47 protein-coding genes, 1 tRNA gene and 2 rRNA genes (2 of these 50 cut by a window edge) are annotated in these 57,671 nt (G+C 67.2%); 21 read left to right on the plus strand and 29 right to left on the minus strand.

The features are described from left to right. The 5 genes from FMM06_RS03735 to FMM06_RS03755 all read left to right on the plus strand — a co-directional run. Positions 1-1,884 (plus strand): 23S ribosomal RNA (locus FMM06_RS03735) (it extends 920 nt beyond the left edge of the window). A 79-nt stretch (positions 1,885-1,963) separates the two neighbouring features. Further along, positions 1,964-2,078 (plus strand): 5S ribosomal RNA (rrf, locus tag FMM06_RS03740). Positions 2,079-2,128: 50 nt separating this feature from the next. Beyond that, positions 2,129-2,205 (plus strand) — tRNA-Met (locus tag FMM06_RS03745). A gap of 348 nt (positions 2,206-2,553) precedes the next feature. Beyond that, positions 2,554-2,787: a hypothetical protein gene (locus FMM06_RS03750; RefSeq protein WP_143554847.1), complete on the plus strand. Its 234-nt coding sequence runs from the start codon at positions 2,554-2,556 to the stop codon at positions 2,785-2,787. A gap of 56 nt (positions 2,788-2,843) precedes the next feature. Then, complete coding sequence (locus tag FMM06_RS03755) at positions 2,844-3,269, plus strand: ester cyclase (RefSeq protein ID WP_143554848.1); 426 nt, start codon at positions 2,844-2,846, stop codon at positions 3,267-3,269. A gap of 271 nt (positions 3,270-3,540) precedes the next feature. On the opposite strand, the gene FMM06_RS03760 is transcribed toward FMM06_RS03755, so the two are convergent. Next, positions 3,541-4,098, minus strand: coding sequence for a DUF5658 family protein (locus FMM06_RS03760; protein WP_143554849.1), 558 nt, complete (start codon positions 4,096-4,098; stop codon positions 3,541-3,543). 133 nt (positions 4,099-4,231) lie between these two features. Here FMM06_RS03760 and FMM06_RS03765 point away from each other — a divergent pair, with 133 nt between their 5' ends. Continuing rightward, complete coding sequence (locus FMM06_RS03765) at positions 4,232-4,564, plus strand: DUF1294 domain-containing protein (RefSeq protein ID WP_235889057.1); 333 nt, start codon at positions 4,232-4,234, stop codon at positions 4,562-4,564. On the opposite strand, the gene FMM06_RS03770 is transcribed toward FMM06_RS03765, so the two are convergent. The 9 genes from FMM06_RS03770 to FMM06_RS03810 form a co-directional block, all read right to left on the minus strand. Continuing rightward, positions 4,510-4,977 carry an A24 family peptidase gene (locus FMM06_RS03770; RefSeq protein WP_143554850.1) on the minus strand — a complete coding sequence of 156 codons (468 nt, stop codon included), beginning with the start codon at positions 4,975-4,977 and terminating at the stop codon, positions 4,510-4,512. The genes FMM06_RS03765 and FMM06_RS03770 overlap by 55 nt on opposite strands. Further along, entirely contained in the window at positions 4,974-5,930 is a 957-nt protein-coding gene (locus FMM06_RS03775) for a type II secretion system F family protein (RefSeq protein WP_143554851.1), read from the minus strand. The genes FMM06_RS03770 and FMM06_RS03775 overlap by 4 nt, the downstream gene beginning before the upstream one ends. Continuing rightward, on the minus strand, positions 5,927-6,928 hold the full coding sequence (locus FMM06_RS03780; protein WP_143554852.1) for a type II secretion system F family protein: 1,002 nt from the start codon (positions 6,926-6,928) through the stop codon (positions 5,927-5,929). Before FMM06_RS03780 ends, FMM06_RS03775 begins: the two co-directional genes overlap by 4 nt. Beyond that, entirely contained in the window at positions 6,928-8,304 is a 1,377-nt protein-coding gene (locus FMM06_RS03785) for a CpaF family protein (protein WP_407925193.1), read from the minus strand. Before FMM06_RS03785 ends, FMM06_RS03780 begins: the two co-directional genes overlap by 1 nt. Next, positions 8,304-9,446, minus strand: a complete 1,143-nt coding sequence (locus FMM06_RS03790) for an AAA family ATPase (RefSeq protein WP_143554854.1) — start codon at positions 9,444-9,446, stop codon at positions 8,304-8,306. The genes FMM06_RS03785 and FMM06_RS03790 overlap by 1 nt, the downstream gene beginning before the upstream one ends. A gap of 14 nt (positions 9,447-9,460) precedes the next feature. After that, positions 9,461-9,718 (minus strand): hypothetical protein, encoded by a 258-nt coding sequence (locus FMM06_RS03795; RefSeq protein WP_143554855.1) that lies wholly within the window; start codon positions 9,716-9,718, stop codon positions 9,461-9,463. Then, complete coding sequence (locus FMM06_RS03800) at positions 9,715-10,968, minus strand: type II and III secretion system protein family protein (protein WP_185965021.1); 1,254 nt, start codon at positions 10,966-10,968, stop codon at positions 9,715-9,717. Before FMM06_RS03800 ends, FMM06_RS03795 begins: the two co-directional genes overlap by 4 nt. Positions 10,969-11,111: 143 nt before the next feature. Next, entirely contained in the window at positions 11,112-11,966 is an 855-nt protein-coding gene (cpaB, locus tag FMM06_RS03805) for a Flp pilus assembly protein CpaB (RefSeq protein WP_143554857.1), read from the minus strand. A 161-nt stretch (positions 11,967-12,127) separates the two neighbouring features. Beyond that, a complete protein-coding gene (locus FMM06_RS03810) occupies positions 12,128-12,310 on the minus strand; it encodes a Flp family type IVb pilin (protein WP_328591546.1) in 183 nt (60 codons plus the stop codon). A 541-nt stretch (positions 12,311-12,851) separates the two neighbouring features. On the opposite strand from FMM06_RS03810, the gene FMM06_RS03815 reads away from it, so the two are divergent. Genes FMM06_RS03815 through FMM06_RS03825 form a run of 3 tightly spaced genes read left to right on the plus strand, consistent with a single transcriptional unit; the run spans position 12,852 to position 16,128 of the window. Then, positions 12,852-15,167 carry a pilus assembly protein TadG-related protein gene (locus FMM06_RS03815; RefSeq protein ID WP_143554858.1) on the plus strand — a complete coding sequence of 772 codons (2,316 nt, stop codon included), beginning with the start codon at positions 12,852-12,854 and terminating at the stop codon, positions 15,165-15,167. Beyond that, positions 15,164-15,712, plus strand: coding sequence for a TadE/TadG family type IV pilus assembly protein (locus tag FMM06_RS03820; RefSeq protein WP_143554859.1), 549 nt, complete (start codon positions 15,164-15,166; stop codon positions 15,710-15,712). The genes FMM06_RS03815 and FMM06_RS03820 overlap by 4 nt, the downstream gene beginning before the upstream one ends. Continuing rightward, positions 15,709-16,128, plus strand: coding sequence for a TadE/TadG family type IV pilus assembly protein (locus FMM06_RS03825; RefSeq protein WP_143554860.1), 420 nt, complete (start codon positions 15,709-15,711; stop codon positions 16,126-16,128). The genes FMM06_RS03820 and FMM06_RS03825 overlap by 4 nt, the downstream gene beginning before the upstream one ends. Before the next feature lie 37 nt (positions 16,129-16,165). Here FMM06_RS03825 and FMM06_RS03830 read toward each other — a convergent pair whose 3' ends face one another. Next, positions 16,166-16,795, minus strand: a complete 630-nt coding sequence (locus FMM06_RS03830) for a PEPxxWA-CTERM sorting domain-containing protein (protein ID WP_143554861.1) — start codon at positions 16,793-16,795, stop codon at positions 16,166-16,168. 266 nt (positions 16,796-17,061) lie between these two features. Here FMM06_RS03830 and FMM06_RS03835 point away from each other — a divergent pair, with 266 nt between their 5' ends. Continuing rightward, on the plus strand, positions 17,062-19,344 hold the full coding sequence (locus tag FMM06_RS03835) for a GH36-type glycosyl hydrolase domain-containing protein (RefSeq protein WP_143554862.1): 2,283 nt from the start codon (positions 17,062-17,064) through the stop codon (positions 19,342-19,344). Between the two features lie 442 nt (positions 19,345-19,786). Further along, entirely contained in the window at positions 19,787-22,903 is a 3,117-nt protein-coding gene (locus FMM06_RS03840) for a TonB-dependent receptor (protein ID WP_143554863.1), read from the plus strand. 52 nt (positions 22,904-22,955) lie between these two features. On the opposite strand, the gene uidA is transcribed toward FMM06_RS03840, so the two are convergent. Beyond that, complete coding sequence (uidA, locus tag FMM06_RS03845; RefSeq protein ID WP_235889058.1) at positions 22,956-24,890, minus strand: beta-glucuronidase; 1,935 nt, start codon at positions 24,888-24,890, stop codon at positions 22,956-22,958. A gap of 182 nt (positions 24,891-25,072) precedes the next feature. Between uidA and FMM06_RS03850 the strand changes: the two genes are divergently transcribed. Beyond that, complete coding sequence (locus FMM06_RS03850) at positions 25,073-26,449, plus strand: polysaccharide pyruvyl transferase family protein (protein WP_143554865.1); 1,377 nt, start codon at positions 25,073-25,075, stop codon at positions 26,447-26,449. Here FMM06_RS03850 and FMM06_RS03855 read toward each other — a convergent pair. The 7 genes from FMM06_RS03855 to FMM06_RS03885 all read right to left on the minus strand — a co-directional run bounded on the left by FMM06_RS03855 (position 26,446) and on the right by FMM06_RS03885 (position 34,434). After that, a complete protein-coding gene (locus tag FMM06_RS03855) occupies positions 26,446-27,492 on the minus strand; it encodes a sugar phosphate isomerase/epimerase family protein (RefSeq protein ID WP_143554866.1) in 1,047 nt (348 codons plus the stop codon). The genes FMM06_RS03850 and FMM06_RS03855 overlap by 4 nt on opposite strands. After that, positions 27,492-28,790, minus strand: a complete 1,299-nt coding sequence (locus tag FMM06_RS03860) for an MFS transporter (protein ID WP_143554867.1) — start codon at positions 28,788-28,790, stop codon at positions 27,492-27,494. Before FMM06_RS03860 ends, FMM06_RS03855 begins: the two co-directional genes overlap by 1 nt. A 3-nt stretch (positions 28,791-28,793) precedes the next feature. Then, positions 28,794-29,933 carry a Gfo/Idh/MocA family protein gene (locus tag FMM06_RS03865; RefSeq protein ID WP_144237071.1) on the minus strand — a complete coding sequence of 380 codons (1,140 nt, stop codon included), beginning with the start codon at positions 29,931-29,933 and terminating at the stop codon, positions 28,794-28,796. A 25-nt stretch (positions 29,934-29,958) separates the two neighbouring features. Further along, entirely contained in the window at positions 29,959-30,792 is an 834-nt protein-coding gene (locus FMM06_RS03870; RefSeq protein ID WP_143554868.1) for a sugar phosphate isomerase/epimerase family protein, read from the minus strand. Further along, the gene (locus FMM06_RS03875; protein ID WP_143554869.1) at positions 30,792-32,495 is read right to left on the minus strand and encodes a GMC family oxidoreductase; all 1,704 of its coding nucleotides are present in this window, start codon (positions 32,493-32,495) and stop codon (positions 30,792-30,794) included. The genes FMM06_RS03870 and FMM06_RS03875 overlap by 1 nt, the downstream gene beginning before the upstream one ends. Next, the gene (locus FMM06_RS03880; protein ID WP_185965023.1) at positions 32,495-33,049 is read right to left on the minus strand and encodes a gluconate 2-dehydrogenase subunit 3 family protein; all 555 of its coding nucleotides are present in this window, start codon (positions 33,047-33,049) and stop codon (positions 32,495-32,497) included. The genes FMM06_RS03875 and FMM06_RS03880 overlap by 1 nt, the downstream gene beginning before the upstream one ends. A 95-nt stretch (positions 33,050-33,144) precedes the next feature. Then, positions 33,145-34,434: an MFS transporter gene (locus FMM06_RS03885; protein ID WP_143554871.1), complete on the minus strand. Its 1,290-nt coding sequence runs from the start codon at positions 34,432-34,434 to the stop codon at positions 33,145-33,147. Positions 34,435-34,662: 228 nt separating this feature from the next. Here FMM06_RS03885 and manD point away from each other — a divergent pair, with 228 nt between their 5' ends. From manD to FMM06_RS03905, 4 genes are all read left to right on the plus strand, one after another. Next, entirely contained in the window at positions 34,663-35,871 is a 1,209-nt protein-coding gene (manD, locus tag FMM06_RS03890; protein ID WP_144237072.1) for a D-mannonate dehydratase ManD, read from the plus strand. A gap of 5 nt (positions 35,872-35,876) precedes the next feature. Beyond that, entirely contained in the window at positions 35,877-36,971 is a 1,095-nt protein-coding gene (locus tag FMM06_RS03895; RefSeq protein ID WP_144237073.1) for a fumarylacetoacetate hydrolase family protein, read from the plus strand. Next, entirely contained in the window at positions 36,968-37,684 is a 717-nt protein-coding gene (locus FMM06_RS03900) for an SDR family NAD(P)-dependent oxidoreductase (RefSeq protein WP_143554872.1), read from the plus strand. Before FMM06_RS03895 ends, FMM06_RS03900 begins: the two co-directional genes overlap by 4 nt. A gap of 86 nt (positions 37,685-37,770) precedes the next feature. After that, the gene (locus FMM06_RS03905; RefSeq protein WP_143554873.1) at positions 37,771-39,330 is read left to right on the plus strand and encodes a sodium/sugar symporter; all 1,560 of its coding nucleotides are present in this window, start codon (positions 37,771-37,773) and stop codon (positions 39,328-39,330) included. A gap of 4 nt (positions 39,331-39,334) precedes the next feature. Here the strand turns inward: FMM06_RS03905 and FMM06_RS03910 are convergent, their stop codons facing one another. Further along, entirely contained in the window at positions 39,335-40,501 is a 1,167-nt protein-coding gene (locus FMM06_RS03910) for a mandelate racemase/muconate lactonizing enzyme family protein (protein WP_207790232.1), read from the minus strand. A gap of 151 nt (positions 40,502-40,652) precedes the next feature. Between FMM06_RS03910 and FMM06_RS03915 the strand changes: the two genes are divergently transcribed. Together FMM06_RS03915 and FMM06_RS03920 are read left to right on the plus strand one after the other, a co-directional pair. After that, on the plus strand, positions 40,653-42,224 hold the full coding sequence (locus FMM06_RS03915) for an aldehyde dehydrogenase (NADP(+)) (RefSeq protein WP_143554875.1): 1,572 nt from the start codon (positions 40,653-40,655) through the stop codon (positions 42,222-42,224). 79 nt (positions 42,225-42,303) lie between these two features. Beyond that, the gene (locus FMM06_RS03920; RefSeq protein WP_143554876.1) at positions 42,304-43,047 is read left to right on the plus strand and encodes a FadR/GntR family transcriptional regulator; all 744 of its coding nucleotides are present in this window, start codon (positions 42,304-42,306) and stop codon (positions 43,045-43,047) included. 4 nt (positions 43,048-43,051) lie between these two features. On the opposite strand, the gene FMM06_RS03925 is transcribed toward FMM06_RS03920, so the two are convergent. The 6 genes from FMM06_RS03925 to FMM06_RS03950 are packed head-to-tail and all read right to left on the minus strand — an operon-like array spanning position 43,052 to position 50,931. Next, positions 43,052-43,966, minus strand: coding sequence for an SMP-30/gluconolactonase/LRE family protein (locus FMM06_RS03925; protein WP_143554877.1), 915 nt, complete (start codon positions 43,964-43,966; stop codon positions 43,052-43,054). Continuing rightward, positions 43,963-45,894, minus strand: coding sequence for a sialate O-acetylesterase (locus tag FMM06_RS03930; protein WP_143554878.1), 1,932 nt, complete (start codon positions 45,892-45,894; stop codon positions 43,963-43,965). The genes FMM06_RS03925 and FMM06_RS03930 overlap by 4 nt, the downstream gene beginning before the upstream one ends. Further along, positions 45,891-47,411: a glycoside hydrolase family protein gene (locus FMM06_RS03935; protein WP_207790233.1), complete on the minus strand. Its 1,521-nt coding sequence runs from the start codon at positions 47,409-47,411 to the stop codon at positions 45,891-45,893. The genes FMM06_RS03930 and FMM06_RS03935 overlap by 4 nt, the downstream gene beginning before the upstream one ends. Continuing rightward, positions 47,408-48,250 (minus strand): NAD-dependent epimerase/dehydratase family protein, encoded by an 843-nt coding sequence (locus FMM06_RS03940; RefSeq protein WP_143554879.1) that lies wholly within the window; start codon positions 48,248-48,250, stop codon positions 47,408-47,410. The genes FMM06_RS03935 and FMM06_RS03940 overlap by 4 nt, the downstream gene beginning before the upstream one ends. After that, positions 48,243-48,983: a ribonuclease activity regulator RraA gene (locus tag FMM06_RS03945; protein ID WP_143554880.1), complete on the minus strand. Its 741-nt coding sequence runs from the start codon at positions 48,981-48,983 to the stop codon at positions 48,243-48,245. Before FMM06_RS03945 ends, FMM06_RS03940 begins: the two co-directional genes overlap by 8 nt. A gap of 28 nt (positions 48,984-49,011) precedes the next feature. Next, on the minus strand, positions 49,012-50,931 hold the full coding sequence (locus FMM06_RS03950) for an NPCBM/NEW2 domain-containing protein (RefSeq protein ID WP_143554881.1): 1,920 nt from the start codon (positions 50,929-50,931) through the stop codon (positions 49,012-49,014). A gap of 93 nt (positions 50,932-51,024) precedes the next feature. On the opposite strand from FMM06_RS03950, the gene FMM06_RS03955 reads away from it, so the two are divergent. Both FMM06_RS03955 and FMM06_RS03960 read left to right on the plus strand, forming a co-directional pair. Beyond that, on the plus strand, positions 51,025-52,830 hold the full coding sequence (locus FMM06_RS03955; protein ID WP_143554882.1) for an endo-1,4-beta-xylanase: 1,806 nt from the start codon (positions 51,025-51,027) through the stop codon (positions 52,828-52,830). Positions 52,831-52,838: 8 nt separating this feature from the next. Further along, positions 52,839-53,522 (plus strand): 3-keto-disaccharide hydrolase, encoded by a 684-nt coding sequence (locus tag FMM06_RS03960; protein ID WP_143554883.1) that lies wholly within the window; start codon positions 52,839-52,841, stop codon positions 53,520-53,522. A gap of 6 nt (positions 53,523-53,528) precedes the next feature. Here FMM06_RS03960 and FMM06_RS03965 read toward each other — a convergent pair whose 3' ends face one another. The 3 genes from FMM06_RS03965 to FMM06_RS03975 are packed head-to-tail and all read right to left on the minus strand — an operon-like array spanning position 53,529 to position 57,291. Continuing rightward, positions 53,529-54,935: a Gfo/Idh/MocA family protein gene (locus FMM06_RS03965; protein WP_143554884.1), complete on the minus strand. Its 1,407-nt coding sequence runs from the start codon at positions 54,933-54,935 to the stop codon at positions 53,529-53,531. A gap of 11 nt (positions 54,936-54,946) precedes the next feature. Next, a complete protein-coding gene (locus tag FMM06_RS03970; RefSeq protein WP_143554885.1) occupies positions 54,947-55,621 on the minus strand; it encodes a gluconate 2-dehydrogenase subunit 3 family protein in 675 nt (224 codons plus the stop codon). Further along, positions 55,618-57,291, minus strand: coding sequence for a GMC family oxidoreductase (locus FMM06_RS03975; RefSeq protein WP_143554886.1), 1,674 nt, complete (start codon positions 57,289-57,291; stop codon positions 55,618-55,620). The genes FMM06_RS03970 and FMM06_RS03975 overlap by 4 nt, the downstream gene beginning before the upstream one ends. A 183-nt stretch (positions 57,292-57,474) precedes the next feature. On the opposite strand from FMM06_RS03975, the gene FMM06_RS03980 reads away from it, so the two are divergent. Next, a protein-coding gene (locus FMM06_RS03980; protein WP_143554887.1) for a choice-of-anchor Q domain-containing protein crosses the window boundary here: on the plus strand, positions 57,475-57,671 show its start. It continues 1,159 nt past the right edge of the window; only the first 197 of its 1,356 coding nucleotides appear in the window; its start codon is at positions 57,475-57,477; the stop codon falls past the right edge of the window.

Raw genomic sequence — 57,671 nt, forward strand, 5'->3', positions numbered from 1 at the left:
CTAGGGGGTCGCGAGATCTACCAAACCTAACCAAACTCCGAATACGTGCGAGTACAGTCTGGGAGACAGACGGCGGGTGCTAAGGTCCGTCGTCGAGAGGGAAACAGCCCTGACCAACAGCTAAGGTCCCCAAATCGTGTCTAAGTGGGAAAGCATGTGGAAGTCCCAAAACAACCAGGAGGTTGGCTTAGAAGCAGCCATCCTTTAAAGAAAGCGTAACAGCTCACTGGTCTAGATAAGGATTTCTGCGGCGAAGATGTAACGGGGCTCAAGACACGTACCGAAGCTTTGGGTGCACGCAAGTGCGCGGTAGCGGAGCGTTCCGTAAGCCTGTGAAGCGGCCTGGTAATGGGTCGTGGAGGTATCGGAAGTGCGAATGTTGACATGAGTAGCGATAAACAGGGTGAGATGCCCTGTCGCCGAAAGCCCAAGGGTTCCTACGCAAGGCTAATCCGCGTAGGGTGAGCCGGTCCCTAACACGAGCCCGAAGGGGGTAGTGGATGGAAACACGGTTAATATTCCGTGGCCTGGTGGTGTGTGACGGATCGCGTGTGTTGTTCGGACTTATTGGATTGTCCGGGCTTCGAAGCGGTTCCAGGAAATAGCCCCACCGTATAGACCGTACCCGAAACCGACACAGGTGGGCTGGTAGAGTATACCAAGGCGCTTGAGAGAAGGGTGTTGAAGGAACTCGGCAAATTGCCTCCGTACCTTCGGAAGAAGGAGGCCCCACATCAAGGCAACTTTTTGTGGGGGGCACAGGCCAGGGGGTAGCGACTGTTTAGCAAAAACACAGGGCTCTGCTAAGTCGGCTTCAAGACGACGTATAGGGTCTGACGCCTGCCCGGTGCCTGAAGGTTAAGTGGAGGTGTGCAAGCACTGAAATGAAGCCCAGGTAAACGGCGGCCGTAACTATAACGGTCCTAAGGTAGCGAAATTCCTTGTCGGGTAAGTTCCGACCTGCACGAATGGCGTAACGACTTCCCCACTGTCTCCAACACCTGCTCAGCGAAATTGAATTCCCCGTGAAGATGCGGGGTACCCGCGGTTAGACGGAAAGACCCCGTGCACCTTTACTGCAGCTTCAGAGTGGTATGGGAAATGAACTGTGTAGCATAGGTGGGAGGCTTTGAAGCTTGGGCGCCAGCCTGAGTGGAGCCATCCAGTGAAATACCACCCTGTTCGTTTCTTATATCTAACCTGCGCCCATGAAACTGGGCGAGGGACCCTCTGTGGCGGGTAGTTTGACTGGGGCGGTCGCCTCCTAAAGAGTAACGGAGGCGCGCGAAGGTTGGCTCAGGACGGTTGGAAACCGTCTGTTAGAGTGCAATGGCATAAGCCAGCCTGACTGTGAGACCGACAGGTCGAGCAGAGACGAAAGTCGGTCATAGTGATCCGGTGGTCCCTCGTGGACGGGCCATCGCTCAACGGATAAAAGGTACGCCGGGGATAACAGGCTGATAACCCCCAAGAGCTCATATCGACGGGGTTGTTTGGCACCTCGATGTCGGCTCATCACATCCTGGGGCTGGAGCAGGTCCCAAGGGTTTGGCTGTTCGCCAATTAAAGTGGTACGTGAGCTGGGTTCAGAACGTCGTGAGACAGTTTGGTCCCTATCTGCCGTGGGCGTCGAGATTTGAGAGGAGTTGTCCCTAGTACGAGAGGACCGGGATGAACGTACCTCTGGTGGACCTGTCATCATGCCAATGGTGCAGCAGGGTAGCTATGTACGGACGGGATAACCGCTGAAAGCATCTAAGCGGGAAGCCTCCCTCGAGATTAGATCTCATCGAGTCGTGGAAGACCACCACGTTGATAGGCCAGGTGTGTAAGCGCGGTAACGCGTTCAGCTGACTGGTCCTAATTACTCTGATTGCGCTTGTAGATCCCACCATCATCGACAGCACTGAGCGAGAGCTTAGCATTCGATTTTCTAATTCCTGTCTGTCCGCCGGCTTCATAGCTTGGTGGTCATAGCGTCTGTGCCCCACCCGATCCCATCCCGAACTCGGCCGTGAAACCAGACTGCGCCGATGGTACTATCGCTCAAGCGATGGAAGAGTAGGACGCCGCCAGGCTTTGTAGCCGGCAGACAGGCTGAACCCATTCATAATGTTATACCCCTTGTCGCGGGGTGGAGCAGCCCGGTAGCTCGTCAGGCTCATAACCTGAAGGTCACAGGTTCAAATCCTGTCCCCGCAACCACTGACACATAATACTCAACCCCCGCCGGATATCCGGCGGGGGTTTTGTGCGTCTGGCGTCGTGGGGGCGCGTCGATGCTCCCCGAGCGGCGTGTGGTCTCTACGCTGCCTCATTGCCCTCGGCGTGCAAGTTGGGCTGGCCCGACCCGAGCTCGGGATCGTCGGTCTCGGCGTTCTCGAAATGGGTCGCGAGCGGGCTGGCCGGCCGCCGGCTTATGAGCCGGCGTCTCGCCAGCCGTCCTACTGGGCGATCGCCATAATCGGCGGACCGGCTGAACCGTTGGAGAAACAAGCGGGCATCCATCGTGCTGGCGGTCCGTTGGACAGGCCAACCCGACAGGAACGGCCGATGCCAGACTTTGAAGCCCAGGCGCGCGTGACCACATCGTCAGCAAAGGAACTTGCCGAAGCCGGCGAGAGCCCGCCGTTCGAGGACCGCAAGCCCGCCCCGATGGCCCACCCGACCGCCGGACGTGCGGAAGTCGCCGTCCAGGAAAGCTCAGGGATCGCCGCGGCTGAGGCCGGCGGTACGCTCAAGGTCGATAACGGAGCGCCGGCGGCCGAGAGCGCCGGCTCTGGCTGAGACACCCGGCTGACCTCACGTCCCGTTGGGTAATTCAAAATCTTCAGGAGTAAATGATGACCAAGGAAGCCAATCTTGCCGCCACAGAGCGGTGGGGCGCCGAAGTCGCCAGCGCCGGTCGCTACGACGTCCTGGACGAGATCCTGGCGCCCAGTTTTGTCGACCACGATCCGGCCCCCGATCAGACACCGGACATCGAGGGCCTGAAGGGCTTTTTCCGAACGATGCGCATGGCGTTTCCGGACCTGAAGGCCGAGCCGGTCGAAATCACCGCGAGCGACGACCATGTCGCGATGCGCTATACGATCAGCGGCACGCACCAGGGCAAGTTCCAAGGCGTCGCCCCGACGGGCAGAAGCTTCAAGGTCGCCGCGCTGCAGCTGGCGCGCTTCGAGAACGGCCAGTGTGTCGAACGCTGGGGGTCGACCGACGAGCTTGGCATGCTGAAGCAGCTCGGCATCCTCGCCGATGTTGCTGGTTAGCGTCAGGCATCACGGATGGCGCAGGACGCCCGCCATGTCGTACCTCGGCGAGGCCCAGCAGCCGCTCACAAGTGGTGAGATGCGGGCTCTGGCGGGGCGGCGTAAACGCGCCGGTTGAGGCGATGTGTGGTGGGCACGGACGGGGCGAGCCTCTGCGCCCTGTTCGCCGAGACCGCGGCGTGAGACGCTGCGGGCGTCACCTCGATGCACTAGACGCGATCATTACGACGACAACCGTCGAGGCCTTAGCGTCATTGCTGGCCGCGAACCGCTAGCGCCTGTTGCGCTGCGCCAGCTTCAGCGTCGCAGCCGCGAGGCCGACTGCGGCGATGTAGCAAGGCACGATCATCACACCGTACGCCGCCCAGTAGAGTGCCGGGCCCTCGAGCCCCGCGTGGGTCCACATCACCGCGAGCAGCGTCGTGGGGTTGGGGTGGCCTGCGATGACGAGAAGGTTGCTGCCGACGATCACCAGCTTGAGGACGAGCAAGGTCATCGCCGCGGTGACGAGGCGCAGCGGCCGTCGCTGGCGGGCGTGGTCGTTCAGGGGCGAGACGTAGAAGATGTCGAGGACGTGCCGCCACCAATGGCTCAGCGCCGTGCGGGGCACCCGGTGCGCCTGGACGATCCCGACCGCGAATGCGACGACGAGCGGCAGCAGCAGCGCGATATTGGCGACCACCAGAAAGCCGATCCGAATATTGTCGGCGCCATGTGCGGCAGCGGGGTTCAGCTCGACGGCATTACCGCTCCTGAGCCCGATCAGGGTCGTTGCGAAATCCGCAGCAGTCAAGGCAATGTACGAGGCGACAAGCAACAATATCGCCATGATCGCGAACAGATTATCGCCGGATAAATTTCGACTATATGATTGATCACGCACTAGAAATGCCGATTTTACTGTTGCAGTAAACAGGCGTTTCAAATAGATACTGCCGATGCGTGCGTTGGAGTAGCGAAGAGTGATCTACGTCGGCTATTTTATCATGGTGAATGCCACGGCGTATTTCCTTTTCTGCGACGATAAGGCACGCGCCGCGACGCGCCGGTATCGCGTCAGCGAGTTCCGCCTGCTGCTTGTCGCGGCGTGCGGCGGCGGCCCGGGGGCGATCATGGCGCAGCGCGTTATCCGGCATAAGACGCGCAAGCAGCCGTTTGCCGACATGCTGATGCTGATCGTCGGCATCCAGATCGGCGCGGTGATCGGGCTCGGCCTGCTGTATATGGCGCTGCATGCTGATCACACCGCGACGGTCGCGTACACGCTGGCCCCGCCCAGGATCGCAACGGCGTAGGGCAGCGGTCCGCCCGCCTGCAGCGCCGGATAACGCATCTCGGGCGTCGCAAACCGGCGCGCCGCAAGCACGACGACGGCAAGCACCGCGCCGCTCAGCGTCGTCCCCCCGATCAGCCACGGCAGGCCGTCGAACCCCGTCCACAGCGCGCACGCCGCGAGCAGCTTGACGTCGCCGCCGCCCAGCCAGCCGCGCGCAAACAGCGCAACCCCGACCGCGAACATCAGCAGGCCGGCAGCGACATGCTGCCACCACGACGGCAGCGGCCATTCGGCGATCGCGAAGCCCGCGAACAGCGCGGCGATGACGATCGACCAAGCGTCGGGAATCTCGAACTTCCGCACGTCGGCGATCGCCGCGCCGCCGACGCAGGCGAGCGCCGCTGCCGCGAGGACGAGACCCAGGCCAGTCATCGGCCCGCCGCCGCCATGCTGGGCAGCATGTCCCGCTTGATCATGATCGCACCCGGCAGGATCAGCACGGCGATCATCGTCGGCAGCATGAAGGCGACGAGCGGGATTGAGATCAGCACCGGCAGACGGTGCGCCTTCTCCTCGGCGCGCATCTTGCGGCTCTCGCGCATCTCGATGGCGTAGCATTTGAGCGCCTGCCCGATGCTCGACCCCAGCCGGTCCGACTGGATGACCAGCGTCACGAAAGAGCCGATCTCGGGCACGCCGGTGCGGCGAACGAGCCCACGCAGCGCGTCGGCACGGCTGCGCCCGGCGCGGAGTTCGAGGGCGACGAGTGCGAACTGCGCCGCGAGCAGCGGGTGCGAGCGGCGCACTTCCTGCCCGACTCGGGTGAAGCAAGCGTCGATGCCCAGCCCCGCCTCGACACAGACCAGCATGAGGTCGAGCGTGTCGGGAAAGCCGTTGAGGATCGCCTTGGCGCGGCTCTTGACGCGGTTGCCGACGTAGATGCCGGGCGCGTAAAGGCCCGCGACCGCCAGCCCGCCGATCACCAGGTATAGCTTGAGCGGCTGGACCTTCGCATCGGTCAGCATCCACGCCGCGCCGAGGATCGGCAGCAGCAGCGTCAGCCCGACGCGCGCCAGCATATAGACGCGCGGCGCATGCGGCTGGAGGAACCCGGCTTGGACGAGCTGCTCGGCCATCGGCCCGCTCTTGGCGTCGGTCAGCGTGACGCCGCGCGCCTCCACGGCGTGCACGACCCGCGACCAGAACGAGCGCGTCGCATCGACCCGCAGGCTGGTGCGCGGCGTCGGGGGTGCGGCGACGGTGCCCGCGAGCCGGTGCCGCAGGTCGACGCGCTGCGCGAACAGCGGCGCAAGCGCCATGAACGTCAGGCAGCCGGTCGTGAAGACCAGCGCGAGCACGAGCAACTGGCCGGCCAGACCCGTCATACCTTGAGGTCCACCAGCTTGCGGATGGTCAGGACGCCGAGCAGGTACAGCGTCAGGATGCCGCCGACCCCGGGCAGGAACCAGGGGTCCCCCGAGACGTCGAGATAGAATGCGGGGCTCGTCGAGAAGACGATCGAGAAGGTGAAGAGCGGCAGGATCGACAGCATCGTGCCGGTCATCTTGCCCTCGCTGGCGAGCGCCTTGACCTTCATCACCATGCTCATGCGCTCGCGGATGACCTTGGTCAGCCCTTCCAGGATCTCGGCCAGGTTGCCGCCGGTCTCGCTCTGGATAGCGACGCAGACGGTGAACATCTGGACGTCCTGGCTGCCGATGCGGTCGCTGAGGTTGGTCAGTGCCTCGCGCAGGTCCAGCCCGTAATTGACCTCGTCGATGACGATGCCGAATTCGGAGCCGCACGGGTCGGCGATCTCGGTGGTCAGCAGGTCGAGCGCGGCGCTGACCGGATGGCCTGCGCGCAGGCCGCGCACGAAGATGTCGAGCGCCACCGGGAACTGCTTGTCGAACGCCTTGATGCGCTTGGCGGCCTTCATGTTGATGACGAAGACCGGGACGCCGAAGCCCAGGCCGGCGGCGAACACCACGAGCAGCAGCATCGCGGACAGCGAGTTGAAGCGGCCGCTGAGCTCGGCGACGAGCGGAAACAGGATGCCGATCGCGAGCGTCGCGCCGGCCATGTACATCAGCATTCGTGTCGCGCCGATGCGCAGGCCCGCCTGGCGCAGCTTGGGCTCGAGCCAGTGAACCAGCGGCGCGATCAGCGCATGGCCGGCCTCGGCGCGGCGGTCGGGGCGCAGCAGCTGGAGCACCTCGCCACGCGACTTGCCCGCCGCAATCAGGCCGAGGCGGCGATTGACATGGCGGGTCTGGCGGCGCGCCGCGAGCGCGTTCATCGCGAAGTCGGCGAATAGCAGCACCGCGCCGAACACCAGGACGTAGAAGACCAGCATCGGCAGGCTGGGGAGGGCGGCGTCCATCAGGCCGACAGCTTGTTCGACGGGTCGAACAGGCTCGCGGGCAGATGGATGCCGCGCGCCGTCAGCACCTCGGTGAACTTCGGCCGGATACCCGTCGCCTCGAAGTGCCCGAGCACCTTGCCGTTCTCGCCGACGCCGGTGCGCTTGTAGCGGAAGATCTCTTGCATCAGCACGGTCTCCCCCTCCATGCCGGTGACCTCGCTGATCGACATGACGCGGCGCGAGCCATCGCTGAGGCGCGACAGCTGGAGCACGACATGGATCGCCGCGGCGATCTGCGCGCGCGCCGATTTCGGGCTGATGTCGATCCCCGACATGCCGATCATCTGCTCGATGCGGCTCAGCGCGTCGCGCGGCGTGTTGGCGTGGACGGTGGTCATTGAGCCGTCGTGGCCGGTGTTCATCGCCTGCAGCATGTCGAACGCCTCGCCCGAGCGGATTTCGCCCAGCACGATGCGGTCGGGCCGCATCCGCAGCGCGTTCTTGACCAGCTCGCGCTGGCTGATCTCGCCGCGCCCCTCGATGTTCGCGGGCCGCGTCTCCAGCCGCACGACGTGACGCTGCTGCAGCTGCAGCTCCGCGGAGTCCTCGATGGTCAGGATCCGCTCGGTATTGTCGATCGCCGCCGACAGGGCGTTGAGCATCGTCGTCTTGCCCGACCCGGTGCCGCCCGAGATGATGACGTTGCGCCGCGCCGCGACGACGCCGAGCAGCACCTCGGCGGCTTCCTGCGGCAGCGCGCCGTAACCGACCAGCTTCGACATATCGATCGGCGTCTTCGAGAATTTCCGGATCGACAGGGCAGGGCCGTCGATCGCCAACGGCCCGATGATGGCGTTCAGGCGACTGCCGTCGGCGAGCCGCGCGTCGACCATCGGCGAGCTCTCGTCGACCCGGCGACCGACCGCGCCGACGATCTTCTGGATGATGCGCAACAAATGGCGATCGTCCTTGAAGCGCGTCTTGACCTCCTCGATCTTGCCCTTGCGCTCGACGAACACCGTCGATGCGCCGTTGACCATGATGTCGGTGATCGTCGGGTCCTTGAGCAGTGGCTCGAGCGGCCCCAGGCCCAGGAGTTCGTCGAGGATGTCCTCGACCAGTTCGCCGCGCTCGGCGAGGTTGAGCGCGTGGTTCTGCTCGACCAGCATGTCCTGGACGATGCCCGCGACCTCGACCGAGATCTGCTCGCGGCTCATCGTGTCGAGCGCCGACAGGTTGATCCGCTCGATCAGGCGCTGGTGCAGGTCCACCTTCAGGTCGGTGCGCCGCTCGCCGCGTGTCGGCAGGACCGCAATGGTCGCGCTCGGCGCGGCGCCGGGCGGCGGGACGGCCGGTGAAGTCGTAGCCTCGACCGATTTGCGCGCCGGCCAGATCATGTTGCGAGTACCTGTGTCAGCCCGGCGATGAGCTTGTTGAGATCGGTCTCGACGACCGACTTGCCGCGGATCTGGCCGATGGTGCGACCCTGATCGACCGCGCTGTTCATCGTCGGCGCGTCGTCGGCAATGGTGAAATCGACCTTACGCCGCAGCACGCGCTCGCTGTCGGCCATGTCGATGGTGCGGAACAGCCTCTTGGGCACCCGGTTCAGGACGATGCGCAGCGGCGCCGCGATATGGTTGGCCTCGATCAGGTCGAGCTGCCGCCGCGCCTGCCGCAGGCCGGGGACGCTCAGATTGCTGACCATCAGCACGAGGTCCGAATGGGTCAGCGCCGCCAGCGACCAGGGCGTCCACGCCGCGGGCAGATCGACGAGCACGACTTCGAAGGTGGCCGCGGCGAGGGTCAGCACCTGCGCGACGAACGCCGGGGTCAGGGCCTCCAGTGGTGCAATGTCGGTCGGCGCGGCGACGATCTGCAGCCCGGAGGCATGGCGCGCGGCAATCGTCGACAGCAGGATCTGGTCGAGCCGGCCCTGTGCCTCGACCAGGTCGAGCAGGCCGAGCGGCGGGTGCATGTCGAGGTACAGGGCGACCGCGCCGAACTGGACGTCGAAGTCGATCAGGCAGGTCGATTGCTGCGCCGCCCACAGGCAGCCGGTCTGGCACGCGAGCGCGGTCGCGCCCGCGCCGCCGACGGCGCGTACGAAGCTGATGACGCGTCCCTTGGCGGCGGTCTCGGGCCGGCTGGCGATGACCTTGCGCGCCGTAGTCAGCGCCTCGTCGAGATCGGCAGGGTCGAGCGGCAGGGCAACCACGTCGACGGCGCCAGCGCGCATCAGGGTGCGGGTCGCGGCGGCATCGAGCGCACGCGTCGCGGCGATCACCGGGCGCGGCTGCTCGGCGAGGATGCGCACGAATTGGTCGAGCTGTCCCGGCCGGTCGAGCATGACCTCGACGACCAGTACATCGGCCTGGCGCAGGAAGGGCAGGGTCGGAACGAGGTCCTCGAGCGCCGCGAAATGCAGATGGACCGTCGCCGACGCCAGATCGGGCGGAACCGCCCCGGCGTTGCCCGGATCGACGACAAGGGCGACGCGCAGCGCCCGGAGCCGCTGCGTGGATGCAGTCGCCACGGGGGCGAGCGCGCTCACTTCGGCGTACGCTCCCACATGATGCGCGGCTCGATCGTCGTGTTCTTGAGCGGCTTGACTCGCTCGGTTAGCATCCGGCGCACGTTGTTGACTGCCATCACCCCATCCGCCCCCTCGACCGCCGGCCCGCGCGGCGGCGGCGGCACGATCATCGCCGCGAAATTGTCGCGCGTCGCCGAACCGAACTGCGGCCCGGCATTGACGCCGGCGGGCGGCGTCGAGAGGAAGCTGGCAGCGGCGAGCAGCAGGATCATGGCTTTTTCGTCCCCTGTGGTGCCTGGCGCGCGCCGAGCAGCAGCTGTTCGGCCTCGCCGGGTGCGCGGACCCGGTCGGTCGGCATCGACAGCGCCGCGGGCGCGACCGGACGCACGATGTGCGGCGTCACGGTGATGACCAGCTCGGTCTCGTTGCGGTTGAACCGCGTCGAGCGGAACAGCGCGCCGATGATCGGGATGCTGCCGAGGAGCGGCACCTGACGCACCGAATTGGCGAAGTCGGCACCGACCAGTCCGGCGATCGCGAAGCTTTCGCCGTCGCGCATCTCGAGCGTCGTTCGCGCACGCCGCGTCCGCAGCCCCGGGATGATGATCGTGTTGAGGCGGATCGAGGCATTAGGATCGATCGAGCTGACCTCGGGCGCAACGACTAGGCTGATCATGCCGTTGGCGAGCACGGTCGGCGTGAACGCCAGGCTGACGCCGAACTCCTTGAATTCGATGGTGATCGTCGGCGTGCCACCTTGCCCGACCGACGACGCGACCGGGATAGGAAACTCGCCGCCGGCCAGGAACGACGCCGTCTCGCCCGACAGGGCGATCAGGTTGGGTTGCGCCAGCGTGTTGACCAGCCCCTTCTCCTCGAGGGCGTCGAGCGCGAGGTTGATATTGAGCCCGCCGAGCCCGAAGCTGCCGAAAATGGTCGCGAATGCGTCGGTCGGCCGTGTGACGACGCGGTCCCCGGTAAACAGGTCGTCACCCGACCCGGCCTGGAAGTTTCCGGTTCTGGACGCGGTAAGCGAGCGAAAACCCAGCTCCTTGACAGTGCTGCGCTGCATTTCCGAGAAGCGCACCTCGAGCAGGACCTGCTGCGGCGAGCCGAGCGACATGAAGTTGACGACCTTGCCCGGTGCGTAGGTCTCGGCGATGCGCGCCGCGCGCTCGGCGACGACGGCGTTCGAAACCTGGCCGTCGATGACCACCGAATCGCCCGCGCCGCGCACACCGATCGGCTCGCCGGGCAGCAGCGCAGCGAGCTGGCTGCGCAGCCCGCTGACGTCGGCCCCGACGATCAGGTCGATCACTGCGACCAGCTGCCCGGCCTTGTCGTAGACGGTCAGGTTAGTCGCGCCGGGCTTCTTGCCGAGGACGTACAGCGTCTCGGCATTCATCGGCAGCACGTCGGCGACCTCCTGGTTGCCGACCAGCACCTTCGAGAAGCGGCGCGCGATGTGGATGAGCTGGCTCTTGCCCTGCGCGACCGTGACCGCCTCGCCGCTGCGCGCCACGATCGGTGCGGTTTGCGGACGCGCCGGCGCAGGGATCGCAGCCAGCAGAATGGCGGCGGCAGCCAGCGCAAGCCCCCCGGTCTCGCGCTGGCGCCGCGCAGTGTGAAGCGTCCGACACCGGGTCGATTTCAATGTTGCCGGCATCATTCGCTCCGCGCGATCTGGTAACGTGCGGTATCGACCCCGCGCACGATTTCGATGGTCGTCCCCGCCGGCGCTCGCGGTGCGCGGGCCGCGACGCGGTGGACCCGGCGGGCGCGTCGGACGCGCCCCTGCACCGCGACGGTGGCGAGCGGGCGAACGCGGTCGCGCAGGTCGTCGACCTTGACGGTCGGGGCCGGGTCCATCGCTTCGAGCTGCGGATTTCGCAGCGTCAGGCTGAGTGTCCCGACGACGCTGGCGAGCGCCAGTTTCTGCGCCTGAACCGGCGTAACCGCGACGGTGACGCTCTGCACGACCTCCGGCTTGTCCTTGGCCTCGTTGGCGTCCTGATTGACGGCCAGGACGCGGACGTTCTGTGCGAGCACGTCGGTGTAGGCGGGCTCGGTCATGGTCGGCGTGCGCGTGACAAGAATATCGACGCGCTCACCGGGCAGGATGAAGCCGCCGGTCCCGGTGACGTCGGTGACGCGAACCGTCGCGGCGCGCATGTCGGCGGGTATTTTCGTGGAAATGCTGGTGCGGCCGCCCGCGCCCGACAATTTCGTGAGCAGCAGCGGCTCGCCGGCGGTCAGCGGTACGGAGATCGTCCGATCGGCCTGGACGGCGGCGATGCTGCGGAAACTGCCCGCGGGCACGCTGTCGGCGGGCCATTCGACGATTTTCAGCTTGGCCGGGTCGATCTTGCTGCCGAACGGCAAAGTGTCGGCAGCGACGACGACCGGGGTTGATCGGGGGGCGGCGGCGATCGCCGCGCTCTCGGCGCCACCCCCCGATCCGATGTAGAAACGCATCACGAGAACAGCCAACAGACCGAGCGCGATTGCTCCGATTAACATGAAGAGCGACCGTTGCGGCACTGCCGACGTTCCTCGCTTTTAAGCAACTAAAGCAACACGATACACACATCCATCGTCCACCCTTGCGACCCGGGAAGGGCGATGGTTCGTTGACGGACCAGGGTTCAAGGCGGGGTGCCCGGGCGCCCGGTCCGAAAGCATTACGGCGTGACGCCGGCGGTGGTCAGGGTGCCCGTGGTGCGACCCATCGCGCCGCTGATCGAGCCCTGCAGGGCGATGGCAGCGACGACGATGCCGCCACCGATGACGGCGAGGATCAGCGCATACTCGGCCGCCGAAGCACCCGACTTGCTGACGCGAACTTTCTTCAAGAGCTTCATCATGATTGTACGCCTCTCAACTACACGCTGCTGCCAGCGTGGCCACACTCACTACCGTAGAATTACGGTAGTGCTTGGAACAGGATGAGATGTTGGCAAGACGACAGCGATTTAACTGCGCTTTGCTACCCCTAGACCGACCGAGATCGGAGCCCCCCTGGCCCGTCTCTTAAACGAGAGCCAAATCGTCTTCAGCGCAACAGATTTTTAGTTAGCGACCGCTTAACGACGCCCAAGTATTAATATGTTCGCGTTCCGTTCGGGGTATCCACGAGCTAGCCCGATCACATTTTAACACTTCCCTTAACCAAAAACTTTTGGTGACAGGGTCTGATTGAGCAACCGAGGCACGTCTGCGTGGCCGAAGCCGGACGTTTCCGCGTGAATCTCCAACGGTTAACCATCGTGCGTGCCGCGGCAGGACTCTCGACCGGCGGAGCTGCGGCGCGATACCGTAATAACCGAGGCTAACATTATCGGCGCGGATGATAACCGGATCGTAAGAATTTCGGGCCACCCTAGGGATGGGGGCTGATTACCGAGTATGCGTTTGCGTTCGATTTTTGGGGGTGTCCTGCGTGGACGCGGCGGGGCCGTCAGCGGCATCGCGGCGATCCTGCTGCCCGTGACGCTCGGGACTGCGGGCCTTGTCATCGAACATGGGCGCGGCCTGGTCGAGAAGGTCGAGAACCAGCGCATCGCCGACCTGAGCGCCTATGCCGGCGCGGTTGCCTACAACACCACCGTATCCCAGAACGCGATGACCAACGCCGCGAAGGCGGTTGCCGCGCTGAATGGCATTCCGGCTGCATCTGTGAATGTAGCCCTCGTCACGTCGCCCGCCGCTCCGGCGAACTCGGCGGTGCGTGTTACCGTGACGACCAACGTCACCATGATGCTGTCGCGGGTCGTCGGCGCGCCCGCCACTCTGGCCGTGCCCGCCGAAGCCTTCGCCGAGCTGCGCCCATCGGTCGATTCGTGCATCCTTGCCCTCGCCGCGTCGGGCGGCGGCGTCCAGATGATCGGCGGCGCGCAGCTTAACGCGCCGGCCTGCGTGACGGCGTCCAATGCCGCGATCTCGGTACCGTGCGGAACGGGGCTACGCGCGGTCGGGGTCGCCTATAATTCGGCCGCACTACCGTCCCAGCCGTGCGGCGGCATCCAGGGGCCGAACGGGTCGGCCGCGACGATCGTCAAGAAGGTGACCAACGATCCACTTGCCGGCAATGCCGACATCGCGACGGCGCGCGCGCGCCTGGTCCCCGTTGCTGCACTGACCGCGCCGGGAGCGCCGGTTGGGCCGGGCGTCCCGGCAATTGCCGCGCCGACCGGCACCTTCCTCGATATCGAACTCGGCTACGACGACGCCAAGACCAAGACCCAAGCGATCGCGCTCGGCTGCACGGCGACCAAGTCGGGATCGACCTGGACGCTCAACTGCCCCCCGGGCGACCATCGCTTCAAAACTGTCTCGGTCGGCGGCGGCCTGGCGGTCGAATTTGTCGGCAACAGCCTGACCAACAACTTCTTCTCGATGGCGATGAGCACCGGGCCGGCGATCAATTTCGGCAACGCCAATTATCTGTTCATGCAGGGGCTGACGATCGGCTACGGCGGCGTGACCTTCGGCACCGGCACGCTCAACGTCATCGGTGGCCTGTCGACCGGCGCGACGACGACGATCGGATCGACCAACGTCAGCGTCACCGGCGACGCGACCTTCAACTCCACGACTCGCCTGACCGGTAACGGCCGGCTGTGGGTCGGCGGCAACCTGACGACCAAGGACACGCCGTCGATCGCCCAGCCCGAGATCCGCGTCGGCGGCAATTTCGCGGTGACCAGCCCGAGCGCCTTCAACAGCATCACCCAGCTGTCGGTGGGCGGCGCGATGACCATCGGCACCTACGGCACCATGAGCTTCGGCGGCGGCACCTGGAACATCGTCGGCGGACTGACCACCGGGGGCAGCTCGACGATCACCATCGGCGCCGGCAATTTCACCATTGGCCGCAGCGCATCGACGTGCAGCGGCGCGCAGTTCAGCCTGTGCAGCAGCGCGGCCTCGCTGATCTTCGCCGGGCCCAGCAGCTTCGTCCTGCAAGCCGGGGTCGCGGCGACGGGCGGTTCGATCCTCGTGCTCGGCAGTAGCGGCACCACCAACAGCTTCCGGATCGGCGCCTCGACCAACGGCAACGCGGTGCAGATCGGTGGCGGCGCGACGTTCAGGACGGGCGATGCGACGGGCGTAAGCAGCATCTTCGAGCTGGGCGGCCACCTCAACATCGCGAGCGGCGGCGGCAGCTGCACGGTCATCGGCGCGGCGTCGCAGCACGACATCGCGGGCAGCATCCTGACCGCCGGCGCGACCGTGCTGGGCGCGGGGGTCTATACGGTCACCGGGTCGATAGGGATCGGCGCCAATGGCGGCGGCAACGTGATGTGCAACGGTGCTAACACCGGCCTGCTGGCCAATGGCGTCAGCATGATTGTCGGCGCAGCCGGTGCGGCACTTACCGGGGCCTGCGCCGAACAGGCATTCTGCGTCGCCGCGGGCTATCAGACCGTCGTGGTCACGACGCCGACCGCGGGCACCTACAAGCGGCTCGTCGTCGTCGGGCCAGCGACGGGCGCACGCGGCGCCTATTTTGCGCAGGGCGCATCGGCCACCACCCTGTCGGGCCTGTTCTACTTCCCCGTCGGGGCGATTCGCTTCGACGGTGCGGCGAGCGTCGGCAACGGCGCGGGCGAGTGCCTCCAGCTGATCGGCAAGGAGATCACGCTGAGCGGCGGTTCGCTGCTCGCCTCGACGTGCATCAGCGGCACCGCGAGTGGCGGCAAGGTCGTGCTGATCAAATGAGTGCGGCCCGGATCTGGCGCGCGCGCGGCGGTGCCGTCGCGGTCGAGTTCGCGATCATCGCGCAGGTGTTCGCGGTGATCTTCGCCGGCACTGCCGAGATCGGGATCATCTATTTGAAACGGCTGCAGCTCAACAACACGCTCGCCGCCGCGACCAATTACGCGATGGTCAATACGGCGGCAGTGTCGAGCGCGGGCGGCGCGGCGCTCGCTACGACGCTGGCGGCGGTCCTCACCGATGATGGTGTCGCTGCTCCGGCGACGGTGACGATCGTCGTCAACAACGGGCCGCGGCGCAGCATCCTGAACGGCGCCGCCACGACGGCGGGCACGGCGGCCGATGCCGATCGCTGCTATTGCCCGACCGCCACGACGACGGTCACGTGGGGGTCGCCGGTGACCTGCGGCAGCGCCTGCGCCAGCGGCCTGCGCGGCGGCAAGTTCGTCGAGCTGCGCGTCAGTCGTCCGCACACGGCGCTGTTCAGTGGCTTCGGCGGTGTCCGCGACGGCAAGATCGCGCTGATGTCGCTGGTGCAGACCGAATGATGCGGTCGCGGTCGGGAAGCGCGGCGGTCGAGTTCGCGTTGATCCTCGTGCCCTTCGTGCTGCTATTGTTCGGCGGTATGGAGTTCGGCCGGCTGATCTGGACGCGCAACGCGCTGCAGCAGACGGCGTTCGCCACCGCCCGCTGCATGGGGGTTCGCCAGGCGCCGTGCGCGACCGGGCTCCTGCCGGATGTCGCACGCAGCGTCACCTTCGCACGGACGCGCGCCGCCAGCTTCAGCGTTGCCGTTCCGGCCGCCGCCGTGGTGGCGACCGCCGCGGGGACCTGCGCCAGCCAGGGCGGCTTTTCGCGCGTAACGATCTCGACGAGCTTCCGGACGATCATTCCGCTGCTGCGCCCGATCCTGGGCGAAGCCTATCCGATCAGGGTCGTGGCCTGCTTTCCCAACCAGACGTGACGCCCGTCCGCTTCCTGCGCGAACGGGCGTCTCGCCTTTAGGCTGCGACCGCGCGCCGGCGCCGCAGCGACTGGCCGATCAGGCCGAAGCCACCGATCATCAGCGCCCAGCTCGCCGGCTCGGGCACCGCTGCCCCACTGATGTTGATCTGTGCGACGCCGAACGTGTCGGTACCCGAGACCGAGAAATAGGCGATGCCCGGTGCCGTCAGCGTCAGCAGCGACCGGCTGTTGAGCCCGACGGTCAGGTCGTTGACCACTGACGAGATCAGGACATTGTTGATGTCGAAGACCGACAGGGTGAGCTGGCCCGGCGATGCGAAGCCTGCCTCGACCGAGATGAAGCCGGTCGTCGTGCCGGTCGTCGTGCCCGCGACGATGATGCGACCGTCGACCGCCGTCAGCAGGTCGAGCACGCCCTCGCCGTTGATCCCGCCGAACGCCAGGGCGTCGCCGTCGTCGAAATAGCCCTCGACATTCCCGAACGAGAAATCGACGCCGAAATCGATGTAGTTGGTCCCAAGGACACCGCCCTCCGCGAGCAGGCCGAACGATGGAGTCTGCGCGACACTTGGATTGCTCGCCGGCCCGAACGATCCCGGCGAAAGTGCAGCCTGCGCCGACGTCGCGAGCCCTAAACCAAGAATGAATACAAGTTGACGCAACATAAATACCCCCAAAGCTAGTAACTGCCGAAACAAGCGGCAGTGCACGTTCGGTCTGGTGCGAAAATTGTCAAGGTCTCTTCTATGAATATTTAGAGGCTGCGGCGTGAACAGATGCAAATCAAGCCGACTAGCTGCGTGATGGCGGCAAAACATGCGACTTGCTGCAGCCGCGGCGTTCCTACCCTCCCGGCACCTGCGAGCGAAACCCGGTTTCATCCTCACCGCAATCGGGTATGACAACTTTACAAATAGCCGAACGGGGGGCGATGATGAGAGCGGATGTATCGGAGGGCTGGGACCGGCGCAGTGTCATGGCCCTCTCCGCAGCCATCGCCGCGCCGGCCCTTCCGACCTGGGCTGCGCCGGCCGCGCCTGGGCTCGGGTCGTGGGCGACTTCGCGCGATGGCCTGCCGTCCTACAGCTACACCGGCGCGCTGCCGGCAGCCGCGAAGACCCGCAATGGCAAGGACGCCGAGGAGGCCCCGGATCCCGCATTCCTGATCGGTAACCACCGCATCACTGTATTCACCCACGTCAGCGGCATCATGCAGATCATGACAGGGGAGCGCGTCTGGGCGCGGGTCAATGCTGCGGACACGATCAACTACGGCGTGAACGCCGCCCGGCTGCGCGTCGACGGCGCGACCCACAACCTGATCGGCCTCGCGTCGCTGGCGGCCGACCCCGCGACTGCCCGCCACTTCGGCTGCGGGTTCGCGCGCTACGCCTACCGCCCGGTGCGCGACGTGTCGGTGCGCCGCGTCGTGTCGATGGCGCCCTCCGCGTCGGTCGGCGGCGGTGTGCCGGCGTTCGTCGTCTCGATCACGCTCTACAACCGCTCGGGCTTCGCGCGCGACTTCGATTATGAAGAAACCATCCGCAATCACTACGTCACGGCCAGTCAGCAGCGGCTGCCGATGGCCGAGCGGACCGCACATTATCCGTCGACGACATCCCACGACGGTACGGTGGCCCTGGCCCGGACGCGGTTCGAGGCCCTGCAGTTCACCCCGCCCGCCGCGCCGACGGACGCGGTGATGCACGACGTCAGCCCTGCGAGCGTCTTCATGGCGGCCCAGCCCGCCGCGGGTGTATCCGCCGATATGTCGGGGTCGACCGACGCCCAGCTCGTCGCGCGTTTCACGGGCATGATCCCGGCGCGGGGCAGCGTCACCTTCCACCTCGTCGTCGGCCTGACGCAAGGCTCGCTCGCCGACGCCGCAGCGACCGCCCGCGAACTTTTGTCAGGGGTCGACCCGGCGCGCCTCGACGAGGGCCTGTTCGCTGCCGCCTGGCGCCGCCACCTGCCCGACTATGCCCGCGAGCCCGATCCCGTGTTTCGCACCGAGATGACGTGGCACGCCCATGCGCTTGAGGCGATGGCGACGCACAGCGCGTATTTCGACGAGACCTTCGTGCCGCAGGGCGTCGTCTATGCCTATGAGGACGGAGAGAATATCTCCAACCGCGACAATCTGCAGGCGCTACTGCCGCTCTGCTACACCAACCCCGCGCTCGCCCGCTCGTCGCTGCGCCACGTGCTCCGCCAGACGACGACGAACGGCGAGATCAAGCGTGGCACCGGCGGCATCGGCTATGTCTCGCCGAGCATCTACAAGGAGAGCGACGAGCAGCTGTACCTGTTCATGGCGCTCGCCGAGTATCTGCGCATCACCGGCGATCACGCGTTCCTCGACGACCTGCTGCCCGCCTATCCGCCCGACGGGACGGCGCGGTTCAGCGTGCTCACGCTGCTGCAGAAGCATTTCGTCTATCTGCGTGACGAGGTCGGGCTGGGGCCGCACGGCCTGATCCGCATCCTCAACTCCGACTGGAGCGACTCGTTCTTCCACAAATACTCGCCGAACATCCTGATGCATGCGGCGGAGTCGCACCTGAACTCCGCGATGGCGCTGGCGGTGATGCCGGCGCTGATCACCGCGCTGAAGGCGGCCAGGCGCACCGACATCGACGACTTCGTCGCGGCACTCGAAGCCTATCATGCTGCGCTGACCACCGCCTATTTCAAGGACCTGGGGACGCGCGACTTCAGCGCGCGCGCCTATCTCAACGAGGGCAAGCCGAGCTATGGCCTCGATATCGTCTGCCTTGAGCCGCAGGGCTTCCTGCTGCAGGTCCCCGACCTCGCCGAGGCACGCAAGCGGGCGATCTACGACCGCGTCAAGGCGGCGACGCTCGATCCAATCGGCTTCCGCATCCGCGAGCGGCCGATCTTCGGCGGCAAGGGCGAGGGCGAGGACGGCGGCATCTGGTTCGCGCTCGAGCATCAGATGGTGCGCGGCGTTGCCACCTTCGACAAGGCGGAGGCGCGCCGCCTGCTGCACCGCATGAGCTTCGCCAACTTCGCGCGCGTCTATCCGGATTACTGGATGGGCCGCTGGACGCACTTCGACTGCGTGCAGTCGACGCTGAGCGAGCGCGAGGGGCTGCTCAACTACTGGCGCGGCACCTTCCGCCAGCAGAGCATGGGCTATTGCTCGCACGTCCACTCATGGCCGCTCTACAATTACCACCGCGTCATGAAGTGACCGGTCTGACCCATAGAGGCTCGCGCCCCCGGAGCGTCCTGTCCTGGCCGGTCTAGATGTTCCCGGTTCCGCCAGCGGCGCTTGCCCGACTGATCTGGCGCCAGTGCGAATGTGAAAGATCGAGGTCAGGCCGCGGCGCACAGCCATGGCCGACGCAAAGTTGTTCGACATATCGGGCAAAACTGGAGGTGCCGGCACGTATCGCTTTGGCGTTCGAGCAATCCGACGCTGACGGGACGCGACCAGAAGAGGCGCCTACCCACACCAATGAGATCTATAACCCACTCGATTTTAACATATAAATGACTGACGGTGCAATGATGCAACGCCTCGCTGGGTATCGTTTGAAGGCTCGAAAAAAAGGTCGGACCCGTGTTGATTCGGGTCAGACTTGTCGATAGTTGTAATACCAACGAAGAAAATAAGCTCTGGGGGGTATCCGATGGCGGGAAAATTCAAGGCGATGCTGCTCTGTGCGGCGGCAGCGGGCACCTGCCTGCCGGCGACGCTGTATGCGCAGACGGTTCCGGCCCAGCCCGAACCGGCCAAGCCGTCCGCCGCCCCCACGGTCAGCCCGTCGGATACCATGAGCGCGCCGGCATCGGCGGCGGAGACAACTGCCGTCGCTGACGCCGCGGTCGAGGAAGACGCCGAGACGATCGTCGTCACCGGGTTCCGCGCCAGCCTCGAGGCGGCCATCGGCCTCAAGCGCGACGCGATCACGATCCGCGACTCGATCGTCGCCGAGGACATCGGCAAGTTTCCCGAAGCGAACATCGCCGAGGCGCTGCAACGCATTCCCGGCGTCGAGCTGCTGCGCGACGGTAACAGCAACGAAGGGTCGACCATCCAGCTGCGTGGCCTGCCCAGCACCTTCACCGTGACCACGTTCAACGGCTCGGCGGTCTACACGACGTCGGGCGGCGGTATCGGCAACGCCTCGCGCAACTTCAACTACGACGTGTTCCCGTCCGAGCTGTTCGGTCGCGCCGACGTCTACAAGGCACCGCTTGCCGAGCTGACCGAGGGTGGCATCGCCGGCGTCATCGATCTGCGCACGCCGCGGCCGTTCGACCAGAAGCAGGAATTCACCGCGCGCTATGCGGCGTCGGTGAACAACAACTCGCAGTCGGGCAGCAACAACCCGCGCGGCAACGCGCTGGTCAGCTGGCGCAAGGGCAACTTCGGCATTTTGATCGCGGCAGCGGGGGCGCGGACCACCAACGGTCGTGCAGGCTTCCAGTCGACGGGCACCTATTCGGCATCGACGACCAACGCCGCCGACCGCGCCGCTGGTGCCATCCCGAGCCCGATCGCCGGCGCGGGTGCCCCCGAGCCTCTCAACTTCCCCTACAACATCGGCAACACCTACAATTATAACTTCGCTGCACCGGGGATTAATCTCAACGGGTTGACGCAGCAGCAGGTTCGCAACGCCATCCTGCCCCGCTTCTTCATCGTCGGCGTCGGCAGGAACGAGCGCGAGCGCTTCGGCTCGTCCGGTGCGCTGCAATTCAAGAACGACAGCCTCGATATCAGCCTCGACGGGCTTTATTCGGTCGTCAGCGACGAGAACCGAAATGCCGACATTCGCTGGCCGATCCGCGACTCGGTCAACGGCACGCCCGCCAACGCGACCAATCAGCTGGCGCTGATCCCGCTGAACGTGACTGTCGATGCCAACAACAACCTGCAGGGCACGCTCGGGAACGTTCAGTTCTTCTCGAACTCCGGCTTCAACGAGGCGAAGACCAAGTACAAATATGGCGCTTTCAACATCGCCTATAAGGCAACCAACTCGCTGAAGGTGTCAGGCCAGCTGGCTCTCAGTCAGAGCCGGGGGCGGCGCAACGATGTCGGCCTCAGCATGGACTCGCGCCAGGCGCGCCAGACCATCACGATCGACACGACTGACCCGGTTTTCCCGACGATCACCACGACGGCCAACCTGCTCGATCCCGCGACGTACTTTGCCAACGGTACCACGGCGGCCAACGGCACGGTCACGGGCGGACCCGGCTATTCGGGCAGCTACCGCGAGGAGGAAGACCGGCTCAAGTCGGGGCGTCTCGTCGTGGATTGGGACTATGGCCTGTTCGGGGTCGATGGGCACCTGAAGACGGGCTTCAGCTACAACGAGAACACCAAGATTCTCGAGAACCGCGCCACGAACAACCTCTACAACAGCATCACGATCCCCGGTGTCGGGCCCTATGCGACGGCGACCCTTGCGCAGCGCAACGCCTATATCACCAGCTTCCTGAAGCCCTTGAGCACGCGCGACTTCGTGCCGGGTGCTCCGACGACGCTGCCGCAGGAGTTCCTCGCCTTCACCCCGGACTTTGCCTACGACACGCTCGATGCGGTCAATGCCAACCGCGCCGCGCCGTTCAATCTCGGCAGCACGTATCGGGCGACGGAGACGATCAAGGCGGCCTTCATTCAGTCCGACTTTATCTTTGAGGTCTTTGGCCGCCGGGTGCGGGCGAACGCCGGCGTGCGCTATGTCGACACCAAGTCGGACATCGACAACAACGTGCTCGTTGGCGCCGCGTTCGTCCCGAATAACCGCAAGGGCAAGTATACCGCGTGGCTGCCATCGGCGACCATCACCTATGACCTGACCAAGAACCTGATCGCGCGCGCCGCTATCGGCAAGACCTTCACGCGCGCGGCGATCCAGAATATTGCGGCGAGCATCTCGCTGCCGGCAGGCGGCGCAGGCAACCTTCTGCTCACCGCGGGCAATCCCGATCTCCAGCCCGAATATTCGAAGAGCCTCGACGGCAGCCTGGAATGGTACTTTGCGCCGGGTGGCATCCTGAGTGTCGCCTATTACAAGAAGACGATCACCGGGCGTGCCAACACCTCGACCGAGTTCATCCCGTTCAACGAGTTGGGCATCCCGGCCGGGATCTTCACAGCGAACATCCAGGCCCAGCTGGCGGCCGACCCGACGACGCCTGTCGAGGTGCGGACGCCGATCAACCTCGACCGCTACACGCTCAACGGCATCGAGATCGCGTACACGCAGCAGTTCAAGTTCCTGCCGGCACCATTCGACGGCCTTGGCGCGTTCGCCAGCTTTACCCGGGTCAACACGCAGGGGCTGTGCCGGATTTTCCCGTCACGCGTTGGTGATGCAGTCACCTGCAATTCGGCATTGGCTTCGCGTAACAGGCTCCTGCAGAACCTCGTCCTCGACCTGAACGACGTGCCCGACACGACTTATCAGCTCGGTGCCTATTACGAGAAGGGCAAGTTCGCGACGCGCGTGACCTATAACCACAAGAGCGAGGTCGCGACGGTCGGTCAGGGCAGCGTGACTGATATCGGGTTCCAGCGCATCAACAATGCGCGCGGCTATCTCGACGCGACGGTTTCGTACCGCTTCGCCAAGTGGCTCGAAGTGCGCGTCGACGCGGTGAACATCACCAACACCAAGACCTACGACTTCTTCCGCAACGTCTACGGGCTCTACGGCGACGAGCAGTCGCGCGTCGAGGGCGCGACGCAGAACGGCCGGATCATCACCGCGGGTATCCGCGGCAGCTTCTGACCGGGGGGCGGGGGCAGCGGGACATGCGGGTCTCGCTGCCCCCGTTTGCGTGTCAGCGGCCTGCTGTCTTCCACAGGCGGCGCAGCGTGTGCGCGGCGAGTTTCGGGCGGCGGTCGCGGGTGAAGACGCCCTTGTGGTTCAGCGCGCCGACGCGGGTGACGCTCTGCGAGGTGCGGAAGTCGGCGAAGGCCCAGGGGTGGGTGCCGACGATGAAGGGGAAGGTCTTCGCGACCTCGATGTACATCTCGATCATCTCGGACTGATATTCCTCGCTCCACATCTCGGCGGGCTGGGCATGCATACCGGCGACGGCGTCGGCGCCGAATTCGGTGATGATGACCGGCTTGCCCGGCATGCGTTTGCGGATGTCGTTGATGGCACCCACCAGCGCCCCGCGCGCCTTGTCGAGCTGCCCGACCAGATAATACCAGCCGCCGTACTTGTTCGCGCAGATGACGTCGCCCAGCTCGAGCCATTCGTCGGGGCCATAGTCATGGCCGACCAGGGTGACCGGGCGGGTCGGATCGAGCGTTCGCGTCAGGCCGATCACCGACTTGAAGAAGCGCACGCCGGCCTCGACCGCGCCGGGCGTCTCCACGTTGTGGGTGTTGAAGGGCTTGGTCTGCGGTTCGTTGGCGACCGACCACAGGATGACGCACGGGTGGTTCTTGTCGCGCGACACCAGCGCGCGCATCTCGTCCTCGAGGCGCAGGCGGCGCGCCTCGATCGTCGCGGGCGGGTCGGCGAACACCAGGCTGACGCCCGAACTCTCGTCGATGACGAGGAAGCCGAGCTCGTCGGCGAGCATCATCGCTTCGTCGCTATACGGGTAGTGCGAGGTCCGGAAGCTGTTCGCGCCTAGCCATTTCATCAGCTCGAAGTCGCGGACGATCGACGCAACGTCGAGGCCGCGGCCGTGGACCGGAAAATCCTCATGCTTGCCGAAGCCGCGCAGGAACACCGGCTTGCCGTTGAGCAGCAGCCGGTCGCCATCGACGGCGACAGTGCGCACGCCGATCTTCATCCGGTATTCGTCGAGCAGGGCGGGGTCCTCGAGGCGGACCGACAGCGTGTAAAGGTGCGGGTCCTCGGGGCTCCACAGGCGGGGGTTGGCGATGCTCAGGCTGCCGCTGCCCCTGCCGTCGCGGATCGCGATGGTCGCGGTGCTGCCGCCTGCCGAAACCTTGGCCTTGCCGGTCCATGTCGTGCTCGTGGCGACGTCGATCGTCACCCGCCCGCTAAGCGTCGTGACCACGGTGATATCGTCGACGCAGACCTCGGGCATCGTGCACAGCAGGACCGGGCGATGGATGCCGGTGAAGGGGAAGAAGTCGTAAGTGGTCTGCGGATAGTGCGTCACCGTCATGGCGAAGCGGCCGGTATCGGGCACCGCGGGCGAGCGCTCCAGCAGGAGCTTGTTCTCGACCTGCACGGTCAGGCGATTTGGTCCGTCGAACAAGACGGCGTCGGTGATGTCGATGACGAACGGTAGATGCCCGCCGACATGCCCGCCGACCGCCTTGCCGTTGAGCCAGACCTTGGCTGCGTACTGCACCGAGCCGAAGCGCAGGACGATCCGCTGGCCCTTCAGCGACCGCGCGACGTTCAGGTAGGTCTCGTACCAGGCGGTTCCGGTATAGTTGCGAACGTCGTCGAAGATTTCGTTCCAGCTGGCGGGCACCGGGATCAGGCGGAACTGCGCCAGCCCGTTTTCCCAGCCCTCGCGCTCGCCGATGTCGGACGGATCGGTGCGGAACCGCCAGACGCCGCCGATCTCGCGTGTCGTGCGCGTGACGCTCTCGTGCGGGTAGAGCAGGCCGCCGCTGGCGCGGCGGGTGCCCGGCTGCGCCGCGCGGGCAGGGGCCACGAAGGGCAGGGAGGTCGCGACCGCGGCACCGCCGAGCAGGGTGAAGGCGCTGCGGCGGCTGACGGCGTTGTTCGCTACACGCTCGCGGAGTGTCGGCAGAGCGTCGTGTGTGTCCATCATTGCCCCCGGGATGCCAGCGCCATTCGCGCGGTTTCTGGTATGACTCATATCCCGTCAAACTCAGATTGGTAAGACTGGATTGAACATGCAGCGCCGTGTAGGTTGATCGAATGACCCGCTCACTTGCGCCGGATGCAGCTTCCGACGGACCCGTTCCAGCCACTCGACGTGACCTTCTAACGATGCTGGCGGCGGGCGGACTGCTCGGGGCGGTGCCTGCATTCGGGCAACCGCGCCGGCCGCACATCCTGTGGCGGAACGGCTGGAACCTCAACAACATCGGCGACATTGGCCATGTCCCCGGAGCGCTGGCGCTGCTCAAACGCTACGTCCCCGAAGCCCGCGTGACCCTGTGGGCGAACAACGACTTGGTGTTTCGCGGCGACCTGGCGAAGGCCGCCGGGTTCGACGACGGCACGGTCGATGCGGGGCGCATCCATCGGCGCATCATGCCCGACATGGGGCTGGTCACCGGCAAAGTCGACGCACAGGGTCGCGGCGACAATCCGGCGCTGGAGGCCGCGGTGGCGAGCGCCGACATCATGGTCATCGGGTCGGGCGCAGGGGTGCTCGAAGCGGCGGCGCTCAACGCCTTCCGGCGCCGGACGGGCCAGCCGACCGGCATGTTCGGCATCACCACCGACCCTTTCAACTTCACCTACTTCGAGGCAGGATCGGCGGATCGCGAAGCCCTGCAGCAGGCGAACTTCGTGTTCACTCGCGAATGGACGTCGTTGCGCGTCTTGGCGGGACAGGACGTCGACGGGCCGGGAGGCGCGCAGGCCGACGATCCGGCGACGCCGGTCAACGAGGCGATCAACCGCGTGGCCGTGTCGCTGCCCGGCATGCGGTCAAGACCCGCGTTCGTGCCGGACACGACCTTCGCCTTCACCGCCCGCGACGACGCCGCGGCGCTGGCGTGGATGCAGGCGCAGGGGCTGACGGCGGGCCGCTTCGCCTGCTTCGTGCCGCGCTACCGCTGGACCCCGTACACGACGCCGACGCGGCAGGGCAATTCCCGCGCCGTCTACAACGCGCTCTACACGCGCGCCGATCACAGCAAGCTGCAGGCCGCGATCGTCGACTATGTCCGCGCCACCGGGCACCATGTCGCGATCGTGCCCGAGACGGTGCAGGTCGTCGGCCAGCTCGATGCGCTGCTCAAGGACGGTCTGCCGCCCGACGTCGCGGCGAAGGTCGTGACCATGGACCGCTACTGGCTGCCCGACATGGCGGCGTCGCTGTTCGCGCGGGCGACGGTCGTGGTCAGCATCGAGAACCACTCGCCGATCCTGGCGGCCGCCGCCGGCACCCCGTTCGTCATGGTTCACCAGCCCGAGGACTCGTTCAAGAGCGACATGTTCACCGACATCGGGCTCGGCGACTGGCATATCCGCGACGTGGGCCGTGCGAGCGGTGCCGACGTGTCGCGCGCGGTGATGGGCATCGTGCGCGAGCCCGCCGCCGCGCGGCGCAAGCTGGCGCGGGCGATGACACAGGTCGAGACGCGGCACCGCGCCGGCATGCTGACGCTGCGGCGGACGCTGGGGCTGCGCTAGGGCTTCAGCCCCAGCAGCGCGCGGTTGAGTGCTGGGTCGCTGCCGCCCGCGAAGTCGTCGAAGGCGCGGGTGGCGCGGCGGATCATGTGCGAGGCGATGAACGGGGCGCCTTCGCGGGCGCCGTCCTCGGGGTGCTTGAGGCAGCATTCCCACTCGAGGACCGCCCAGCCGTCGTAGCCGTACTGCGCGAAACGCGAGAAGATGCCGGTGAAGTCGACATGTCCGTCGCCGAGCGAGCGGAAGCGGCCGGGCCGGTCGATCCAGTCCTGAAAACCCCCATAGACGCCCGAGCGGCCGGTCGGGTTGAACTCGGCGTCCTTGACGTGAAACATGCCGATGCGCTCGTGGTAGATGTCGATGAAACTCAGATAGTCGAGCGCCTGCAGCACGAAATGGCTGGGATCGTAGAGGATCCTGGCGCGGGCATGGCCGCCGACGGCGCCCAGGAAACGCTCGTAACTGACCCCGTCGTGCAGGTCTTCGCCCGGGTGGATCTCGTAGCACAGGTCGACGCCCGCATCCTCGAACGCATCGAGGATCGGCCGCCAGCGCTTGCCAAGTTCGGCGAAGCCCTCCTCGACCAGCCCCGCGGGGCGCTGCGGCCAGGGGTAGAGGAACGGCCAGAGCAGCGCGCCCGAGAAGGTCGCGTGCGCGGTCAGGCCCAGGCGGCGGCTGGCCTTCGCCGCCAGCTTGACCTGCTCGACCGCCCAAGCCTGGCGCTCGACGGGCTTGCCGCGTAGCGCCTCGGGCGCGAACCCGTCGAACGCCGCGTCATAGGCGGGGTGGACCGCGACGAGCTGGCCCTGGAGGTGCGTGGACAGTTCGGTGATCGCGACGCCGTTCTCGGCGCAGATGCCGGCGATCTCGTCGCAATAGTCCTGGCTGTCGGCAGCGCGCGCGAGGTCGATGCAACGCGCGTCCCAGCTCGGGATCTGGACGCCGACATAGCCCGCGTCGGCCATCCAGCGCGTCGCCGACGCGAGCGTGTCGAACGGCGCCTCGTCCGACATGAACTGGGCGAGGAAGATCGCGGGTCCGCGCATCAATTTGCTCCGATCGTGGCGGCGGGCTTGCGACGTTCCATCAGCCAGACGACGCCGAACACGACGAGAAGGATCAGCGGCAGGACGGCAACGAATTCGAAGCTGCGCGCGGCGGCGTCGCTCTCGACCTGCGCGAGGGCCGCGCCCTGCAGGCCCGCGAGCGCATCAGCGCCCCCGGCGAGGTCGATCTTCGCGGCGTCGTAGATCGCGCCGAGACGCGGCAGCACGAAGTAGATCGACAGCGCGCCCGCCGAGCCGACCAGCCCCATCATCCACGACCCGCCGCGCGGGTAGCGTTCGGCGACCGACGCCAGCATCGTCGGCCACATCACGCAGACTCCGGCACCCCACACCGTCGCGGCGAGCATCGCGGTGACGGGCGAGTCGGCGCGCGACAGCATGAACAGGCCAATGGCAGCGAGCAGGCTCGACACCCACAGCAGCCCGGGGTTCGACAGGGTATGCGCGAGCTTGCCGGCGAAATGGCGCAGTACGAACATCAGCGCGCTGACATAGACGAGCAGCAGGATCCCGCGCATGCCGACCTTGTGGGTCAGCGCGACGTCGACCCATTGCCCGGGCGCGAGCTCCGACGCGGCGGTCAGGAACATCGCGCCGAACCAGATCAGGAACGACGGGCGGCGGAACACCTCGGTCATCATCTCGCCGAAGGTGACACCGGTTTCCGCGCGCATCGGCGGCGGGAATTTGGTACCGAGCGCGATGACGATGACGAGCACCGCCGGGGTCAGCGTCAGGCCCAGGATCGCCTGCCACGTCAGCGCGTCGGCCAAGAAATAGCCCGCGAGGCCGCCGACGATCAGCCCGGCGGGCCACCAGGCGTGGAGCATGTTGAGGCGGTGCGTCGTGTCCTCGGGGTACAGCTGCGCGGTCAGCGGGTTGATCGCCGATTCCGCGAGCCCCCAGCCGATCCCGCAGATCAGCATGCCCAGCCAGACGACGCCGTGGATGTCGGCACCGTTCGCCATGCGTCCGGCGAGCAGGATGGTCAGCGTGCCGACGATGAAGCACGCGCCGCACGCCAGCAGCATGCGCTTCGTGCCGATCATGTCGAGCAGGGCGCTGGTGATGAACAGGGTGACCGCGAAGCCCAGGAACGACGCCCCCAGCGCCTCGCCGATCAGGCGGCCCGCGTCGGCGGCGGCGACGGGGTCGATCCACTGCGCCTTGATGCCGCTCGCCGTCGCGGCGCGCAGCGAGGCGCTCATCGCTGCGGTGAACAGCGCGAGCACCGACAGCCAGAACAGCCGCCCCCGATGCAGTGATGCAGCTGCCATGGCCTATCCCCTCGCCCGTTCCGCCGCCGCGATCACATCGTCGATGGCGGTCCATTTTTCGGTGCCGCGTGCGTTCGCGACCACGGTTGCGACGAACGCCATGCCGCGCACGCCGTCGTCGATACCCGGATACCAGGCGGCCGCGTCGCCTCGCAGCGCAGCCGCGAAGCCGCGATAAAGATTGGCGAAGGCCTCGATATAGCCCTCGGGGTGGCCTGCAGGAGTGCGGGTCAGAGCGGATGCCTCGGCCGAGACGCCGGGCCCGCCTGTCCGGACAACTTCGAGCGGCCGGTCGAGCCAGCGGATGGTCAGACTGTTGGCGTCGTCGTGCCGCCACTCGATCGTGGCGCGCTCGCATGCGACGCGCAGGCGCAGGCCGTTTTCCTCGCCCGCGGCGATCTGGGTCGCGGTCAGCGTGCCGCGCGCGCCGCCGGCAAAGCGCAGCAGCACCGAGGCATCGTCGTCGAGCCGCCGTCCGGGCACATGCGCCGTAAGGTCGGCGCACAGGGTCTCGACGCGCAGGCCCGTGACATGCTCGGCGAGGTGGAAGGCATGGGTGCCAATGTCGCCGAGCGCGCCACCCTGGCCCGCCCGCGCGGGGTCGGTGCGCCATTCGGCCTGCTTGTTGCCGTCCGCGTCGGCGGGCGTGCTCAGCCAGCCCTGGCGGTACTCGACCGCGACCTGCCTCACCGCGCCGAAGTCGCCGCCGGCGATGCGCGCGCGCATCTCGGCGACCATCGGATAGCCGGCATAGGTGTAGGTCACCCCGTACGCCGCGCCCGACCGAGCCGCGGCAGCGGCGATGTCGAGTGCCTCGCGCAGGTCGAGCGCCATCGGCTTGTCTGACAGCACCGCGATCCCCGCCTCGAGCGCCGCGATCGCCATCGGCCGGTGCAGATGGTTCGGCGTCGCGATGACCAGCGCCTGCATCCGCTGTTCCAGCGGCAGCGCGGCCTCGGCAGCGATCATCTCGTCGAAGCGCGCGTAGGTCCGCGCCGGGTCGAGGCCGAGGCTCGCACCGCTGCGCTCATTGCGCGCGGCGTCCGCGCTGAACGCCCCGGCGACCAGCGTCCACTCGCCGTCGAGACGCGCCGCCATGCGGTGCACCGCGCCGATGAACGCGCCTTCGCCGCCACCGGCCATTGCGTAGCGGATCGGCGGCACGGCCCTAGAACCGCAGCTTCTTCAGGTGCACCGCCGACGCCTCGACCGTCGGCCAATAGGGCGGCGGCGGCTGGTCGTGCTCGACGAAATAATGGACGAGGCCCGCCTGCCGCGACTTCGCGAAGATCGCCGCGAAATCGATCGTGCCCGCGCCGACCGCAACCATCTTGCCGTCGGCGGACATGTCCTTGACGTGGCACAGCGGGATACGGCCGGGATATTTGGCGATGATCGCCGCGATGTCGCCGCCGCCCTTGACCGTCCAAAACAGGTCGAGCTCGATCTTGACGAGCGCGGGGTCGCTCTCGTCGAAAAAGATGTCGAAGGGGCGCCTGCCCTCGATGGCGGCAAATTCGAAGGCGTGATTGTGATAGGCGAAGGTGACACCCGCGGCCTTCGCCGCCGCGCCGAAGCCCGTGAGCTGCCTGGCGAAGGCCTGGCACTGGGCGAGCGTCGAACGGCGGTCCTCGCCGATATAGGGGAGCACCGCATAATCGCAGCCGAGCGTCTTGGCCTGTGCGAAGACCTTCGCCGCATCGGCTTCGAGGTCGGCCATCTGAACGTGCATCGACGGCGCGGTCAGGCCGATGCGGATCAGCTCGGCGCGCAGCACCTTGGGGTCCATCGCCGAATAGGGCGGGCCGCCGAGTTCGATCTCGCTATAGCCCAGCGCCTTCAGGCGACGCAGCGTGCCGAGCGGGTCGGTCTTGGCGACTTCGCGCAGTGTATAGAGCTGGATGCCGAAGCGCTTGAGGCGCTGCGCGGCAACCGCCGGACCACCCATCGCGACCGCCGCCGCCCCCGCCATGCCGCTGAGAAGCGTGCGCCGTGCCAGCATCACAGCTGTCCTTCCTTGAGCAGGTCGGCGGCATGATGCGCCGCGCGGGCGGTGAACGCCATATAGGTCAGCGACGGGTTCTGCGTCGACGACGAGGCCATCGCCGCACCATCGGTAACGAACAGGTTGGGAATGTCGTGCGCCTGGTTCCAGCCGTTGAGCACCGAGGTCGCGGAATCGCGACCCATGCGGATGGTGCCCATCTCGTGGATGCCCTCCCCGGGAACGCGGGTCTGCGCAATCGCCGTCTCGGCGGGGGTAATGTCGGTCGCACCGGCGGCGCGCAGCATCGCCTGCGCGTCCTTGGTCGCCTCGACGATCAGCAGCCGCTCGTTGTCGCCCCATTTGCAGTCGATGACGGGCAGCGGGATGCCCCATTTGTCGCGCTTGGTGGTGCTGAGCGTCACGCGGTTGTCGGCGCGCGGCAGCATCTCGCCAAACGGCAGGAAGCCCATCTGCCACGGCCCCGGCGTGCGGTTGGCAAGCTTGAGGGCCTTGCCGACGCCTGCCGCGCCGGCATTCCAGCTGCTGCGGCCGGCGCCCGCCTGATAACCAAAGCCGCGCAGGTAGGGCTTGTCCTTCTCGCTGAAATTCCCATAGCGCGGGACATAGACCGGGATGGGCCGGCGGCCGCGGTCGTAGACGTCGAGCATGCCGGGCAGGGTGCCGCTCACGTTGCCGCCGATGATGTGGTCCATCAGGTTGCGACCGACTTGGTCGCTGCGATTGGCGAGGCCGTTCGGATTGGCCGCATCGCGCGAGTTGAGCAGGATGACCGCGCTGCCGATCGTCGAGGCGTTGAGGAACACGATGCGCGCCCGGTACACGGTCGCGGCCCTGGTCACGGCATCGATGACGCGCACGCCGGTCGCGCGGCCGGTCCTGGGGTCGACCTCGATAGAGTGGACTATGGCGTTGGTCTTGAGCGTCATGCGTCCCGTGCGCTCGGCGGCCGGCAGGGTGGACGACAGCGACGAGAAATAGGCGCCGAAGCTGCAGCCGCGCGAACACAGCGACCGCGCCTGGCACTGGCCGCGGCCTGCTGCGAGATGCTCCTCGGTCGGCTGGCTGAGGTTGGCGCCGCGGCCGATCACGAGGTTGCGGGTCGGGAATGCCGCCTCGACCTTCGCCTTCACGACCTTCTCGGCGACGTTCATCGCAAAGCCGGGCAGGAACTTGCCGTCGGGAAGGTTGGCGAGGCCGTCGCGGTCGCCGGCGATGCCGACGAAGGTCTCGACCTTGTCGTACCACGGCGCGATGTCGGCATAGCGCACCGGCCAGTCGACGCCGTGGCCGTCGCGCTTGTTCGCCTCGAAATCATCCTCGCACCAGCGGTAGCTGGCGCGCCCCCACATCAGCGAGCGGCCGCCGACATGATAGCCGCGTACCCAGCGGAAGCGATCAGGGTTGACGGTCTCGTAAGGGTGGTCGGCCTCGTTCGCCCAGAACGACTTGTTCGAATTGAACATCGCGTACGCGACGGTCGAATAATACGGGTATTTCGCGGCGATCTCGTCTTCCGGGATCATGTTGACGTCGGGGTGGTCCCACGGATCGACCATATCGCTGTAGTCGGTCGCGGGGTCGATCGTGGGCCCACGCTCGAGCACGAGGACCTTCAGGCCGCGCTCGGTCAATTCCTTAGCCGCATAGCCCCCGGTGATGCCGGAGCCGACGACGATTGCGTCGAAATCGACCGGCATCACAGCGCCCACGCGCGGTCGCCGGGCTTGAAGGGCAGGTTACCGGTATAACCTTCGGGCAGCGGGTCGTAGCGGAGCTCCTGCGACGCGCCGATCTCTGACGTGTAATAGAGGCGGACCGCGAGCGACTTGAGCGTCCGGTAATCCTTCAAGCCTGCCGGGCGCGGCGACGCGAAGGCTTCGGCATCGAGCGCCGACAGCGCGGCGAGGCGAGCGGCCGGCCTGGCGGTCGCGAACGGCGCCCCGGCGCGGCGGTCGAGATCGGCCTGCAGCGCGGCGATCGCGACAAGCAGCCCGGCGCGCGTCTTTGCCGACGCCCAGCGCCCGAGCAGGCCGACGAGGCCGAGATGGACGCCCGCCGCCTTCGCTCCCGGGGTATCGGTGGCGGGGATCAGGGTGTCGACGAACGCAGCGAGAAACGCTGTCTGCCCGGGGGAGACGAACGAACCGGCTGCGGCCGCCGCCCAGGCGCGTTGCGGCAGCACCGTCGCGGCGGCGAACGCCAGCAGCCCGTGGAAGACGTCGCGCCGGCAGAATCCGGTCCTGCTAGTCAAGGCCGCGTCACCACTCATGCAAGTCGATCTCCCCGGAAAGCGGTAAGACCGCCTTTTAATTTCGGTATGACAACTCCCACGCTCATCATCCGCTGTCAACGCGCCAGCGGTGCCGCAGCGAGTGACAGATCGGCGCCCCGGCCCGCCAGATGGGTCCTGCGATAGGCGATCTGGAGGATCACCGCGGCGATCGGGTGAAGGCAGGCGAGCACAATGAAGACAGGCACATAGCCGACGGTATCGAGCGCGCCGCCGACATAGTTGGTGAAGATCGACGCGCCGACCGTGCCGCACATGTTCACCACCCCGACGGCGGCCCCCATGCCCTGGCCACGGAACATGTCGGTGACGAGGATATTGGCGAGAACGAGCCACAGATAGCTCATGAAATAGGCGGTGGTCAGCAGCACCATCACCGTCGTCAAGTCGCGCACGAACGGGATGACCACGACCAGCGGCGCCAGCAGGGCGGCCCCTTGCATGATGCGGATGCGGCTCGCAGCCCCCGATAGACCGGCGCGCGCCACCAGCCGGTCGGAGAACAGCCCGACGACGATCATCGCCAGCGACGCGACCAGCGGCGGGATCCACAGCAACCGCCCGAGATCGGCGAGGCTGAGGCCGAGCTCCTCCTGCAGATAGCCCGCCTGCCAGTAGGAGATGAAGAACCACAGCGGGTCGGAGATCAGCCGCGCGAGCAGGATCCCCCACAGCATCTTGTTGCGGAAGATCGCGGTCAGCTTCGGCTTGGTCTCAGGCACCGCCTGCGCGTCGCGGTAGGTCGGGGGATTGGTGTCGGCGAGGAACCAGATCACGCCGAAGGCGAGGCCGATGACGCCGGGCACCAGGAAGGCGTAGTGCCAGCTGTAGGTCAGCGTGATGTAGACCACGACCGGCATGCAGACGATCGGGCCGACCGACTGGAGCGCGCTGCGCAGCGACCCGACCGTGCCCATCTTCGCCTTCGGAAACCAGCGCACCAGCGCGAACAACGACGCCGGCAACAGCCCAGCCTCCGCCGCGCCGATGATCGCGCGATAGGCGATCAGCTCGGGCAGCGACTTCGCGAAGCCGCAGGCAATCGTCGCGCTCGACCAGATGATGACGAACACCGACAGGGTCCGCCGCGACCCGTATTTGTCGACGAGGTGCCCGCAGATCAGGTAGAAGATCGCGTAGGGGATCAGGAACGCGTTGACGACATAGGAATAATCGGTATCGGTCATCGAGAAGACCGATTTCAGCGTCGTCTTCAGCGCCGAGATATTCTGCCGGTCGATGATCGCGATGATGCTCTCGAGAGACAGCAGCACGAGGATCGCCCACGCCTTGGCCGGAATGCGATCGGCCGGCGCGGCGGGCGGCGCTGCGGTCGCGTCGTTCATTCTCGTGCCTCCCCAGCCACAGGTCTTCGCCCGATCAGTCCACGTCTAAACTGCCGGACAAGTCTTTACAACTCGCTTGCGCATTAGTCAGGCAACTGCCTAGGATGGCCGGAGTCTGGACAAGGCGCGTTTTTGCGTGCGTCAACGACGAGCGTGTCCGAGGGGATCGAGATGACATTGGCTGCGGCCCGTATCGACGAACGGGTGGCGACGCCCGGCCTGCCGGCGCTGCGCATCAGGTCGGCGCGCGTCATCGTCACCTGCCCGGGTCGCAACTTCGTCACGCTGAAGATCGAGACCGACCAGGGTATCTACGGGATCGGCGACGCGACGCTGAACGGGCGCGAAAAGGCGGTGGTCGCGTATCTCGAGGAGCACGTCATCCCCGTCCTGATCGGACGCGACGCGCGCGCCATCGAGGATATCTGGCAGTTCCTCTATCGCGGCGCCTATTGGCGGCGCGGGCCGGTGACGATGCGCGCCATCGCGGCAGTCGATGTCGCGCTGTGGGACATCAAGGGCAAGGCGCTCGGCGTGCCGATCTCCGACCTGCTCGGCGGCAAGTCGCGGGAGGCGGCGATGGTCTATGGCCATGCCAACGGCGCCGACATCGCCCAGACCGTCGATGCGGTCGCACGCTATGTCGACCTCGGCTACAAGGCGGTGCGCGCGCAGACCGGCGTGCCGGGGATGGCGCTGGCGTACGGGGTCGGGCGCGGCGAGCTGCATTACGAGCCTGCCGACGCCACGCTGCCGACCGAGACGACGTGGTCGACGCACAAATATCTGAACCACGTCCCGAAGCTGTTCGACGCGCTGCGCGATGCGCATGGGACCGACCTCCACCTGCTCCACGACGGCCACCACCGCATGACGCCGATCGAGGCGGCGCAGCTCGGCAAGGCGCTCGAGCCGCACAGGCTGTTCTGGCTGGAGGATCCGACCCCGGCGGAGAACCAGGAGGCGTTCCGCCTGATCCGCCAGCACACGACGACGCCGCTGGCGGTCGGCGAGATCTTCAACACGCTGTGGGACGCGAAGGACCTGATCCAGAACCAGCTGATCGATTATCTGAGGATGACGATCGTCGGGTCGGGCGGCATCACCCATCTGCGCCGCGTCGCCGACTTCGCGGCGCTCTGGCAGGTGCGGATGGGCAGCCACGGCGCCACCGACCTGTCTCCGGTGACGATGGGCGCGGCGCTCAACTTCGACGTGTGGGTGCCCAACTTCGGCATCCAGGAATATATGCGGCACACGCCCGAGACCGACGCAGTCTTCCCGCACCACTACTGGTTCGCCGACGGTCTCCTCCACCCCGGCGACGCGCCCGGACACGGGGTCGATATCGACGAGGCGCTGGCGGCGAAATACCCGTACGAGCCGCGGCAGCTGCCGGTGGCGCGCCTCGAAGACGGCACGATGTGGAACTGGTGAGCCCGATGCACCTGCCCGGCGACTGGCGCGACGCGCTGCTGCTCGGCCGCATGGCGACGCCCGAGGGGCCGAGCCCGGTGCTGGTTCGCGGCGGCGTCGCGTACGACATGGCGCGCGTCGCGCCGACGGTCGCCGAGCTTGCGGCGCGCTACGGGGAGGGTGACCCGCTCGACGGCGGGGTGGCGCTCGACACGCTCGAGCTACCGCTGCTCACGCCGATCGACCTGCAGTGCGTCAAGGCGGCGGGGGTGACCTTCGCGGTCTCGGCGCTCGAACGCGTCATCGAGGAGCGCGCCCGCGGCGACGCGGGGCAGGCCGAGGTGATCCGGGCCGGCCTGGCGGCGCGCATCGGCAGCGACATCGCGTCGGTCAAGCCGGGGTCGGAGACCGCCGCCTCGCTCAAGGCGGCGCTGATCGCCGACGATATGTGGTCGCAGTATCTGGAGGTCGCGATCGGGCCGGATGCAGAGGTGTTCACCAAATGCCCGGTCCTCGCCGCGGTCGGGCACGGCGCCGAGGTCGGCATCCGCGCCGATTCGTCGTGGAACAACCCCGAACCGGAGATCGTGCTGGTCTGTGATCATCAGGGCCGGGCGATCGGCGCAACGCTGGGCAACGACGTCAACCTGCGCGATTTCGAGGGGCGCAGCGCGCTGCTGCTCGGCAAGGCGAAGGACAACAACGCGTCGTGCGCGCTCGGGCCGTTCGTGCGGCTGTTCGACGAGCGTTTCACCATCGACGATGTGCGCGCGGCCGAGGTGCGGCTGGAGATCGAAGGCGTGGAAGGCTTCCGCCTCGAAGGCCATAGCTCGATGGCGCTGATCGGTCGCGACCCGCTCGACCTCGTCGCGCAGACGATCGGCAGGCACCACCGCTATCCCGACGGTTTCGTGCTGTTCATGGGCACGATGTTCGCGCCGACACAGGACCGCGACACGCCGGGCCAGGGGTTCACGCACAAGGTCGGCGACGTGGTGCGCGTCTCGTCGCCGCGCCTCGGTTGCCTCGAAAATCGCGTGACGACCTGCGACGCGGCGCCGCCCTGGACGTTCGGGGTCGGCGCGCTGATGCGCAATCTGGCTGGACGGGGATTGATGTGAGCGCGGTCTATCCCAGCCTGGCCGGGCGCAGTGTCGTCGTGACCGGCGGCGGCTCGGGGATCGGCGCGGCGATCGTCGACGCCTTCGTGGCGCAGGGGTCGCGCGTCACCTATCTCGATCTTGCCGACACGCGAACGCCCGATGCGGCCACGTTTATGCGCTGCGACCTGACCGACACCGACGCGATCGCGGCGGCCTTCGCGGCGATCGGGCCGGTCGACGCACTGGTCAACAATGCCGCGAACGACGACCGGCACGATATCGCCGAGGTCACGTCGGCCTATTTCGACAACCGGATCGCGGTCAATCTGAAGCATCATTTCTTCTGCGCGCAGGCCGTCGCGCCGGGGATGAAGGCGGCCGGGCGCGGGGCGATCGTCAATATCGGCTCGATCTCCTGGCGGCTCGCGATCCCCGACATCCCGATCTACGAGACCGCCAAGGCCGGCATCGAGGGGCTGACGCGGGCGCTCGCGCGCGACCTCGGCACCGATGGCATCCGCGTCACTTGCGTCGTGCCCGGCGGGGTCCGCACGCCGCGCCAGATCGCGCTGTGGCACAATCCCGAGGTCGAAGCCGCGATGATCGCGGCGCAGTGCCTGAAGGCGCGCGTCGACCCGCACCACGTCGCGGCGATGGTACTGTTCCTGTGCAGCGACGACGCCGCGATGTGCACCGCGCACAGCTATGTCGTGGACGCCGGCTGGAGCTGAAGTTGTAAGACCCATTGCGCCCGCGCCCTGCAAGTTGTTAGAACGGGGCGACGGACCTGCGAGGCAGGCCGGCGGGGGAGAGCGACGTGGGGCTGGCGACACTCGATATCATTGTGGTCGTCGCCTATGCGATCGGCATCTTCGGCCTCGCCCAGTGGGTGTCGCGCGACAGGGGCGGCGAGAAGAAGGACACCGGGGATTATTTCCTAGCGTCGAAGTCGCTGCCGTGGTGGGCGGTCGGCGCGTCGCTGATCGCGGCGAACATCTCCGCCGAGCAGATCGTCGGCATGTCGGGGTCGGGCTATGCGCTGGGCCTGGCAATCGCGTCGTACGAGTGGATGGCGGCGATCTCGCTGATCATCGTCGGCAAGTATTTCCTGCCGATCTTCCTGAAGAACGAAATCTACTCGATGCCGCAGTTCCTCGAACAGCGGTACGGCCCGTCGATCCGCACGCTGATGGCGGTGTTCTGGCTGGGCCTCTACGTCTTCGTCAACCTGACCTCGATCATCTGGCTGGGGTCGATCGCAGTGCATCAGGTGGCGGGCGTCGACCAGGATATCGCTCTGATCGGCCTCGGCCTGTTCGCGCTACTGTACCAGATCCGCGGCGGGCTGAAGGCGGTGGCGTTGACCGACATCGTGCAGGTCACGCTGCTGGTGTTCGGCGGGCTGATCGTCTCGGGCCTGACGCTCAGCCAGATCGGCGGCGACAGCGGCATTCTCGGCGGCTTCGTCGAGCTGACGCGGCGGGTGCCCGAAAAGTTCGACATGATCCTGACGCCCGATAACCCCTATTACAAGGATCTGCCCGGCATCGCCGTGCTGGTCGGCGGCATGTGGATCGTCAACCTCAGCTATTGGGGTTTCAACCAGTATATCATTCAGCGCGCGCTCGCGGCGAAGTCGCTCAAGGAAGCGCAGAAGGGCATCGTCTTCGCGGCATACCTCAAGCTGCTGATGCCCGTCATCATCGTCCTGCCGGGCATCGCCGCGGTGGTGCTCGCGCCCGGCCTGGCGCGGCCCGACGAGGCCTATCCGACGATGATGCGCCTGCTGCCGACCGGCCTGCTCGGGCTGGTCTTCGCGGCGCTGATCGCCGCGGTCATCGCCTCGACCGCGTCGAAGGTGAACTCGATCGCGACGATCTTCACGCTCGATCTCTACAACCAGCGCGGCAAGGTGCACAGCGAGCGGCACCTCGTGAAGGTCGGCCGCATCGCCGCGGTCGTCGCAACCCTGCTCGCCATCCTGACCGCGCGACCGCTGCTCGGCAGCTTCGACCAGGCGTTTCAGTTCATTCAGGAATATACCGGCTTCTTCACCCCCGGAATCTTCGTGATCTTCATGCTCGGGCTGTTCTGGAAGAGCGCCAGCGAGGCGGGAGCGCTCGGCGCCGCGATCGGGTCGTTCGTCATGTCGCTGGTGATCAAGCAGGTCTGGCCCGACTTTCCGTTCATCAACCGGATGGGGGTCGTGTTCGTGATCGCGCTCGTCGTCGCGGTCGTGGTGTCGCTGCTGCGTCCTGCGGCTGCGAGCCGGAACATGATCAGCACCGATGTCGACTACGCGACATCGCGCGGGTTCAACATCGGTGCCGTCGGCGTTATCCTGATCCTGATCGCGCTGTACGCGACTTGGTGGTAGGCGCTCAGCCGTCCCGGCGCAGTCGCGCGCGGTGGCGGCGCGGCTGGAAGTACAGCGCCTCGCCGCACGTGCCGTCCTCATAGGCCGACAGATATTTCTCCGTGTGCGCGGCGATGTTGGTGTCGGGCGGATGCTTGGCGATCTCGTCGAGGACGATATCGACACCCAGCCCCGGTCGGTCGGGAACGACCATATGGCCGTCGACGATCTCCAGCGGCTGGGTGATGACGCGCGCGCGGCCTTCCCAGTCGGTGCGGAAGCGCTCGTGGATCAGCGCGTTGGGGATCGCCGCGAGCAGGTGGATCGCGGCATATTCGGCAATCGGCCCGAGCGTCCCCGAATGCGGCGCGACGCTGACGAAATTGGCCTCCGCCAGCACCGCGATCTTGCGCATCTGGCTGATGCCGACGCGCCCCATGTCGGGCTGGACGATGTCGACGAGGCCCTCGCCGATCAGCTGACGGTAGCCCCACAGCAGCGCCGAGCGTTCTCCCGCCGCGAGCGGCAGGTCGGTCGCGGACCGCAGCCGCCTGAGCCCCGCCAGATCCTCGGGCGCCAGCGCTTCTTCCAGGAACAGCAGGTCGTAAGGTTCGAGCGCGCGCGCGATCGCAATCGCGTCCGGAGCATTCAGCCATGGCGGCCCGTGCAGGTCGACGGCGATGTCGATGTCGCGCCCAACGGCCTCGCGCAGCGCCGCGACCTTGTCGACGGCGGTGCGGATGTTGCCGGCCTTCAGTGCGCCGTACCCTTCGGCGACCGCCGCGACTGCCAGCTCGGTCGAGCTGGCATGGACGTAGCAGCGCACCCGGTCGCGGAACTTGCCGCCGAGCAACTGCCACACCGGCACGCCCAGCGACTTGGCGGTGATGTCCCACAGCGCCATGTCGATCGCGGCCATTGCGCCCGATCCCGGCGTGCCCGTCTGGCCGTGCCCCATCTGCGAGACGAACATGCGGTGCCACAGCCGGTCGATGTTGCGCGGGTCCTCGCCGATCAGGACCGTCGCGAGGTCGGCGATGCCCGCGGCGACCATCCGCGGCCAGCCGCTGCCCTCGCCGACGCCGCTGATCCCTGCGTCGGTCTCGATCCGCACGAAGCACCAGTGGCGCGACCCGCCGCTGCTGATCCCGCCCGCCGACCAGGCGGTCTCGCTTGGTGCACCCGCTGCCATCAGATAAGGCGTTATGCTCGTGATCCGCACCGCTCGCGCCCCTGTAACCTGCGTTCGCTAGCCTTCGGGGGTTGCACCAATTCTGTCAACTTGTCAGCGAAACGGGCAAAGTTGTAAGAAGCGGTAAGCGCCTGCAGGCGATATTGGAGTGATGACCTTGGAAGCTTTCCTGATCGCCGGCGAGCCGGTGACGACGTCCGAAACCTTCAAGGCGGTCGATCCGTCGCTTGGGCACACGATCGATCCGCCGTTCGCGGTGTCGGACGAAAGTCATGTCGAGCGTGCCTGCATCGCCGCCGCCGCTGCCTTCGAAGCCTTCGCCGAGGCGCCGATCGAGACGCGCGCCCGCCTGCTCGAGACTATCGCCGACGAGATCGAGGGCATCGGCGACGCGCTGATCGTCCGCGCGATGGCCGAGACCGGGCTGCCCCGCCCCCGCCTCGAAGGCGAGCGCGGCCGCACGACCGGCCAGCTCCGCATGTTCGCCGCCGTCGTCCGCGAGGGCGGGTGGCAGGACATTCGGATCGACTCGGCGCTGCCCGATCGCCAGCCGCTGCCGCGCCCCGACCTGCGCATGATCAAGCGGCCGCTGGGTCCCGTCGCGGTGTTCGGCGCGTCGAACTTCCCGCTCGCTTTCTCGGTGGCCGGCGGCGACACCGCGTCGGCGCTCGCCGCAGGCTGCCCGGTCGTGATCAAGGGCCACCCGGCGCACCCGGGCCTGTCCGCGATGGTCGGCGGCGCGATCGCCAAGGCCGTCGCCGCCGTCGGGCTGCCTGCGGGCGTCTTCTCGCTGCTCGCCGGCCCGTCGAACGCGCTTGGCTCGGCGCTCGTCCTCGATCCGCGCATCGCGGCGGTCGGGTTCACGGGCTCGCGGCAAGGCGGACTGGCGCTGGTCGAGCTGGCGGCGCGGCGGCCCGTGCCGATCCCGGTCTATGCCGAGATGAGCAGCGTCAACCCCGTGATCCTGTTCCCCGCCGCGCTCGCGGCGCGTGCCGAGGCGCTGGCGGCGGGCTATGTCGGCTCGCTGACCTTCAGCGCCGGGCAGCTGTGCACCAACCCGGGGCTGGTCTTCGCGGTAGACGGCCCGGGCTTAGCGCGCTTTTCGGAGAGTGCCGCGAATGCACTCGCGGCGGCCGGCCCCGCGACTATGCTGACCCCTGGGATCGCCAAAGCGTTCCGCACCGGCGTCGCGAAGCTCACCGGCAGCAGCGGCGTGACCGAGCTTGCCCGTGGTGCGGCGCCCGCGGGCGAGTGCCAGTCGCAGGCATCCCTGTTCACCATCTCCGCGCCGGACTTCATCGCGCAGGCAGAGGTACGCGAGGAGGTGTTCGGCCACACCTCGCTCGTCGTGCGCTGCGCCGACCAGGCGGAACTATGCGCCGCGCTCGCGGTACTGGAGGGGCAGCTGACGGTCACGCTGCAGATCGACCCTGACGACGGACCCGCCGCCCGGGCGCTGATGCCGCTACTGGTGCAAAAGGCCGGGCGCCTGCTCGCCAACGGCTGGCCCACTGGCGTCGAGGTTGCGCCTGCGATGGTTCACGGCGGTCCGTTCCCTGCCACGTCCGACGGCCGCAGCACCTCGGTCGGCTGGCTCGCCATCGACCGTTTCCTGCGTCCCGTCTGCTATCAGAACATGCCCGCGGCGCTGCTGCCCCCCGCGCTTGCCGGCGACGGTGCAGGCAGCTGGCGGCTAGTCGATGGACACCGCGTCGCAGCCTGAACCGGCCAAGTAAATCGGTTGCAAGTTTGCAACTTTACTGCTTACCATTACAATTAATGACATCTGCATCTGGACGCCCATGTTGAACGTCCCCTTCAAGACCGAAACAAAGCCGGTTGCCGGTCCGCGGGCACCACTTGACCCGGGGGCGGTCAAGCTGAGCGACATCGTCTATGCCAAGATCGCCGGGCGTATTCGGTCGGGCGAGTATTCGGTCGATAGCCGCCTGCCGACCGAAAACGACCTGGCCGAGGCGCTCGGCGTGTCGCGCCCGATCGTGCGCGAGGCGCTGGCGCGGCTGCGCAACGACGGCGTGGTGATGTCGAGGCGCGGGTCGGGCACCTATGTCCAGCGCGTGCAGGACACCGTGCCCAGCCGCATGCCGCCGCTGACCTCGATCTCCGACATGAAGCGCTGCCTCGAATACCGGATCAGCCTCGAGGGTGAATCCGCCTGGCATGCGGCGCGCGGCGCGGCCGAGGACCGCGTCGTGCTGACCGAGGCGATGGCGCGGCTCGACCGCGATTTCGAGCACAAGACGCTGGAACCCGACAACGACTTCGCGTTCCACCACGCGGTCGCGCTCGCCACCGGCAACCGCTTCTTCCACGAAACAATGTCGTCGATGCGCGAGACGATCATCACGGCGATGCAGATCACGCCGAACTTCATCTCGCCGCGCTCGCACGACCGGCTTGCGACGCTCCACAAGGAGCATCAGGCGGTCTATCTGGCGGTCATGGCGAACGACGCCGAGGGTGCCCGCGACGCGATGCGCACGCATCTGACGCGCGCCATGCAGCGGGTTTTCGACGGGCTCTAGCGTTTCAGATCCGCGTCGGCGTCGGCATCAGGCCGGCAAACGGCGCCGGCATCGCGAGCAGCCCCCCCTTGATGCCGTCGTCGGTCTCGCCGTTCTTCAGCCCGGCGGTGGTCAAGTACAGCGTGCGCAGGTTGCTGCCGCCGAACGCCGGTCGCGTCGGCGTGTCGACCGGCAATTCGAGGCTGCGGTCGAGGCGGCCGTCGGGCATGAAGCGGTGGAGATAGGGTGAAGCCATCGCCGCGCTCCAATAGCCGCCTTCGCTGTCGATCGTGGCACCGTCAGGCTTGCCGGGCAAATTCGCGAAATCGACGAACAGGCGCGCGGCACCCATCGTGCCGGTCGCGGGATCGTAGGGCGCCGCCCAGACCTTCCGAACATCGGCGAACGAGTCCGAGAAATACAGCGTCCGCCCGTCGGGGCTGAACGCCAGGCCGTTGGTGGTGTTGAGGCCGTCGACGAGGACGCGGACCGACAGGTCGGCGTCGATACCGTAGATCGCCGCGCGCGCGTCGTTGCCGCGCCCCGGGAGCATCGTCCCGATGATCAGCCGCCCATGGGAGTCAACGGTCGCGTCGTTGAACAGATGCCCGGGCGGGAGCGTGAGGTCGAGCGGCATCGTGGTGAAAGTGCCGGCCGCGGGATCGAAGGCCGCGAGCCCGTCCGACAGCGCGACGATCAGCCCGCCGCGCTCGCGCAGCACCACCGCGCGCGCCCAGGGCAGATGCGGGCCGGGCGTCTTCCAGTAGTGCGTCGTCCCGTCGGCGGCGGTCAGCACGAGCGCGTGCCCGTGCATGTCGACCCACCAGACGCCGCCGTCGGCGCTCGACCAGACGGCGGACTCGCCGAAGAAGCCGCGAAAGCGACCGGTCGGCGTCGCGCCGCTCGCCGCGACGGGGGCGTCGGTGAGGCGCGGCGTCATGGGATCGCGAGCTCGAAGGGGATGGCGGGGATGTCGGTCTTGCCGAACAGGTTGACCACCGGCGAGTTCGCCCAGGCGTAGCGGACGAACGCCGTGTTGCCCTCGTTCGCGCCCGTCAGGACCACCGAATCCCCCTCGACCCGACCCTCCGCGAAGGCGCACACCCGCGCCGCATCGCACGTCTCGAAGCCGATCGCCTGCGGCGACGAATAGGTCAGCAGCGCGCCGTCGGTGTCGCCGAAGCGCACGATGATGTCGCCGCCGCGCCGGGTGACGCTCAGCGGGCGCGGCCCGCCGACGCTTATCGGATCGCCGTACGCGAGGTGCCGCATGGCGCGGGCGGCGCGCTGGCCGACGATCTTCTTCTGCGCCGGGTGAATGTCCCAGCGGTCGCCCGCGTCGACGGTGACGATCAGCGCGGTCCTGGGGTCATCGAGCGACACCTGCCGCTGGACCTCGCGCAGCGCGGCCCAGTCGGACTTGCCGGGCTTCGTCGCGACCGGACCATAGGCGGTCAGCTGGACGAGGACGAACGGCAGGTCGCGATCGGCGAAGGTCCGCCGCCAGTCGCGCATCAGCCCGGGCAGCAGCCGGCGGTATGTGCCCGGATCGGCGACGTTCGACTCCCCCTGATACCAGACGACGCCCTTGAAGGCGTAGGCGCCGAGCGGCGCGATCATGCCGTTGTACAGCGTGCCGAGACCCTGACCCCCGGTCCACGGTGCCCGCGGCGCGAGCGGCAGGTCGCCGCTGCGCGCGACCATCCTGTACCGCCAGTCGGGCGTCAGCGGCACGGTGCCGCCGCTCGCGATCCATTCGCAGCCGTCGCGGCAAACCCGCGTCTTCCACTCCGAGCCCTGGTCGAGCAGGCGCACCGCGACGAGATTGCGCCCCGCCTTCAGCAGGCCGCGCGGCACCGGATAGGGCTCGCGACGCCCGCCTTCGCGTGCGCCGACCAAGCGGCCGTTGATCCAGACCGTCGCATCCTCGCTGACGGCGCCGAGGTCGAGCGCCGAGATGCGCCGTGCCGTCGCGGCGTCGAGCGTCGCCTCGTGCCGATACCAGATCGCACCGCCGAACCATGTGTCGCTGACGCCCTTCGACGGATTGCGCTGGCCCGGCAGCTGTGCCCAGTCCCAGCTCATGTCGTCGTAATCGGGTCGCGTGCGGCCCGCGTCGGGGGCGGTCGCCTGCCACCAGGCCTCGACGTGCCGCTGCCACTCCGCACGCCCGGCTTCGGGCAACCGGGCGAACGCCTGCAACGCCGCGACACGATCGCCGAACGGCGGCGTCTGGCGCAGGGCGTCGGCGCTCAGCCAGCTTTCGACGCGGGTGCCGCCGAGCGACGAGCGGATGAAGCCGATCGTCACCCCCGCGGTCTTCTTCAACTCGAGCGCCATGTAGTAGCAGACCGCCGAGGACTCGCCCAAGCTGTCGGGCGCGGCCGTTTTCCAGGCGATGCGGTCGCCCAGCCGCGCCTGCTCCAGCGGCGGCTGGTTGATCGGGATCGTCGCGAAGCGGACCGCCGGGTCGGCGGCGACCTTCAACTGGTTCGACGCATTGGTCGCGAACTTGGTCAGGTACGACATGTTCGACTGGCCGCCGCACAGGAAGACGTCGCCGACCATGACATCGTCGATCGCCGCGGTTGCTGCTGCCATGTCGGTGACGGTCAGGCGGTACGGGCCGCCGGCGGGCATCGCGGGCAGGGTAGCGGACCAGGCCCCCGCCGCATCGGTGACAGCCTCGACCGACTTTCCGGCCATGGCGACAGCCACCGCCTGCGCCGGGGCGGCGGTGCCGCGCACGCGGATCGGCCGGTCGCGCTGGATGACGGCATGATCGGCGAACAGCGGATCGAACTGCGGCCCGGCGTCCTGCGCGAGCGCGGGGGTCGCCACGAGCAGGGGAGCGAGCAGCCGCCTCATGTCGTGATGCTGACCAGGCTCCGGTCGGCGACGACGATCGGCGCGTCGTAGAAGGGCACGCCCGACAGGCGGAGCGCGTTGCCGGTCCGCCGCACCTGCGCCGCGGGGATATCGTGGACCGCGCCGCTGATGATATCGACCCAGACCGGCGTATCGATGTCGGCCCCGGCGATGACGAGTTCCTGCAGGCGCACCTCGTTCGACTCCGCCGGAATATTGTCGGCCAGCCAGAAACTGTAGAGCTGCTTGCCGGTCTTCCGGTTCCGGTAGCCGAAGCCTGCGGTGCGGCGGTCGGTGCTGTACGAGAACAGCGTCTCGCCAGGTGCCGCGTCGGCGGCGCGGTAGCTGTGCTTGAGCGTCCGGATGCGCTCGAGGCTGTCGTCGAAGATCGAGGTGACGTGCTGGATCGCATAGTATGCCGTCTTCGGGCGGATGACGCGCTTGCTCGCGTCGGACTTGAGAATGCCCTTGTAGTTCAGCCGGTTGATCGGCCCCGCAGTGTAGTTCATCTCGACCAGCCCGAAGACGCTCGATTCGATGTCGAGGCCGAGATCGCCGAGCATCCGGCGCGTGTCCCATTTCGCTTGGGTCAACTCGCTCCAGGGATAATCCCACAGCGCGCCGCGCCCGCTGCCCCCCGCCGAGGGCGCACCATTCTCGCCCTGGCGCAGCGGCATCGCGGGCGCGTAGCGGTCGAGCGCGGCGCGCAGCTGCGCGACCTCGTGGCGGTTGCTGTCGGGATTATAGGCATAGTCGTGGTAGGTCATGTTGGCAAACAGGCCGAAGCCCCTGAGATCGGCGACGCGCTTGAAGAAGCGGTCGACGAACGGCTGCGCGAAGTGGCCGAGCGCGAGGCCGGAGATCCGGGCGCGGGGCTGGATGCGCTTGATGATCCGCGCCGTCCGGACGTTGAAGTCGGCGGTCATCTCGGGTGAGTTTATCGTGTTGTCCCCGAAATTGGGCTCGTTCCACACTTCCCAGTCGAAGACCTTGGCGGCGTAGCGCGTCACCAGCGCCGCGACCCAGCGGTCGTAGGCGGCGAGCGCCTCGGCCGACACCGGCAGCCCGGCGCCGAGGTTGTACCCGCCGCCGCCCGGATAGATCGGATTACCGTACGAGGTCTGCAGCCACGGCTCGAAGCCCCGGCCGGTTGCGTCGTCGACGATGCGGTCGAGCCACGCGAAGTCGTAGACGGCGCGTACCTTCTCGGTCTTGGCCCAGCCCGCCTGCATGCGCAGCCGCTTGATGCCGAGCGGCGCGATGAACTCCTTGTATTGGTCGTAGTCGGCATAATCCCGGTCGAGCGTCTCGCAGCCGAGCAGCCAGTTCGAGCCACTGATCTCTCGCGTGCTGCGCGGCCGCACGCTGCCGAGATAGGGCAGGCGGACTTCGAGGTTGGTGACGACGCGGTCCTTCGACGTCTCGATGATCTGGCCCAGCGCCGGCGGTGCGCGGAGCAGCAGCCCCGCCCCCAGCGCGCCGCCACCCAGCATGAAGCCGCGCCGTGCCGTGATCATGGCTTGTTTCCCTGCGACATCCATCCGGTCGCCTTGTCGCCGCCGAGATAGGCCCATTCGGAGACCTGCGCCGTGTCGACGCCGCTTGCCTGCAGCCGCGCGACATGATCCTCGGCATTGTCGACGCCCATGTAGCCGATGCGCCGTGCGACGGGATCGTCGATTGCCACGCGGGTGTTGCCCGACACGCCCCAGATCACGTTGAACCCCGGTTCGGTCCAGCGCAGGCACTTGTCGACCAGCCGCGCCGCGTCGTCCCAGCTGTGCCACAGGCGCAGGTCGCGCGCCGACGTCGGCTCGGGCTTGAAGGTGCAGATGCGCCACGCGAAGGCGATCAGCCCGAAGGCCTCGGCTTCGGCACGCAGCATCGCCTCGCCGAACACCTTCGAGATGCCGTACAGCCCGGCGGGCCGCGGCGCGAGATCGGCGCTGAGCACCGTGTCGGCCGGGTGCAGGCCGAACGCCTGGTTCGAACTGGCGTAGATGATCGTCTTGACGCCCGCGCGCCGCGCCGCGGTCACCGCATTATAGGCGCCCGTGTAGTTGCGCTCGACCATCACCGGCCAGTCGATGTCGCGCGGGTGCCCCGCCAGGTGGATGACCGCGCGCGCGCCCTGCATCGCCTCGGCCATACCGTCCTGATCGGCGAGATCTGTCCGGACAAATCCCTGCACGTCGCCGTCGGCGGGCTCAACGATGTCGGTAAAGCGGACGTTGTAGCCCGCCGGGCGCAGGCGCTGGCGCAGGCAGGTGCCGATCCGCCCCGACCCGCCGGTGATGAAGATGTCACCCGGCGGCACGGGCGGCGTGCCGAGGCCGATGTCGCGGACTTCAAGCATCGCCGAACGGCATCGGGTTCGCCTTAGTATAGGCGGCGTACAAGGCCAGCGCCTCGTCCTTGGCCGGGTAGAAGTCGGTGACCTTGGCGCCCGCCAGGATGTGCGCCTGCGCGAAGGGCTCGTAATGCTCCATGCGCAGCGCCTCGGGCAGGATGTCGTCGAGATATTCGAGCGGGATCACGATCACCCCGTCGCCGTCGCCCAGCATGACGTCGCCCGGATAGACCGCCACCCCGCCGCACCCGATCGGCACGTTCATGTCGACGCCGTGGTGCCGGGTGAGGTTGGTGGGGGCGGAGCGCGCCGCGACGTAGATCGGCACGTCGAGCCCGGCGACATAATCCGAGTCGCGGATGCCGGCATCGGACACGAACCCTTCGCAGCCACGCGACTGCAGCCGCGACGCGAGAATGCCGCCGAGCGACGCCGAACTGGCGTCGCGGCGGCAGTCCATGACCAGCACGTCGCCCGGACCGACGGTTTCGACCGCGACGCGCTGGGGATGCTGCGGATCGCGGAAGATCTCGCGCTTGTCGATGTCTTCGCGCGCCGGGATGTGGCGCAGTGTGAACGCTTGGCCGATCATCGGGCGGCGATGCTCGGTCAGCCGGAAGACGCCCTGGATGAACTGATTATGCAGGCCGCGGGCGTGCAGGATCGTCGCGACCGTTGCGGTCGAGATCGTCGCCAGCTTGGCGCGGGTCGCGTCGTCGAGGCGGCGGTGCGTGGTCATCGGTTTGGCTTTCGCGAGCGTGAGGACGTTATCTGAGAAGGGCCGCATCGGCCCAGACGGCGCTGGCGGGGATCTGCGCGCCCGACGCCTGGCGGACGACGAGCTCGACGATCTTCGCCGCGCCGATGACGGCGGTCAGGACCGCGGGTGCATCGCCGAACTTCAGCGCGCGCGACTGCGCGACCAGTCTGCCGTCGGCATAGACGAGGAAGCGCGCGCCATCGCGGGTGTTCAGGCTGTTGTCGTCGATCCCGACGCGCGCGCTGAAGCGCCTGAAGGCGCCGTCGTTCCGGACTTCCATGCGCGAGTTGGTGAGGATGCCGATGCCGGTCATGAAGGCCTCGCCGCGCAGCAGCAGCGTCCCGCCATAGGGCGACTGGTCGGCCATCGCGCCGCCCCAGCCCGCGTACATCGCGCGCGTCCCGCCCGAATTGGTGCCCTCCCACGGGTTGATCGAGCGGTGCACGGTCGGGTCGGCCTGCGGCGTCACCACGCCGTCGTGCGCGACGTTGATGCGGCCGGGGATTTCCGAGAGATACTGGCCATCGGGCAACGCGCGCGTGCCGCTCGCCTCGAAGACCAGGGTCTCGCGCGGCGCGACCTTGAAGCTGCGCTCCTTGGCGAACGGATCGAGCGTCGCCTTCGACCACAGGTCGCGCAGCACGATCGGGGCGCCGTCGGCGAACTTCAGGTGCTTGGCCATCAGCAGCACGTCGACCGGGCCGACCCCGCGGTTGAAGATCGCGACGATCTTGCGGTCGGTGCCAGCGAGCGTCTTCACGAAGATCTGCACGTCGTTCGAATCGTACGCGAGCACTGCCTGGTGGCCGCCCTTGTCCTGGTTCGCCGCGACGAGGTCGGCATTGCCCCAGATGTCGATCAGCGACTTGGGCGCATTCCGCATGTCATAGCCGATCAGCAGCGGCGCGTTGATCACCGCCCACAGCGAAAAGTGCGACTTCGCCTCGACCAGGTGGTTCACGTCGAACTCGCCGTGCCCGATGAACAGCATGTCGGGGTCGTTCCAGGCGCCCGGGTGCGCGTACAACGGCCGTGTCGCAGCGCTGTCGAAGACGTGCAGCATGCGACCCCAGACCGGCAGGATGTCGCTGCTCGTCCGCACGACGTTGCCGATCTCCTTGCCCCAGGCGCGGACATTGCCTGCACCCCAGGCGCAGATCGAAAAGACATAGTCGCCGTTCGGCCGCGCGCGCTGCAGCGCGTCGCTAACCGACTGATAGGCCGCACGCAGCGCCGGGACATTCGTCCGGTTCAGCGACTCGTCGACGATCAGGTTCGGATGCGTGTTGTAGCCGCCGCCGTTGCGCGCGCGGCGGCGCTGGGCCTGCTCGTCGACGCCGCACGCATCGACCTTGATGTAATCGAAGCCCCAGTCCTTGAAATAGAGCTGGATGTCCTTGTCGACATTGCCGGCCAGGCCGATCTCGCGCTCGGCGACGCTGCCTTCGGGCAGGTATTGCGGGTTCAGGCTGCCGCCGGATTGCGAGCAGCTATTGTGGCCGATGTCGCTGTAGATGCCAGCCTTGAGCCCCATCGCGTGCAGCTTGTCGGTCAACGGGCGAAAGCTCGTTTCTTGAGGGCCACCGACCTTCGCGCTGGGGAAGATGTTGGTGCGGATCTGCATTCGCCCGTCCGACTGCCGCCGCTTGTGCCACCAGCCATCGTCGATGTTGACGTAGCGATAGCCGAGCCTGGCGAGGCCGGTCGACACCAGTGCCTCGGCCGTGCCCATCACCTTCTCTTCGTCGATCGCGGTCAGGAAGGCGTTCCAGCTGTTCCAGCCCATCGGCGGCACCGCCGCGTCGCCGCGCGTGATGGCGGTCCATTTGGCAGTGGGCGCCAGCGGATCGACCGCAGGTGCCGCCTGCGCGGACACTGCGAGCGCCACGGCGATCGCCGATACCAGACCGTATGCGCGGCTGTGCATATTTCTCCCCTGCGCCACATATATCGGGATCGGAAGAAGTTGTAATACTAAAAATTACACCTTATCGCCTTCATCGGAAGTGGGGAGGGACGCATGTTCATCGGCATTCGCGCGGCGATCGTAGCTCTCGCGCTGTCCGCAGCGGCCGCCGGCGCCGAGAGCTTGCCCGTCGCGCGCGACCTGAGCGCAGCCCGCCCCGTCAGCGTAATGCCAGCCGATCCGGCGAAGGATCTCGTCTTCCGCGACGGGATCAACACCGATGTGAAGGGAAGCTTCGTCGTCATCGGCGAGCGCGCCGGCAAGCCGGTATTTCGCGCCGACAACCCCAAGGGTTCGACCAACCAGTACGGCGTCGGCGTCCGCTGGCGCAGCGCCGGCGCAATCCGCAAGGGCGACGTCATGCTGGTTCGCTTCATGGCGCGGGCGATCAAGGCGCGGCAGGAATCGGGCGAGGCCGAAGGGTTGCTGATCTTCCAGAAGCCTGGCAGCGGCCCCGACCGCGAGGTTACGCAGGCGTTCAGCGTCGGCCCCGACTGGACGCAGATCTACGCCCCCTTCGTCGCCACCCGCGACTATGCGGCGGGCGAGACCGAGGCTGGCATCTCGTTCAGCAACCTCGAGCAGACCATCGAGTTCGCCGAGGTCGACGTCCTCAATTTCGAGAGGCGCCTGACCCTCGCCGACCTGCCGATCACTGCCTTCACCTATGCCGGGCGCGCCCCCGACGCCGCGTGGCGCAAGGCAGCACTGGCGCGCATCGAGGCGATCCGCACCGGTCCGCTGACCATCCGCGTCGTCGATCGCCGCGGCCAGCCCGTCGCGGGCGCAGCGGTGACCGCGGCGATGACCCAGTCGGCGTTCCTCTGGGGGGCGTCGGTCAGCGCCGAGCGGCTGCAGGAAAAGAGCGCCGACGCCGACATCTATCGCCGTCATGTGCTTGACCTGTTCGATACGCTGGTCGTCGAAAACGGGTTCAAATGGCCGCGCTGGATCAACCCGCCGTTCCGGGAGCGCGCGCTGGCCTCGCTCGACTGGCTGATGGCCAACGGCAAGCGCCACAAGGGGCACAACCTCAGCTGGACGGGCTGGAAATTCTCGCCGTCGTTCGTCGCCAAGGACCCGGCCAAACAGGCCGAGATCGCGACGCTCGTCGAGGCGCATATCCGGGAGATCACCTCCGCGACGCGCGGCAAGATGATCGGCTGGGACGTCGTCAACGAGCCGGTCCACGAGACCGACTATTTCAAGGTCATGCCGCGCGAGCGGGTCGCCGAATGGTTCAAGCTGGCGCAGGCGAGCGACCCGTCGATGCAACTGACGCTCAACGAATACGGCATGCTCAACCGCAGCTCGAGCCCGCTGATGATCGCCGACCTGCTCGAATTCTCGCGCATGCTGCGGAAAGAGGGCGCGCGCGTCGATGTGCTCGGCGTCCAGGGCCACGTCGGGCAAACGCCGCGCGCGCCGGTGTCGGTGCTCAGCGACCTCGACCTGCTCGCCGTCGACGGGCAGCAGATCCAGATCACCGAGTTCGACTTCAACACGCGCGACGAGGCGTTGCAGGCCGACTACACGCGAGACTTCCTGATCGCGCTGTACAGCCACAAGTCCGTGACCGGCCTGATTATGTGGGGCTTCTGGGAAGGCGCGCACTGGAAGCCGGCGGCGGCGATGTTCGCGACCGACTGGCGCGAGAAGCCCAACCTCGCGGTCTGGCGAGACCTCGTCCTCGACAAGTGGAAGACGCGCATTGCAGCGACGACCCCGGCATCGGGAGAGGTCGTGGCGCGTGGGCATTTCGGGCGCTACCGTGCGACGGCGACGCTGGGCGGCAAGCAGACGGTGGTCGACTTCGACCTCAAACCCAGCGGCGCGCCGGTGACGATCACGCTGAAATAGGAGCGAGCATGCGAGCGGCAGTTCTGGCGACCCTTCTCGCGGTGGCGGCCTGTGCCCCGGTGGCACCCGTAGCCAGCGCATCTTCGGGCGGCTGGCAGACGCTGTTCAACGGCACCGACCTGACCGGCTGGCGTGGCTATAAGAGCCCGACCGTGCCGACGAAGTGGCGCGTCGAGGAGGGCGCGATCATGCTGGGCAGCGAAGGCGGCGACGGCGACATCGTCACGGCGCAGGAATTCGGCGACTTCGAACTCGAGCTCGAATGGAAGATCTCCGAAGGCGGCAACAGCGGCATCATCTATTTCGTCCAGGAAACCCCGGAAGCGCGCCAGACCTATTCGACCGGCGCCGAGATGCAGGTGCTCGATGACGCGCGCCACCCCGACGGCAAGCTGCCCTCCCACCGCGCCGGCGCGCTCTACGATCTGGTCGTGCCGCGCGAGGCCGCCGCAAAACCCGTCGGCGAGTGGAACAAGGTGCGCATCGTCGTGCGCCAGGGCAGGATCGAACATTGGCTCAACGGCCGCCGCGTCGTCGCCACGACCTACGGCGACGACGCCTGGCGCGCGATGGTCGCGGGGTCTAAATTCAAGGCGATGCCCGACTTCGCGAAGGTGCCGCGTGGCCATATCGCGCTGCAGGACCACGGCGACCGCGTCTGGTACCGCGCCATCCGAATCCGCAGCCTCTGACGCGCCTCAGAACTCCCAGCCCTTCCGGTACTGTCGATCGAGATACACGTTGGCGTCGGCGACGTTGGTGATCCGGCCCGCCTTGCCGTCGTAGTCGATGCCCTGTCCAGCGCGCATCGCCGCCATGCCGAGCAGCATCGTCTCGGTCAGCGGCGCGGCATTCTCGAATGGCGAGGAGATCGCCTCCTCGCCTCGGATCGCGCGGAGCCAGTTCATCTCGTGCCCGCCCTGACCACCTCTGATGCGCGGCAGCGACTGCGGGATCGCTGCGGCACGCTCGGCAAGCCTGTCGCCGATGAGGACCGGGTTCCGGCCATAGGTTTCGTGCATCAGCATGCCGCGCTCGCCGATGTAGAGCACGCCGCCCTCGGCCTTCATGCTCGCACCGGCCGGCATGTTGCGTGGTGTCTCCGGCATCAGCCCGCCGTCGAACCAGGTCAGTTGCAGCGGCCCGCCGGGCGCGTTGCCGAAGACGTAGCGGACGATGCTGGCGAGCGGATAGCTGGTCAGCTCGGCCGGTCCCTTGTCGTCCCAGGGGTTGGTGTCGCCGCCCCAGCGCGTATTGCGCGTCTCGACCCGCGTCGGCAGACCCGGCTTGAGCGCCCAGATGGGAAAGTCGATCAGGTGCGCGCCCATGTCGCCAATCGCGCCGACGCCGAACGGCACCCAGCCGCGCCAGTTGAAGTGCGCGTAATCGGGGTTGTAGCCCCAATCGACCGTCGCGGGCCCCAGCCAGACATCCCAGTCGAGGCTGGCGGGCTTGGCGACCGCGGCGGGCCGGGCGACGCCCTGCGGCCAGACCGGGCGGTTGGTCCACGCCTGCACCTCGGCGACCTTGCCGATGACGCCGCCGCGGATCAGTTCGATGACGCGCCGGCCGTCGTCGCCCGAGTGGCCCTGGTTGCCCATCTGAGTGACGAGCTTCGGATTGCGGCGGGCCAGGTCGAGCAGCCCGCGGCTTTCGCGGACGCTGTAGGTCAGCGGCTTCTGGACATAGACGTGCAGGCCACGCTCCATCGCCATGCGCGCGGCGACGGCGTGATGATGGTCGGGCGTTGCGATCAGGACGGCGTCGATGTCTTTCTGCGCGTCGAACATGCGGCGATAATCGGCATATTTGGCGGTCCGGTCGTATGCCGCCTTGAGCAACAGGCGGTTGGGATCGATCGCCCCGTCCTTCTTGACCACGAAGCTCTTGGCGACGTGCCCGAGGTCGGGGTCGGCGAGCGCGACGATGTTCTCGCCGGTCATCTTCGACATGTTGGTGGCGCCCATGCCGCCGCCGCCGATCACCGCGATATTGACGCGGTCGCTGGGGGACAGCTTGCGCGATGCGGCACGGGCCGGCATCGCCAGCATCCCCGCGCCCGCCGCCGCGCTGCCGATCATGGTGCGACGCGAGATCCTGTCCATCGATTGCCTCCTCAAGCGGCGGCCAGGCCCAGCCCGGCGATGATCTTGTCGAGATGCGCGAGCGCTTCGGGCGTCGGGCCAGGGTAAGGCCCGTCGATCGGCGTGTTCCCAAGATAACCGATCTGCTCCCACCCTTCCGCGGTCGAGAAATAGGCGCGGAGCGTCAGGCGGCGCATCAGGGTGAAGAACGCCGCCGGCTTCTCGTGGCCCGGCTTGATGCGGTCCTTGAAGGCAATGTCGTCGCAGATCGCCGCCCGCTGCGTCATGCTGGACGCGGCGAAGACCTTGCCCGATCGGCGCCGGCTTTCGGCGTCGAGCCAGGCGAGCCCCGCGACGATCGTCTTCCGGTCGCGCTGCTGGTTGGGGTAGGGCGCGCTGACCCATTCATCGACGAACGCCGGCACCCCGAGCTTCGATGCGGCGGGCGCGGTGCCATCGGCGGGCAGGATCATGTCGCACAGCGCCGTCGCCGCCTTGCGCTCGGCGGCGGTCAGCGTCAGCGGCCACGGCACTTTCGGGTCCGACATGTCGGGATCGACGCCGTAGCCCGGTGCGGTGACGGGTTTCAGCGTCACCGTCGGCCATTGCGTGCCCTCGAGGCCAGTGCCCCGCGCCGCCTCGGGCAGGGCCGACAGCGCGGCGGCGAGCCACGCCAGCGTCGTACGGCGATCGACTGCGACGGTCATAGCTCACCTTTGCGCAGGCGCGTCGCGATATGGTCGGCCGACCGCATCGCCAGCGCCATGATGGTCAGCGTCGGGTTCTTGTGCGCCTTCGACGCGAACACCGCGCCGTCGCCGATGTAGAGGTTGTCGACGTCCCAGCAGCGGCCGTACGGGTCGGTTACCGAGGTGCGCCGGTCGGCCCCCATGCGCGCGGTGCCGACCTCGTGGATGATCTCGCCGCCCTTGCGCAGCGCGCGATCGGCGGTTTCGGGCGGCTTGTTCAGCTTGCCGCCCATCGCGGTGACGATGTCCTGCGTCGTCTTGTGGAAATGGTCGACCATCGCGCGCTCCTGGTCGGTCCAGCCGAAATGGAAGCGCAGCGCCGGGATGCCGAAACGGTCCTTCAGCACGGGGTCGATCTCGCAATAGGACTTGGCGTTGGGGATCATCTCGCCGCGGATCGTGAAGCCGATCGTCGAGCCATAGGCGCGCTGTGCCCGCGCGCGCAGGCCCGCGCCGTAACCGTCGAGCCCGCCGAGATCGCCCGGCTCGTTGAAGCCGCCGCCGACCTCGAAATGATAGCCGCGTGCGAAGTTCAGCTTGCCGGCCTTCTGTTCCTTGTACAGCCAGAAGGGGATGTACATGTGCAGTCCCATCGCGCCGTCCTCGTTGTAGCGCGGTCGGCCCTCGAGCGCGGGGAAGGTCGCCGACAGGTCGGCGCCGACGGTGTCCATCAGGTTGCGGCCCAGCTGCCCGCTCGAATTGGCGAGGCCCTCCGACCGCCCCGCAACCTTGGTGTTGAGCAGGATGCGTGCGGTCTCGCCGGTGCTCGCTGCCAGGATGACGACGCGGCCCCGCGCCTCGCGCTGTGCACCGGTCTTGCGGTCGATGAAGCGCACGCCCGCTGCCTTGCCGGCGCGGTCTAGGATGACCTCGTGGACCATCGCGTCCGTGCGCACGGTCAGCTTCTTTGTCGCGCGCGCCTGGGGGATCAATGAGGTGGTGGTCTGGAACGCCGCGCCGATCGCGCAGCCGCGGCCGCATTCGGACGCGTAATAGCACGGGCTGCGCTCGTCGACGGGCCGCGTCAGCACGGCGCGCCGGGCGGGCACGACGGGGATGTTCAGCTTGCCCGCACCGGCCTTCAGGAACAGCTCCCACGCGCGCGGCGTGGGCGGATCGTGAAGCACGCCGTCGCCCGAATTGGGGTGGTTCTCTAGGTTCGGGTTGTTGCCGTAGACGCCGACGATCGTCTCGGTCTTGTCGTACCAGGGCGCCATTTCCTCATAGCTGACCGGCCAGTCGACACCGAGGCCGTCGCGCGTGAACGGCTTGAAGTCGTAGGGGCCCATGCGGAAGCTGTTGCGCGCCCAGTGGTTGGTGCGGCCGCCCAGCATGCGGCTGCGCCACCATTTGAACTCGGTGCCCTCGGCCATCGCGTAGGGCTCGCCCGGAATGTCCCAGCCGCCGTCGACGGTGGCATCGTAATAGCCGAAATCCTTGTCGGGCGTGCCGACCCCGCGCAGCGGCGCGTCGCGGGTGAAGTTGAGCATCGGCGCCTCGGCGGGGTCATAGTCGCGGCCCGCCTCCAGCATCAGGACGCTCGCCCCGGCACGGGTCAGCATCCACGCCGCCATGGCACCGCCGGCACCCGATCCGACGACCACCGCGTCGTAGCTTTCCACAGCCATCCGCTCCCTTTCGCCTTGCTTTGGTTCAGTATGGACACTCTCCAGCGCCGACACAATTAGGCATAATGTGATTGACCCATTTTACAACTTTGGGCAGTTTCTGAGCTGAGATGGGGAGCGGCACGTGACAGCAATCCAGGGTTTGACTGCACTCCGACCCTCGCGGCGTCAGAGGGCAACGGCATGAAGCGTATTCGTCTTTTAGCGCTTGCCGCTCTGTCGCTTGGCAGCGCGGTGCATGCGAAGAACTGGTACGTCTCGCCGCAGGGCGACGACGCCCGTGATGGCGGCACGGCGGCGACTGCCTTCAGGACGCTGCAGAAAGCCGAGGCGGTCGTGAAGCCAGGCGATGTCGTGCTGATCGGCGGCGGCGTCTACGA

It is taken from the genome of Glacieibacterium frigidum (genome assembly GCF_007097155.1).
Taxonomy (GTDB): Bacteria; Pseudomonadota; Alphaproteobacteria; order Sphingomonadales; family Sphingomonadaceae; genus Glacieibacterium; species Glacieibacterium frigidum.

Bases quoted from the DNA above. Each gene is read 5' to 3' on its own strand.
- FMM06_RS03750 (WP_143554847.1), top strand. From the start codon at position 2,554: ATGCCAGACTTTGAAGCCCAGGCGCGCGTGACCACATCGTCAGCAAAG.
- FMM06_RS03755 (WP_143554848.1), top strand. From the start codon at position 2,844: ATGACCAAGGAAGCCAATCTTGCCGCCACAGAGCGGTGGGGCGCCGAA.
- FMM06_RS03760 (WP_143554849.1), bottom strand. From the start codon at position 4,098: ATGGCGATATTGTTGCTTGTCGCCTCGTACATTGCCTTGACTGCTGCG.
- FMM06_RS03770 (WP_143554850.1), bottom strand. From the start codon at position 4,977: ATGACTGGCCTGGGTCTCGTCCTCGCGGCAGCGGCGCTCGCCTGCGTC.
- FMM06_RS03775 (WP_143554851.1), bottom strand. From the start codon at position 5,930: ATGACGGGTCTGGCCGGCCAGTTGCTCGTGCTCGCGCTGGTCTTCACG.
- FMM06_RS03780 (WP_143554852.1), bottom strand. From the start codon at position 6,928: ATGGACGCCGCCCTCCCCAGCCTGCCGATGCTGGTCTTCTACGTCCTG.
- FMM06_RS03795 (WP_143554855.1), bottom strand. From the start codon at position 9,718: ATGATCCTGCTGCTCGCCGCTGCCAGCTTCCTCTCGACGCCGCCCGCC.
- cpaB (WP_143554857.1), bottom strand. From the start codon at position 11,966: ATGTTAATCGGAGCAATCGCGCTCGGTCTGTTGGCTGTTCTCGTGATG.
- FMM06_RS03810 (WP_328591546.1), bottom strand. From the start codon at position 12,310: ATGATGAAGCTCTTGAAGAAAGTTCGCGTCAGCAAGTCGGGTGCTTCG.
- FMM06_RS03815 (WP_143554858.1), top strand. From the start codon at position 12,852: ATGCGTTTGCGTTCGATTTTTGGGGGTGTCCTGCGTGGACGCGGCGGG.
- FMM06_RS03820 (WP_143554859.1), top strand. From the start codon at position 15,164: ATGAGTGCGGCCCGGATCTGGCGCGCGCGCGGCGGTGCCGTCGCGGTC.
- FMM06_RS03825 (WP_143554860.1), top strand. From the start codon at position 15,709: ATGATGCGGTCGCGGTCGGGAAGCGCGGCGGTCGAGTTCGCGTTGATC.
- FMM06_RS03830 (WP_143554861.1), bottom strand. From the start codon at position 16,795: ATGTTGCGTCAACTTGTATTCATTCTTGGTTTAGGGCTCGCGACGTCG.
- FMM06_RS03835 (WP_143554862.1), top strand. From the start codon at position 17,062: ATGATGAGAGCGGATGTATCGGAGGGCTGGGACCGGCGCAGTGTCATG.
- FMM06_RS03840 (WP_143554863.1), top strand. From the start codon at position 19,787: ATGGCGGGAAAATTCAAGGCGATGCTGCTCTGTGCGGCGGCAGCGGGC.
- uidA (WP_235889058.1), bottom strand. From the start codon at position 24,890: ATGATGGACACACACGACGCTCTGCCGACACTCCGCGAGCGTGTAGCG.
- FMM06_RS03850 (WP_143554865.1), top strand. From the start codon at position 25,073: ATGCTGGCGGCGGGCGGACTGCTCGGGGCGGTGCCTGCATTCGGGCAA.
- FMM06_RS03855 (WP_143554866.1), bottom strand. From the start codon at position 27,492: ATGCGCGGACCCGCGATCTTCCTCGCCCAGTTCATGTCGGACGAGGCG.
- FMM06_RS03860 (WP_143554867.1), bottom strand. From the start codon at position 28,790: ATGGCAGCTGCATCACTGCATCGGGGGCGGCTGTTCTGGCTGTCGGTG.
- FMM06_RS03865 (WP_144237071.1), bottom strand. From the start codon at position 29,933: ATGGCCGGTGGCGGCGAAGGCGCGTTCATCGGCGCGGTGCACCGCATG.
- FMM06_RS03870 (WP_143554868.1), bottom strand. From the start codon at position 30,792: ATGCTGGCACGGCGCACGCTTCTCAGCGGCATGGCGGGGGCGGCGGCG.
- FMM06_RS03875 (WP_143554869.1), bottom strand. From the start codon at position 32,495: ATGCCGGTCGATTTCGACGCAATCGTCGTCGGCTCCGGCATCACCGGG.
- FMM06_RS03885 (WP_143554871.1), bottom strand. From the start codon at position 34,434: ATGAACGACGCGACCGCAGCGCCGCCCGCCGCGCCGGCCGATCGCATT.
- FMM06_RS03895 (WP_144237073.1), top strand. From the start codon at position 35,877: ATGCACCTGCCCGGCGACTGGCGCGACGCGCTGCTGCTCGGCCGCATG.
- FMM06_RS03910 (WP_207790232.1), bottom strand. From the start codon at position 40,501: ATGGCAGCGGGTGCACCAAGCGAGACCGCCTGGTCGGCGGGCGGGATC.
- FMM06_RS03915 (WP_143554875.1), top strand. From the start codon at position 40,653: ATGACCTTGGAAGCTTTCCTGATCGCCGGCGAGCCGGTGACGACGTCC.
- FMM06_RS03920 (WP_143554876.1), top strand. From the start codon at position 42,304: ATGTTGAACGTCCCCTTCAAGACCGAAACAAAGCCGGTTGCCGGTCCG.
- FMM06_RS03925 (WP_143554877.1), bottom strand. From the start codon at position 43,966: ATGACGCCGCGCCTCACCGACGCCCCCGTCGCGGCGAGCGGCGCGACG.
- FMM06_RS03930 (WP_143554878.1), bottom strand. From the start codon at position 45,894: ATGAGGCGGCTGCTCGCTCCCCTGCTCGTGGCGACCCCCGCGCTCGCG.
- FMM06_RS03935 (WP_207790233.1), bottom strand. From the start codon at position 47,411: ATGATCACGGCACGGCGCGGCTTCATGCTGGGTGGCGGCGCGCTGGGG.
- FMM06_RS03940 (WP_143554879.1), bottom strand. From the start codon at position 48,250: ATGCTTGAAGTCCGCGACATCGGCCTCGGCACGCCGCCCGTGCCGCCG.
- FMM06_RS03945 (WP_143554880.1), bottom strand. From the start codon at position 48,983: ATGACCACGCACCGCCGCCTCGACGACGCGACCCGCGCCAAGCTGGCG.
- FMM06_RS03950 (WP_143554881.1), bottom strand. From the start codon at position 50,931: ATGCACAGCCGCGCATACGGTCTGGTATCGGCGATCGCCGTGGCGCTC.
- FMM06_RS03955 (WP_143554882.1), top strand. From the start codon at position 51,025: ATGTTCATCGGCATTCGCGCGGCGATCGTAGCTCTCGCGCTGTCCGCA.
- FMM06_RS03960 (WP_143554883.1), top strand. From the start codon at position 52,839: ATGCGAGCGGCAGTTCTGGCGACCCTTCTCGCGGTGGCGGCCTGTGCC.
- FMM06_RS03965 (WP_143554884.1), bottom strand. From the start codon at position 54,935: ATGGACAGGATCTCGCGTCGCACCATGATCGGCAGCGCGGCGGCGGGC.
- FMM06_RS03970 (WP_143554885.1), bottom strand. From the start codon at position 55,621: ATGACCGTCGCAGTCGATCGCCGTACGACGCTGGCGTGGCTCGCCGCC.
- FMM06_RS03975 (WP_143554886.1), bottom strand. From the start codon at position 57,291: ATGGCTGTGGAAAGCTACGACGCGGTGGTCGTCGGATCGGGTGCCGGC.